Origin of the sequence: Oribacterium sp. HCP3S3_B9 (assembly GCF_052064255.1) — a bacterium.
In the GTDB taxonomy this organism is placed as follows: Bacteria; Bacillota; Clostridia; order Lachnospirales; family Lachnospiraceae; genus Oribacterium.
In genome coordinates this window covers 1-57,671 of record NZ_JBQHVY010000009.1, presented here as the reverse complement: position 1 = coordinate 57,671, position 57,671 = coordinate 1, and the positions used below count along the sequence as shown (strand labels likewise).

Annotated in this window: 42 protein-coding genes, 1 pseudogene and 1 riboswitch (1 of these 44 running past the window's edge); of the genes and pseudogenes, 11 read left to right on the top strand and 32 right to left on the bottom strand. The window is 56.5% G+C overall.

Translation table 11 applies throughout. From position 1 onward, the window contains the following. Positions 1-216, bottom strand: partial view of a hypothetical protein gene (locus ACTNC3_RS06310; RefSeq protein WP_441226847.1) — the start only. Its footprint begins 474 nt before the window's first position; the window shows 216 of its 690 coding nt (coding positions 1-216); its start codon is at positions 214-216; its stop codon lies beyond the left edge, outside the window. A gap of 284 nt (positions 217-500) precedes the next feature. Beyond that, entirely contained in the window at positions 501-2,201 is a 1,701-nt protein-coding gene (locus ACTNC3_RS06305; RefSeq protein ID WP_441226846.1) for a glutamine--tRNA ligase/YqeY domain fusion protein, read from the bottom strand. 306 nt (positions 2,202-2,507) lie between these two features. On the opposite strand from ACTNC3_RS06305, the gene ACTNC3_RS06300 reads away from it, so the two are divergent. Continuing rightward, on the top strand, positions 2,508-3,815 hold the full coding sequence (locus ACTNC3_RS06300) for an MFS transporter (protein ID WP_441226845.1): 1,308 nt from the start codon (positions 2,508-2,510) through the stop codon (positions 3,813-3,815). Positions 3,816-3,942: 127 nt separating this feature from the next. Here the strand turns inward: ACTNC3_RS06300 and ACTNC3_RS06295 are convergent, their stop codons facing one another. Further along, positions 3,943-5,469, bottom strand: a complete 1,527-nt coding sequence (locus ACTNC3_RS06295; protein ID WP_441226844.1) for a M14 family zinc carboxypeptidase — start codon at positions 5,467-5,469, stop codon at positions 3,943-3,945. Between the two features lie 815 nt (positions 5,470-6,284). On the opposite strand from ACTNC3_RS06295, the gene ACTNC3_RS06290 reads away from it, so the two are divergent. Further along, the gene (locus ACTNC3_RS06290) at positions 6,285-7,739 is read left to right on the top strand and encodes a DUF3810 domain-containing protein (RefSeq protein ID WP_441226843.1); all 1,455 of its coding nucleotides are present in this window, start codon (positions 6,285-6,287) and stop codon (positions 7,737-7,739) included. 127 nt (positions 7,740-7,866) lie between these two features. On the opposite strand, the gene ACTNC3_RS06285 is transcribed toward ACTNC3_RS06290, so the two are convergent. Beyond that, a complete protein-coding gene (locus tag ACTNC3_RS06285) occupies positions 7,867-8,964 on the bottom strand; it encodes a hypothetical protein (protein ID WP_441226842.1) in 1,098 nt (365 codons plus the stop codon). Positions 8,965-9,186: 222 nt separating this feature from the next. Beyond that, positions 9,187-9,288, top strand: a riboswitch (THF riboswitch). Positions 9,289-9,344: 56 nt separating this feature from the next. Between ACTNC3_RS06285 and ACTNC3_RS06280 the strand changes: the two genes are divergently transcribed. Both ACTNC3_RS06280 and ACTNC3_RS06275 read left to right on the top strand, forming a co-directional pair. Further along, positions 9,345-9,959, top strand: a complete 615-nt coding sequence (locus tag ACTNC3_RS06280) for a folate family ECF transporter S component (RefSeq protein WP_441226841.1) — start codon at positions 9,345-9,347, stop codon at positions 9,957-9,959. 304 nt (positions 9,960-10,263) lie between these two features. Beyond that, entirely contained in the window at positions 10,264-11,793 is a 1,530-nt protein-coding gene (locus tag ACTNC3_RS06275) for a bifunctional folylpolyglutamate synthase/dihydrofolate synthase (RefSeq protein WP_441226840.1), read from the top strand. 2,113 nt (positions 11,794-13,906) lie between these two features. Here the strand turns inward: ACTNC3_RS06275 and ACTNC3_RS06270 are convergent. Together ACTNC3_RS06270 and ACTNC3_RS06265 are read right to left on the bottom strand one after the other, a co-directional pair. After that, a pseudogene (locus tag ACTNC3_RS06270) lies at positions 13,907-14,626 on the bottom strand (DEAD/DEAH box helicase family protein); the annotation flags it as partial. An 11-nt stretch (positions 14,627-14,637) separates the two neighbouring features. After that, the gene (locus tag ACTNC3_RS06265) at positions 14,638-16,368 is read right to left on the bottom strand and encodes a site-specific DNA-methyltransferase (protein WP_441226839.1); all 1,731 of its coding nucleotides are present in this window, start codon (positions 16,366-16,368) and stop codon (positions 14,638-14,640) included. Between the two features lie 1,151 nt (positions 16,369-17,519). Between ACTNC3_RS06265 and metF the strand changes: the two genes are divergently transcribed. The 3 genes from metF (at position 17,520) to ACTNC3_RS06250 (ending at position 21,986) form a co-directional block, all read left to right on the top strand. After that, positions 17,520-18,383 carry a methylenetetrahydrofolate reductase [NAD(P)H] gene (metF, locus tag ACTNC3_RS06260; RefSeq protein ID WP_441226838.1) on the top strand — a complete coding sequence of 288 codons (864 nt, stop codon included), beginning with the start codon at positions 17,520-17,522 and terminating at the stop codon, positions 18,381-18,383. Positions 18,384-18,498: 115 nt separating this feature from the next. Then, positions 18,499-19,230 carry a vitamin B12 dependent-methionine synthase activation domain-containing protein gene (locus ACTNC3_RS06255; protein WP_441226837.1) on the top strand — a complete coding sequence of 244 codons (732 nt, stop codon included), beginning with the start codon at positions 18,499-18,501 and terminating at the stop codon, positions 19,228-19,230. Positions 19,231-19,379: 149 nt separating this feature from the next. Then, positions 19,380-21,986: a homocysteine S-methyltransferase family protein gene (locus tag ACTNC3_RS06250; RefSeq protein WP_441226836.1), complete on the top strand. Its 2,607-nt coding sequence runs from the start codon at positions 19,380-19,382 to the stop codon at positions 21,984-21,986. A 100-nt stretch (positions 21,987-22,086) separates the two neighbouring features. Here ACTNC3_RS06250 and ACTNC3_RS06245 read toward each other — a convergent pair whose 3' ends face one another. The 14 genes from ACTNC3_RS06245 to ACTNC3_RS06180 all read right to left on the bottom strand — a co-directional run bounded on the left by ACTNC3_RS06245 (position 22,087) and on the right by ACTNC3_RS06180 (position 35,424). Then, on the bottom strand, positions 22,087-22,518 hold the full coding sequence (locus ACTNC3_RS06245; RefSeq protein ID WP_441226859.1) for a HipA N-terminal domain-containing protein: 432 nt from the start codon (positions 22,516-22,518) through the stop codon (positions 22,087-22,089). A 332-nt stretch (positions 22,519-22,850) separates the two neighbouring features. Then, entirely contained in the window at positions 22,851-23,534 is a 684-nt protein-coding gene (locus tag ACTNC3_RS06240; protein ID WP_441226835.1) for a hypothetical protein, read from the bottom strand. 135 nt (positions 23,535-23,669) lie between these two features. Further along, positions 23,670-23,960, bottom strand: a complete 291-nt coding sequence (locus ACTNC3_RS06235; protein WP_441226834.1) for a hypothetical protein — start codon at positions 23,958-23,960, stop codon at positions 23,670-23,672. Positions 23,961-24,075: 115 nt separating this feature from the next. Next, positions 24,076-24,915 carry a Type 1 glutamine amidotransferase-like domain-containing protein gene (locus ACTNC3_RS06230; RefSeq protein ID WP_441226833.1) on the bottom strand — a complete coding sequence of 280 codons (840 nt, stop codon included), beginning with the start codon at positions 24,913-24,915 and terminating at the stop codon, positions 24,076-24,078. A gap of 158 nt (positions 24,916-25,073) precedes the next feature. After that, positions 25,074-25,763 (bottom strand): hypothetical protein, encoded by a 690-nt coding sequence (locus ACTNC3_RS06225; RefSeq protein ID WP_441226832.1) that lies wholly within the window; start codon positions 25,761-25,763, stop codon positions 25,074-25,076. A gap of 182 nt (positions 25,764-25,945) precedes the next feature. Beyond that, the gene (locus ACTNC3_RS06220) at positions 25,946-27,520 is read right to left on the bottom strand and encodes an AAA family ATPase (protein WP_441226831.1); all 1,575 of its coding nucleotides are present in this window, start codon (positions 27,518-27,520) and stop codon (positions 25,946-25,948) included. Between the two features lie 306 nt (positions 27,521-27,826). After that, positions 27,827-28,615 carry a precorrin-8X methylmutase gene (locus tag ACTNC3_RS06215; RefSeq protein WP_441226830.1) on the bottom strand — a complete coding sequence of 263 codons (789 nt, stop codon included), beginning with the start codon at positions 28,613-28,615 and terminating at the stop codon, positions 27,827-27,829. A gap of 95 nt (positions 28,616-28,710) precedes the next feature. Beyond that, positions 28,711-29,313, bottom strand: a complete 603-nt coding sequence (locus ACTNC3_RS06210; protein WP_410043538.1) for a cob(I)yrinic acid a,c-diamide adenosyltransferase — start codon at positions 29,311-29,313, stop codon at positions 28,711-28,713. A 117-nt stretch (positions 29,314-29,430) separates the two neighbouring features. Then, positions 29,431-31,095 carry a cobyric acid synthase gene (locus ACTNC3_RS06205; RefSeq protein WP_441226829.1) on the bottom strand — a complete coding sequence of 555 codons (1,665 nt, stop codon included), beginning with the start codon at positions 31,093-31,095 and terminating at the stop codon, positions 29,431-29,433. 71 nt (positions 31,096-31,166) lie between these two features. Next, positions 31,167-32,630 (bottom strand): pyridoxal phosphate-dependent aminotransferase, encoded by a 1,464-nt coding sequence (locus tag ACTNC3_RS06200; protein WP_441226828.1) that lies wholly within the window; start codon positions 32,628-32,630, stop codon positions 31,167-31,169. Positions 32,631-32,737: 107 nt separating this feature from the next. Then, positions 32,738-33,733, bottom strand: coding sequence for an adenosylcobinamide-phosphate synthase CbiB (gene cbiB / locus ACTNC3_RS06195; RefSeq protein WP_441226827.1), 996 nt, complete (start codon positions 33,731-33,733; stop codon positions 32,738-32,740). Between the two features lie 223 nt (positions 33,734-33,956). Continuing rightward, entirely contained in the window at positions 33,957-34,382 is a 426-nt protein-coding gene (locus tag ACTNC3_RS06190; RefSeq protein WP_410043534.1) for an alpha/beta hydrolase-fold protein, read from the bottom strand. Between the two features lie 32 nt (positions 34,383-34,414). Then, entirely contained in the window at positions 34,415-35,200 is a 786-nt protein-coding gene (locus ACTNC3_RS06185) for a LytTR family transcriptional regulator DNA-binding domain-containing protein (protein ID WP_441226826.1), read from the bottom strand. Positions 35,201-35,268: 68 nt separating this feature from the next. Continuing rightward, positions 35,269-35,424 (bottom strand): hypothetical protein, encoded by a 156-nt coding sequence (locus ACTNC3_RS06180; protein WP_441226825.1) that lies wholly within the window; start codon positions 35,422-35,424, stop codon positions 35,269-35,271. 294 nt (positions 35,425-35,718) lie between these two features. Between ACTNC3_RS06180 and ACTNC3_RS06175 the strand changes: the two genes are divergently transcribed. After that, complete coding sequence (locus ACTNC3_RS06175; protein WP_441226824.1) at positions 35,719-36,207, top strand: DUF1836 domain-containing protein; 489 nt, start codon at positions 35,719-35,721, stop codon at positions 36,205-36,207. Positions 36,208-36,341: 134 nt separating this feature from the next. Here ACTNC3_RS06175 and ACTNC3_RS06170 read toward each other — a convergent pair whose 3' ends face one another. The 7 genes from ACTNC3_RS06170 to glgP all read right to left on the bottom strand — a co-directional run bounded on the left by ACTNC3_RS06170 (position 36,342) and on the right by glgP (position 46,257). Beyond that, on the bottom strand, positions 36,342-37,385 hold the full coding sequence (locus tag ACTNC3_RS06170) for an SPFH domain-containing protein (protein WP_410043530.1): 1,044 nt from the start codon (positions 37,383-37,385) through the stop codon (positions 36,342-36,344). Positions 37,386-37,632: 247 nt separating this feature from the next. Beyond that, positions 37,633-38,781, bottom strand: a complete 1,149-nt coding sequence (locus tag ACTNC3_RS06165; RefSeq protein WP_441226823.1) for a LacI family DNA-binding transcriptional regulator — start codon at positions 38,779-38,781, stop codon at positions 37,633-37,635. A 6-nt stretch (positions 38,782-38,787) separates the two neighbouring features. After that, positions 38,788-40,332: a 4-alpha-glucanotransferase gene (locus tag ACTNC3_RS06160; protein WP_410043528.1), complete on the bottom strand. Its 1,545-nt coding sequence runs from the start codon at positions 40,330-40,332 to the stop codon at positions 38,788-38,790. A gap of 138 nt (positions 40,333-40,470) precedes the next feature. Next, positions 40,471-41,304 carry a carbohydrate ABC transporter permease gene (locus ACTNC3_RS06155; RefSeq protein ID WP_410043527.1) on the bottom strand — a complete coding sequence of 278 codons (834 nt, stop codon included), beginning with the start codon at positions 41,302-41,304 and terminating at the stop codon, positions 40,471-40,473. Between the two features lies 1 nt (position 41,305). Next, complete coding sequence (locus ACTNC3_RS06150; RefSeq protein WP_410043526.1) at positions 41,306-42,148, bottom strand: carbohydrate ABC transporter permease; 843 nt, start codon at positions 42,146-42,148, stop codon at positions 41,306-41,308. Between the two features lie 91 nt (positions 42,149-42,239). Continuing rightward, entirely contained in the window at positions 42,240-43,631 is a 1,392-nt protein-coding gene (locus ACTNC3_RS06145; protein ID WP_410043525.1) for an ABC transporter substrate-binding protein, read from the bottom strand. Positions 43,632-43,995: 364 nt separating this feature from the next. Then, entirely contained in the window at positions 43,996-46,257 is a 2,262-nt protein-coding gene (glgP, locus tag ACTNC3_RS06140; protein WP_441226822.1) for a glycogen/starch/alpha-glucan family phosphorylase, read from the bottom strand. Positions 46,258-46,647: 390 nt separating this feature from the next. On the opposite strand from glgP, the gene ACTNC3_RS06135 reads away from it, so the two are divergent. Then, positions 46,648-47,505, top strand: a complete 858-nt coding sequence (locus tag ACTNC3_RS06135) for an AraC family transcriptional regulator (protein ID WP_441226821.1) — start codon at positions 46,648-46,650, stop codon at positions 47,503-47,505. 1,028 nt (positions 47,506-48,533) lie between these two features. On the opposite strand, the gene ilvC is transcribed toward ACTNC3_RS06135, so the two are convergent. The 5 genes from ilvC to ilvA all read right to left on the bottom strand — a co-directional run bounded on the left by ilvC (position 48,534) and on the right by ilvA (position 54,614). After that, positions 48,534-49,553, bottom strand: coding sequence for a ketol-acid reductoisomerase (gene ilvC, locus ACTNC3_RS06130; RefSeq protein ID WP_410043521.1), 1,020 nt, complete (start codon positions 49,551-49,553; stop codon positions 48,534-48,536). Positions 49,554-49,869: 316 nt separating this feature from the next. Then, a complete protein-coding gene (ilvN, locus tag ACTNC3_RS06125; protein WP_410043520.1) occupies positions 49,870-50,394 on the bottom strand; it encodes an acetolactate synthase small subunit in 525 nt (174 codons plus the stop codon). Then, positions 50,391-52,079: a biosynthetic-type acetolactate synthase large subunit gene (ilvB, locus tag ACTNC3_RS06120; RefSeq protein ID WP_441226820.1), complete on the bottom strand. Its 1,689-nt coding sequence runs from the start codon at positions 52,077-52,079 to the stop codon at positions 50,391-50,393. The genes ilvN and ilvB overlap by 4 nt, the downstream gene beginning before the upstream one ends. A gap of 12 nt (positions 52,080-52,091) precedes the next feature. Beyond that, on the bottom strand, positions 52,092-53,270 hold the full coding sequence (locus tag ACTNC3_RS06115; RefSeq protein ID WP_441226819.1) for an ATP-binding protein: 1,179 nt from the start codon (positions 53,268-53,270) through the stop codon (positions 52,092-52,094). Positions 53,271-53,408: 138 nt separating this feature from the next. Beyond that, positions 53,409-54,614 carry a threonine ammonia-lyase gene (gene ilvA / locus ACTNC3_RS06110; protein ID WP_441226818.1) on the bottom strand — a complete coding sequence of 402 codons (1,206 nt, stop codon included), beginning with the start codon at positions 54,612-54,614 and terminating at the stop codon, positions 53,409-53,411. A gap of 777 nt (positions 54,615-55,391) precedes the next feature. Between ilvA and ACTNC3_RS06105 the strand changes: the two genes are divergently transcribed. Both ACTNC3_RS06105 and ACTNC3_RS06100 read left to right on the top strand, forming a co-directional pair. After that, positions 55,392-56,732 carry an MATE family efflux transporter gene (locus ACTNC3_RS06105; RefSeq protein WP_441226817.1) on the top strand — a complete coding sequence of 447 codons (1,341 nt, stop codon included), beginning with the start codon at positions 55,392-55,394 and terminating at the stop codon, positions 56,730-56,732. A gap of 136 nt (positions 56,733-56,868) precedes the next feature. Continuing rightward, a complete protein-coding gene (locus ACTNC3_RS06100; protein WP_441226816.1) occupies positions 56,869-57,492 on the top strand; it encodes a flavin reductase in 624 nt (207 codons plus the stop codon). Positions 57,493-57,671 lie beyond the last annotated feature (179 nt).

The window sequence follows — 57,671 nt, the reverse complement described above, 5'->3', positions numbered from 1 at the left end:
CTTGAAATCTTCCTTCGTCTGGCTGTTCTTCAGGGTCGTGTAGGATCTCTTCGCGGAGTCCTTCACCTCTGAAGCGGACTCGAGCACATCCGTGAAGTCCTGATCGACCTCCTCGGAAAACTTCTCATACTTGTAGAGATAGGATACAGCGGCGGCAACACCGCCGACCAGTGCAGCGAATCCGACGAGACCACCTAAACCTTTTTTCTTGCCCATAACGATATCCTCCATCCGGGCCGCTTTCAGCCCGTTTCTTCATTTCGGTGTCTTCCGTATCTGAATCTACAAATCGATACTGCTGTCAGGCACCACCAGTCCATTTTTCATTTGTATCGCTTAGAATCTACAAATTCGATACTGCTATCATACCACGATTTCGCCGATATATACATACCCGCATCGTGGTTACAAATGTTCGAATTTCGTAAGGGGGTCTGACCCCATTAAATTTTTATAAACAAATTCTAAAGTCATAGTTTATGGGGTCAGACCCCATAAACTCAGGCCTGGGTCGGGAGCTTGAAGCTGGACTTCAGGCCGACGATGCGGTTGTAGACCGGGTGGCCTTCGGTGGAGTCCTTACTGTCGACGCAGAAGAAGCCGTTTCGTACGAACTGGAAGCTGTCGTATGCCTTCACGTCCATGAGCTCCGGCTCGACCATGCAGTTCTCTACGACAGTGAGGGAGTTCGGGTTGAAGTTCAGGGTGCCGTCGTCGTTCAGCTTGCCCTTCTCTTCGTCGATCAGCTGCTCATACAGACGGACGGTCACCTGACCTGCGGTCGGAGCATTGACCCAGTGGATCGTGCCCTTCACCTTACGTCCCGTGAAGCCGGAGCCCGACTTGGTTTCCGGATCATAGGTGCAGTGAACGACGGTCACCTTTCCATCGGCGTCGGTCTCGTAGGAGGTCGCCTTTACGAAATATGCGGACATGAGGCGGACCTCGTTGTCGACATAGAGCCGCTTATACTTCTTCGGCGGATCGATCATGAAGTCGTCGCGCTCGATGTAAAGCTCGCGGGAGAACGGAACCTGGCGGCTGCCGAGCGCCTCATTCTCAAGGTTATTCGGTACCTCAAGCATCTCGGTCTGGCCCTCCGGATAGTTGTCGATCACCAGCTTGATCGGGTCAATGACGGCCATCATACGCTTATCCTTCAGCTTCAGGTCCTCGCGGATACAGTACTCGAGGAGGCTGATGTCACAGCTGGAATTCGCCTTCGAGATACCGCTCAGGGTGACGAACTGACGGAGGGACTCCGGTGTGTAACCACGACGGCGAAGAGCCGCGATGGTGACGAGACGTGGATCGTCCCAGCCATCTACGACGCCATCCTCTACCAGCTTCTTGATGTAACGCTTACCGGTGACAACATTGGTCAGATACAGCTTCGCGAACTCGATCTGGCGAGGCGGGTGCGGGAAATCACAATTCTTAACAACCCAGTCATAGAGCGGGCGATGATCCTCGAACTCCAGTGTGCAGAGGGAGTGCGTGATGCCCTCTACGGCGTCCTCGATCGGGTGTGCGAAATCGTACATCGGGTAGATGCACCACTTGTCACCGGTGTTGTGGTGATGCATGTGGGCTACACGGTAGATGATCGGGTCACGCATGTTCAGGTTCGGGGATGCCATGTCGATCTTCGCACGAAGGGTCAGGGTACCGTCTGCGTACTTGCCGTCCTTCATGTCCTGGAAGAGCTGAAGGTTCTCTTCGATCGGACGGTTACGGTTCGGGGACTCCTTTCCAGGGTTCGTGAAGTCGCCACGGTACTCGGTGATCTGCTCTGCGGTGAGATCATCGACGAAGGCGAGTCCCTTCTTAATCAGAAGGAGGGCCTTCTCATACATGATATCGAAGTAATCGGACGCGAAGAAAATGCGGTCCTCGAAGTCGGCACCGAGCCACTTTACGTCACGCTCGATGGCCTCGACGAATTCTGTCTTCTCCTTCATCGGGTTCGTGTCATCGAAGCGGAGGTTAAACTGTCCATGGTACTCCTGCGCCATTCCGGAATTCAGAATGATCGACTTCGCATGGCCGATATGCAGATAACCGTTCGGCTCCGGTGGGAATCGTGTATGTACGTGGTCATAAACGCCCTCGGCAAGATCCTTCTCGATCTCACGCTCGATGAAATGCTTCGACTCTGGAGCCTTCTCCTCCAGCACGCCGTTCTCGTTTCTTGTTTCCATAGACATAGTATAGCCTCCTAAAAATGAAGTACCCAAAATTATAGCATATCGGGGCGCCGTTATACAAGGGGATATGCGGGAAGCGGCCCGGAGGGCGGATACCGGACAGGCGGATTTTTCCGTTCGTTTCTGCCAAAAACACATTTTTCCAGTATTTTCGGCTCGGAATTCACACATTTTTCTGGAAAAATGAAGCACTGTTTCACACATTTTTCTGAAAACATCCCCCTGCCTGCAATTCGGTTTTTTCCGGGAAGTGTGCTAAACTGATTCTAAATGTGAATTTTTGAAACGAGGTTTATGAATATGGAAATCACAAAGGAACTCAAATGGCGGGTGCTGAACCACCTCTACCTCGGCTACATCCTGAGCGGTGCGGTCATCACGATTTTCGGTGCGATCCTGCCGCATCTCATCGAGGAGGAGCAGCTGAACTACGCGGTCGCGGGCGGCCTGATCAGCATCCTCGCGATCGGCAATTTCTGCGCCTCCATCATCTATCCGCTCGCGAAGCGCCACTTCTCGCATCGCGTGGTCGTGGTCGCCATCACCAGCCTCTCGCCGATCGTCATGTTGCTACTGACGATCCACCCGCCGGTCGCCTTCATGTACCTACTGGTGTTCGTCCTCGGCATCACGAAGGGCACCGTCACGATTATCAACAACCTCGCGATGAACGTCGCGACAAACAGCTCGACGAAGTACCTGAACATCCTGCACACCACCTTCGCTGTCGGAGCCTTCGCGAGTCCCTTCATCATGGCCGCGCTCCTCGCCCTCGGCTTCCCGTGGCGCATCATCATGTACATCCTCTGCGTCTCCGGCGCGATCTTCCCGCTGAACTACTGGACCATGGACTACCGGATGCTCGAGGAGCCGCAGCCGTCCGCGGCCAATGCAGGCGACCACCACGCAGATGGCTGCAGCACAGCGAAACCGGAAGGCACCATGCCGAACCCGGCTGCCGATGCAGCGCAGGGTGGTGACGGCAGTGACGCCGGATGCATTGAGCAGGGACAGCCTGCCGGCGCGCCGAATCTTCAGGCACTGCTCACGAACCGCAGCTTCCTGATCATCACCTTCATCATGTTCATGTACGTCGGCTTCGAGAACACCGTGAACGGCTGGTTCGTCACTTACCTGAAGGACACTGGGGTCATGACGAGCGCGCTCGCCACCGCGATGGTATCCGTCACCTGGGTCATGATGATGGCCGGTCGCGTGGGTACCGCGCAGTTCTTCCAGAATGTGAATAAGCTTCAGATCATCCTCGTGAGCGCCCTCATCGATTTCGTCGCGATCGTGCTCCTCGTGAACACCCACACCGCGACGATGGCGGCCATCATCATCGCCGTACTCGGTCTCGGCATGAGTGCCATCTACCCGACCACCGTCGCAGCCGCCGGCCCGATCATCGAAGGCTCCACCATGGGCCTCTCGCTCCTCACCGGCATCAGCGCCATCGGCGGCATCCTCGTCCCACAGATCATCGGCATCCTCGCGGATCACGTCGGCATCGCCGGCGCGATGGTCACCGTCGTCCTCACCGTCGGTATCATGCTCACGCTCTCGATCCTCGCCGTCCTTCGCGACCGGAGAGGACTCATGGGGTAAAGTTACAGAAAGCACAAAGGGTTGCTGCCCGCCGAGCTGCGACTTGGCTTAACTATGTATAGACAGAACGCACGGAGGGCGGACGCTTGCAGCGTCCGCCCTCCTGGTTTAGATTATATTCGAATGATTATGCGCCGATCCCGACGAGGAGATCCGGCAGGATGCCGTCGTTCTCGGTCCACATCTGGGTGATCTGCGACTCGTCCACCGGCGAGGTGCCACGGCCGAGCTCGATCGTCACGGATGGGATATCGAGCTTCTGTACGGCCCAGTCCTTGAAGCCCGCGGCGTCCGTCTGTGACCAGGTATTCGAGATGGTATACCCTGTGTTCTGATGGACGACATTGGCCAGATACTGCCCCTTCGCCTTATAGTTTCCGGTCTCGCCGAAATACCAGTAGATCACGCGGCCCTGTGTGTGGTAGCTGATCGTGTAGTCCGGCCTAAGCTGTCGGCAGAGGTTCGCGAGCGCCTTCGACTCAACCTCACTCTCCGGCCCCGTGCCCTTATAGAACATGTTCGACGGGTGATCGACCTTCGGGGTCGCCTCCTGCCAGAACGCGTCGAAGTTACGATTCAGGTTGACACCGTTGATGTTGTTCTTCCACTTGCGGAGGTAGGTGGCGAGGTCCGTCACCTGATCCTGCGCGGCCATGCTCATGACCATCGTCTTCGCCGCCTGCGTGTTCAGCGCGTCGATACCGCCCTGTACGAGGGTGATGCCGTCCGGGTTCACCATCGGTACGAAGTGAATGCAGGTGTTCTGGAGCAGCGTCGCGACGGACTGACCATGGTAGAGCAAGTTGTTCTGCTGCATCTCCAGCAGCGCCACGATTTCCCGCATCACGAGCTGGGAGCTGATGTACTCACGTGCGTGAATGCCGCCGTGCACGAGGATCTTATGCGGGGCGGACGGATTTCCGACCACCACGTGGTAGAGCTGCCGTCCGTCGATGGTATTCCCGAGGACATCCATCTGCATCTTCGGATAGGTCGCCTTCAGGCTATTGAGGTCGACCTGCATCTCCTGGTAGGTATAGGTGCCGACGTTGCTGCAGTAGTAGCCTGCCGGGAGCGGTACGGTACTGAGTGCATTCAGGACATTGGAGCTGCCGCTGGTCGATGTGCCGCCGCCGAACAGCTGATTGAGACTGCCGGTGCTGCTGCCCGCTGCGCCAGGGACCGTCGGTCCGAAGCTCGTCATGCCGATACTGTCAGCCGGTGTGCTGGCACTGTTGCTCACCAGCGCCTGGTTCGAGCTTGTCCCACTCGCCGACGTGATCGCCTGCATCGTGGATGCATTGACCGACGCCAGGGTTTCAGAGCTCGCTGCCTCCGCACCACCGATCGTCGCCTGCGTCGTACCGCTCTGATTCGTGCTGCCGGCGCTGGCTGTCGTACCCTCCAGTGCGCCCGTTGCTTCGACGATCCCCGTGCTGCTTTCGCTGCCACTCGTGCCGGTCGCCCCCGTACTGTAGTTTGCGCCACTGGTCTCCGCACTCGCCACGATCGGCGTCACGCCCGACGCGATCGTCCCAGCATACGCCGTCGTGCTGAGGCTCGCCATCATTGACATCGCCATCGCAGCCGCGACGACGGATCTCCTATTTGACATCGCCGCCGCAGCCGCGACGACGGATTTCTTCTTTATCATAATGTATTGTCTCCTCGATTATAAGAAAACTGATTTTTACTCAACTTTCTGATTATACCGAATTCGCTTTTTCATGTGAATGGTCAATTTTTTTAAAATAATCTGACAGATGTGGGACTGCTACTGTTCAGGCAGGCGAGGGACCCGGAAATTTTCACTTAGGAACCGGGTGAAATAGATGAAGATGGATGGCACTATCCAATAACCGGTTGATTTCGAAATCGTTGATAATTTTAGCAACATCTATCATTTTTGTGTACGGAGCTAAACTATCCAAGATTTTCAAATAGGGCACTTATTGGATAGTTTTCTGCGAAATCAGGCATACGCATAAAAGCATACTATCAAATAATCCTCGCTTTTTAAAATAGTAGATATGTATTTCTGACTTCAGAGAAGAGTTTCTTTCGCCAAATATCCAATAAACCATCTTTTTTTAAATGCTGGATACGCGAGTCCGGATTCCTCTTAGGAAATAAGGCTTTTCGTATCAAGTATTTTTGAAATCGCCTAATAGTGGATATTTTGCAGCCGCCTGTCATGCTTACAGTCAAAAAACATATCCAGTATTTTTATAATCAAACCATATTGGATAGGAACGTTGGTCAGGGGCTGCGGATGGGCGGTAACGGAGGCACAGTACTCCGAGACCGCCCATCCAGCTCCTGCCTGAATCCAGTTAACGAGTGAACAGTAACTTACTGTTCACTCGTGGCTCGGCGGACGGCAGCCATGCCAGCCTTGACTTATCTGTGTTTAAACAGTAACGTCTATATTATGTTCCTGCGTAAGCAGGGTTAAATGGAGAAGTTTCGATGTTTAACTTTCATATCATCAAAACCAAAACCAGTGCCGCCATACCATCTCACTCGCAGCGTGTCTACCTGCTCGTGCTGCTCCTCGATCTGCTGGCGCTCGCCGCGAATCAGCTGGCGGTCCGCTCATCCGCGTTCGCGGATGCGTACTCCCACTACGTGTATCGCGTGCTGAGTCTCGGCATCGGCTCCGTGACGGGTCTGCTGCCCTTCTCCGTGGTGGAGCTGCTGCTCTACGCGACGATTCTTTTCGTGCTCTTCGATTTCGCGAAGCAGCTGTGCCGTGCCCTCCGTGTGGGCGCAGCTTGCGTGCATTCTGCACGCATATCGCAGGATGCCCAGACGCATCTTCTCGCCGCCGTCGCCCGCCCGCTGCGCCGCTTCCTCGGCCACCTCTTCCTCATCCTGTCCACGCTGCTCGTGCTCTACGTCTTCCTCTGCGGCATCAACTACCACCGCACGAGCTTCTCTGAGGAGGCCGGCCTCAGCGTAACGATCGACGCGCACGGCACGGTCTACGACGAAGCGGACCTCATCGCGCTCTGCGACTACCTCGTCACGGAAATCAACGACACTGAGGCGCAGCTCGCTGCGACCGCCACATCGGATGCCAATGCAAACGTTCTCCGCGCACATACCTCCGCGGGCGCGGACGCCGCAGGCACCACCACTGAATCCGCGACCGCCACTGCCGAAGCTTCCAACACCGACACCGCCTCGGCCTCCGCCACTGAATCGCCGACCACCACCGTCGGAGCTTCCGGCCCTTCCGCTGCCGACGAGACAGCGGCGACCACCATCCAGGTCGAGGGCGTCTGCATTGGCCAGACCTCGGAGACGCCGAAGCCGTCCGCCGCCTGGCTGTGGCACGCGGGACGCACGGGGCAGCGCGCGATGGAGAAGCTCGGCCAGCGCTACCGCCGCCTGTCGGGCCACTACCCGTACCCGAAGCCGATCCTCAACACCTGGATCCTCAGCGTCCAGCAGACCACCGGCGTCTACTCGCCGTTCACCGTCGAAGCAAACTACAACCGCGATATCGCCTACTACGACATCCCGTTCACCATCTGCCACGAGCTCTCCCACCTCCGCGGCTACATGCAGGAGGAGGAAGCGAACTTTATCGGCGTGCTGGCGACGATCGGCGCGGACGATCTCTACTTCAACTATTCCGGCTATGTCTCCGCCTGGGTATACGCGGGCAATGCACTCGCCCGGATCGACAGCACCGCCTTCGCCACGCTGTATAGCCGGATCAATGCGCGCACCCGCCAGGACATGCTCTACAACAACGCCTACTGGCAGCAGTTCGAGGGAAAGCCGGCCGAAGCGCACGAGCAGCTGAACGACGCCTACCTGAAGATGCAGGGACAGACGTCCGGCGTCCGTAGCTACGGGCACGTGACAGACCTTATGCTCGAATACTTCGAGAAAAACGGGACGCTGGCACAATAGCGGGGTCTGAAAAATAAAGGCATCATCCGGATTTACTATAGTGAAGACTGAAAAACGACTGAAGGGGCGCATCAGAATGAAGTTTCTGATGCACCCCTTATATTCTGAGTGTTATATTGCGCTTCTTTTACGACTTCGCTTCCAAGAACTGAAGGAAGCTCTTCGCGGCGTCCTGTCGCTCTGACTTTACGGCGAAGCCGAAAATCGGCGTAGTTTTCTGATACAGTGCGTTTTCCGCGAGCCATGGAGCACCCGTGAGGACGATGCCGACCGGAATCGGCTTCTGCATCTTCGCCGGGTCCGGCATCACGAACTCCTCGCGCGGCTGCACGGTCGCGAGGCCCATGAGGTTCGCCGCAAACGCGGACATCTCGTCGAGGGTCTCTGCGGTCGTATTTCCAGATGCTGCCGCGCCAGTGCTCTGCTCTACGCCTGCCTCGCTTTCGGTATCCGCTTCAGACGCCAGCCGAGTATCGCCTGCAGTGGCGCTGCTGCTCTGCTCCGCCTCTGTCTGATTTCCGGACGCTTCCTCGGCAACTGCCGGCTGCGCATCCGCAGCGGCGGCCGCGCTGGTCTCCGCACCGGCTTCCGAAGAGACGTCCGGCTTTCGAAGCGTGTCGCTGTTCGCGATGGTTTCGTCGGCGCCGAGGCTCATCTCCTCGAGATCGCCGTAGTCCGTCTGGTCGAGCAGCTCCTGCACATGCTGGTCGATATAGTAAACCTGCCCGGCGGCCTCATACACCGCGAGGGTCTCGTCGTCCAGCACATCGCGGAGATCGACGAAGGAGCCGTTCAGCGCGTAGTAGGTGAAGACGCCCGGGTCCGCGACCATCACATCGATCTCGTGCGACTGGTAGAGCGCTGCGATCTTCGCATTCTGCGCCATCGAAAACTGACTCTGGTCGTTCGGATTGAAGGTCGCAGAGGTGTCGACAAGAATCTTCTGCTTCTCGTCATCGAGCCCTGCCGCCTCGGCGAATGCTTCCCCTGCGGCTTCATCCGCCTGACCGCTCAGGTCCTGGCCGCCGGCATTGAGCAGCATCGCATAGAAGCCCGTCGGCTTGTTGTGGAGGATCGTCGAGCCGACCGACCACACGAGCCCGACCAGCACCACCACGCCGAGAATCCAGAACTTATAATAGTCGAAAATATACTGCAACTTCTCGCCGAAACTCAGGCGGCTCAGCTTCTTCTTTTCCTTCTGTAGCTCATCACGAAATGCCATTTGTTCTCCTATACATAAAACACAAGCGAAGTGGCAGGCGGAGGCCGGAGAGCCGGGAACCGACGCCATACGAAGAGTTCGTGCTTTAGTTCCAGACTCTCCGGCCCCTGCCCAAACTGTCACAAAAATTAGTATATATTTTAACAGAAAGCTGTTGAAATATCCACTTTACGCGCCCACCAATCTGTTCTATAGTTTTTATGTAAGTAACACAACATGTTTCGCAGAGTAGACGCACGAGCGTACAGTGCCTTCCGAACGGGGAGTTTGTCGGGAGGACGAAGCCGGTTTTCCGGCGCGGTTCGGGTGTCGCATCCCGCTGCAGTGAAGATTAGACGCTAACCTTCTTTGTAGTCAGGGGCTGCAAAGGAGGTATTTTTATGCAGAAATTCACTACAAAAACCATCGTATCCCTTTCAGTTCTTGTCGCTCTCCAGATCGTTATGACAAGATTCTGTTCCTTCAGCGCATGGAACGTCCGCATCGGCTTCGGCTTCGTAGCGCTCGTCATCGCCGCGGTCGTGCACGGTCCGGTAGCCGCTGCCCTCGTCGGTGGTCTCGGCGATATGATCGGTGCCATCGCGTTCCCGACCGGCTCCTACTTCCCGGGCTTCACGCTGACCCAGGTGCTCATGGGCCTTTCCTTCGGCCTCGCGCTGTACCGGAAGCCGCTTCATGTGTCCGACGCCAATGCCGTCGACCCGCACGCAGATGGCGCTGCCGCCAGCGCACTGGATGCCGCTGCATCCTCGGTGCTGAACGCCGCGCTTCCGCTGCCGGTTCGTGCGACCTTCGCGGTGCTCTTTAATCAGCTGGTGCTGAGCCTTCTTATGAACACGCTCTGGATCTCCATCCTCTACGGCTCCAGCTTCACCGGCCTCCTCACGACGAGAGTCATGCAGGCGGCGGTCACCGCACCGATTCAGATTGCCGTGGTGCTCACCCTCGCCGGCATCCTGCGCCGCCGCGATATCCAGCAGGTGCTCGCCGCGTAATGCATATCTGATTCCTATACTTTCGGTGCCATGCGCCCGGAGGGATGGCAACGGAAACACAGTACTCCGAGTCCGGTAAACTCTAAGCCGGGGACCCTAAGTGGCACTAGGCCCTCTGCAATCACTGCGTTTTCTTTATGAAAACGCAGCGTTGACAGAGAGTTCCAGGGAGAGATAACACCAAGTGCCACTAAGGGGACCCGGCTTGATTTTACACGGACTCTCCGTATGGTTTTCGTTGCCATCCCTCCGGTCTCCGGCATGAACGTACTAAACAAATTGAATTATCAGGAAAGAAGAAAAAATGGACTGGAATGAAGCCATCGCGCTCCTTCACGGGGCGAACTGGAAACATACGAAGATCGGGCTCGAGCGGATGCGGGATTTTATGCACGCGCTCGGTGACCCACAGGAGAAGCTCCGCTATGTGCACATCGCCGGCACAAACGGGAAGGGCTCGGCCTGCGTCATGACCCAGTCGATTCTGACGGCGGCGGGCTTCCGTACCGGTCTCTATATCTCGCCGCACCTCGACCAGTTTAACGAGCGTCTCTCCATCGATGGACAGATGATTTCGGATGCGGATCTTCGTCGTCTCGCCGGTCGAGTACGTGCTGCCGTAGAGACCCTCGGCGAGGAGCCGACGGACTTCGAGATGATCACCGCGATGGCCTTCTGCTGGTTCGAGGAGCAGCACTGCGAGCTCGTCGTCCTCGAGATCGGCATGGGTGGACGCCTCGATGCAACGAACGTCATCTCCTCTCCGGAGGTCTGCGCGATCATGCACATCGGCCTCGACCACACCGAATTTCTCGGGGACACCGTCGAGAAGGTCGCCGCGGAAAAAGCCGGCATCCTGAAACCAGGTGCCGACTGCGTCCTCTACCACCAGCTCCCGGGCGTCATGAACGTTGTGCAGCAGCGCTTCGCAGACGTGAACCGCGACGCAGCTGCACGCACAGATGCAGCCACATACGCTGCGAACACAGCGGATTCGTGCTGCGCATCCGGCGCAGCTGGCACCACCGATGGTGCCTTCGACATGACCCACTCAAACCACGATGGTGCCAGCACGAAATCGGCAGCAGCGCGCCTCGTCATCACGGATCCGACGGCCTTCACCGCCCGCGTGCGGACGATCGACGGGCAGGTCTTCGACTACCGGAACCGTTCGGATCTCCGCATCCAGCTGCTCGGAAACTACCAGATGGAAAACGCGATGGCTGTGCTCGACATCATCAACTGTCTGATCCACCGTGGCTTCGGCATCTCTGAGGATGCCATCCGCACCGGTCTCGCCCAGGCTACCTGGCCAGGTCGCTTCGAGCTCCTCTCGCGGGAACCGCTTCTTATCGTTGATGGCGCCCACAACCCGAACGGCGTTGAAGCCCTCGTCGACACGATCCGCGCTTACTTCCCGGACCAGAAAATCAACTTCGTCATGGGCGTCATGAAGGACAAGGACTACCACACCATGCTCCGCCTCATCGCCCCGTACGCTGCCCGCTTCATCACCGAGCTCCCAGACGCACACCGCGCTCTCCGGCCGGAACAGCTGAAATCCGAGATCCGCGCGTACTTCGACGGCCCGGTCGAAACCGCCGACTCCGTCACCGCCGCTGTACAGCGCGCGATAGAAATCGCAGAGCGAAGCATGGACCACGATAGTATCGATGCCGCCCAAGCGCGCCGTGCCATGAACCTCGCGGGCGACAGCATTGACGAAGGGTACATGTGCAGACAGCCGATCACCATCTGCTTCGGCTCCCTGTATCAGGTCGCCGAGATACGGAATTACTTCATCAGCTCCAGCAGATCGACCAGCAATGTATAAGCCGTTCCTCAACGATATTGATTATGCTTGAATAGACGACTACCAATGGTAGTCCCTCAAAAAGTATGATAATTCAAAAAAACGGAAGGCTGCACACAACAGCCTTCCTAAAAGCAATTGGATTAAATTCCTACATTTTTTTAAGCATCTCCACGAACTCATCCATCGGATACGCACCCTCGATATGAAGATCCTTGTCTTGGAATACCATATAATAACGATACTTAGGCCCTGCCAGATTCTGCCATGCTCTTCCCAAGCGAATCTTCTGCTTCGTTTCGCTATTCTCCAGATGGTCTCCTTTCGTTTCGATCAGGATGATTTTCCCACTTTTCGTTTCAACGATAAAATCCGGATAATGATTGATAAATCCGTTGATACGGAATCCTGTTCTGGACGGATTTCTATGCCACCACCTGATATTGCCCATAGCGGTGAGTTCCATCACCATGTCATATTCAAAACCGTTGACAGCTTCCTCACCTTCATAGAGGCTCCCTCCATACATCGTTGTAGACTGCAGCGGTGCAATGATGGATGGAAACTCATAATAAGGCTCTACTGTGATCTTTCCGATCTCGATCCATCTCTGGAAGGTTTCCTCATAGTAGCTGTCCATGAGCCTCTGCACATACTTCTTTAACCGTTCTGCATATCCTACCGGTGACTTTTGCAAGCCCTTCAAAGTCTGTTCATCCATCATATCTACAACGATGTCAACATACTTCCGAAGGTCACTATCCCCTACGGAATCGATCTTCCGGACAGCACGAAACAGAATATCTTTACATTCTCGGATCTTAGATTCTTCGCTCCACTGCGAAAACTGATTCACAAAGAATCGCTGGTCTGCCTCACTCATTTTAAATACGCGAGGAGTGCTGCCGTCGCTGTCCTTCAGATCGATTTTCGCGATTTCATCATCTGCACGTTCAAAGTCAATGTCATAAGGCTTTCCCTTTAAACTAAATCCCTCTGCTAAATTTTCCCTCTCCAGGCGGACATTATAACCATCCACAAAAATACTTTGCTCCACATGCATTGCAAACTGAGGAAGCCTTAAAGATCTCAACTCCTCCTCAAACTCCGGATTCACTTTAAACGTATTCATATTATCCTTTACATCTTCCGGTATATCGGAGAACGGATCATCCTTCTGATCCTCCAGCGTCTTTTCGAAATCTTCCTGTTGTCTGGCTGCGTCCTGCAAAAGAGCGTCTGCACCATACAACCCAGATATGCTTTTTTCATGTAATGCTGAATTCTGATTTCTCTCCTGAAGTGCAACAGAAATATAACTTCCATCAAAATCCAGGAAATCTTCTGCATTCTCATCCGATAAGCCCTTCTCACTCTCTGTACTTTCGGCTGTACTATCTGATATCTGTTCTGCCGATTTTTCCGGAAATAGTGTAGTTTGCGTTCCGGCAGGTGTAATCTCTTCCTTCGGACTTTCTGAATTATCTATTTCCCCGACACGATAATCCTTTTCGGAGAATCCCGCACTGTTCAGCCCGCGAACAATTTTATCCAGCGTGTTCTTGAAGTCATTCGATGAAGTCAAGACATAAGACATGTTCAGCGTCGGATTTTTCTGGAAGCGTCTGGTATAGGGCTGCCTGAGAACACGTCCTAGAATCTGTTCTACATCTATCTGGCTTGTCTTGTTGGCAAGAGATGCAAGAATGTATGCGAACGGGCAATCCCAACCTTCCTTCAGTGCATTCACCGTGATGATATAACGGATTTTGCAATCCTCACTGAGCAGATCTACATTCTTGATCTCATTGATATCAGCTGTCTTGATTGCAATCTGATCTGCTGGAATGCCTACACTAATCAGCTTCTCCCTCAGACGATCAAATGTCGCGCTATCTTCTTTCCCTCTTGGCTGAGCCTGAAACAGTACGATAGGGCGCACATAATTTCCCGTTTGCAGGTATTCATCCTGCGCCTGCTGCTCCAGACGATTTCTTAGATCGATGGCATCGACGATAACTTCCTGCATGCTGTCCCGGTTATATACGATAACCGGAAGCTTGACCATGTTTTCGCGCTTCAGCTGAATCGCATCCACATAGCAAAGGACATTGCTGTCCTTGGTCGGCGTCGCTGTCAGATCCAGAACGAAAGAAGGATTGAAGTTTGTAAGCATGTCCTTGCTGAGATTGCTTCTGGCATGATGGCTTTCATCTACGATAACAACCGGATTCAGCTGATTGATGACCTGCATAAGCGCTGTCTCATCCACATCTGCAATCGGATTTACAGGAGCCCCCAGTGCTTTCGCAATCGGAGCCAGATTGCTGTTCTCCTGCTTCGCTTTTAAGGATTCCTTTCTACCACGGAAAGAATCATAAGAGAGCACCATGATCGAAAGCTGCTCGCTGATGGACGTAATATTAAAATTCTGCCCATTCAGAAGTTCTTCCTTGGTATACACCTCCACGCGACTGTTAAAATCAGTATTGATTCTCTGCCGATACGGATGCTCCGGATTCTTCAACGCGGCCAATGTCTGCGTCATAATAGACTCGGATGGCACCAGCCAAACAACCGCTTTTGTTTTTGTATTTGGAAGTCCATCAAAAATCGGACGAATCGCATTACAGGCGATGAAGGTCTTTCCGCCTCCGGTCGGCACTTTTAAACACAGATGCGGCACGCCTGGAAGGATGTTCTGATAAGGCGGTATCTTACCCGATTCTACCGGCAAACCTTTCTGATTCCAGAACAACCGATAGGCCTGATCGATCTTTCCAGTCTGATTCAGCAGCTGCATATATGTAGAAAGATCTGAAATGACCTTCTTCTGATAAGTCTTTAGTTCCATATCGCATCACCTCACAGTCTGGCAATATCTCTAGGTATCTTCTTAAAGGTAATTCCGTACTTCAAAAGTTCGTCATCGCTCAGGGTGCACTGATCTGCATAGATTACATAATGGTCCGCCTTCTCCTGAACGTGGGACAAGAACTCATAGTTCAGGATACAAAGAGCTTCCTTCTCGTAATAGAAATAATAGGCAGTGCCGTTCGCGACGCCGAGATAATAGGGGGCATCTTTCGGCTCGTAACTTGTGTGTGTCTCCGCGTACCATATATACTCACAGATCTTTTCATCCGGAACTTCCGAATTCAGCTGATGGTCCCCGATAAACAGCGGCTGTCCCAGCTCGTAGTAAGTAAAGTCGCCACCCGTTCCTTCTACTGCGCTCTTCCCTTCACCATATCCATCAATCACACGCTTGACACGTTCTGCTGTGATGGTATCAGCATAATCGCCCATTTCGATCAAAATGAATCTTCGATGACCGCCGTCCTCTTTGTTTTTGTTGAGAACTGCATGAGCAGTGGTGCCGGACCCCGCGAATGCATCAAGAACAATCATATCATCCTCTACACCAACGATATGTAGAATACGCTCTATCAGGCGTGGAGGTTTGGGAGTATCGAATGTTGCGCGACCAGCAAAGATTCCTTTTATGATTTTAGCAGCTTCATCGGTATGACCGACTTCTGTATATGTCCATAGATTTGTCGGTGGCTTTCCTCCGACACTGTCCAGGTAGGTTTTTCTACGAACACCCCCTAATCCACCTTTAGTAAAGTAGAATTTGGGCCATCTTCCTCTATCATACACCTGCTTAGCTTTCTTCTTTGATTCCTCCATTGATTGGGATAATACTATTGCACAAACCTCCATTCTGACTTCGCTAACAGGCACACCGCAAATCTCCGCTCTTTTTTCAACGTCTCCTATATCTTGGAGCTTATATTCACACCACCCCTTCATTATTTCCAACATCTGATCCTGCTGATAGCGCCAACATGCCCCATTGGTTGGATAAATCATATCTCCGGTAAATGGGTGCTGTATTGCATAAACCATACCTTGATGAGTTGCTGCGCCTGGTGCAAATGGGTTATCACTCGTCCATGGAGTTACATCATTATCCGGATTTTTATATTTTGCATCCATCTCCGCTGTTCGTGCCAGTTTCTGCGGCTGCCAATCCGGATTTTTGCTGTAGACCAAAACATGCTCTATTTCATTAACGATACCTTTCGAATCATTTCTGGTCGAGTAAGTTCTTTGCCATGATACATTTGACACAAAACAGTTCGATCCAAAAATCTCATCGCAGATCATTTTCAAGTTGTACAGCTCATTATCATCGATACTGATAAAAATTGCCCCATCCTCACTAAGCAGCTTCTGCAACAACTTAAGTCTTGGATACATCATGCACAGCCACTTGTCGTGGCGGCTGAGATCCTCTCCCTCTTTACCGACCACTTCGCCAAGCCACTTCTTGATCTTAGGATCGTTGACATTGTCGTTATACACCCAGCCTTCATTGCCCGTATTATATGGCGGATCGATGTAGATGCACTTAACCTTTCCCTCATATTTCGGCAGCAGAGATTTCAGCGCTTCCAGATTATCTCCGTGGATAATCATATTCTCACTTTTATCTCCGCCATAAGTATACTGCTTATCCAAAACTCGGTAAGGTACATCCATATGATGATTGATGACCTTGTCCTTTCCGATCCAGTCTAACGTCGGCATGGTTTGCATTCCTCCAAAATGAAACAGGAAGCACAGAGATTCTTCTCCTCGCTCCCTGATTAGGTTCTACATATTTTTCCTTATGATATCATTTTTTCTGTCAATTATCTATCTTAGCAAGGGAGTAACGAACTCTAGCGAAAAACGCATCGCGTGTCCAGTCGTTCCTATCCAATATGGTTTGATTATGATAATACTGGATATGTTTTTTGCCTGTAAGTATGACCGGCGACTGCAAAATATCCACTCTTAGGCGATTTTAAAAATACTGGCTACGAAAAGCCTTATTTCCTAAGAGGAATCCGGGCTCGCGTATCCAGTATTACTGAAAAGAAGGTTTATTGGATATATGCTGAAAGAAACTCTTCTCTGAAGGCAGAAATACATATCCACTATTTTAAAAAGCGAGGATTATTCGATAGTACGCTTATATGCGTATGCCTGATTTCGCAGAAATCTATCCAATAAGTGCCCTATTTGAAAATCTTAGATAGTTTAGCTCCGTACGCAAAAATGATAGATGGTGCTAAAAATATTCATGATTTCGAAATAAACCGGTTATTGAATAGTGTCATCCATCTTCATCTATTTTATCCGATTCGCCAGTGAAATTTTCCGGGCCGCGCGCGATGATCGTCTGAAAATCGAGCAGTATTCCTGCGCGGCAGAGTTACCGTTCACACGTGTACTGATCAGGCAGAGGGGCCGGAGGGGCGGCAATGGAGGCCATACGTAGAGATCGTGTGAAATCAAGCCGGGTCCCCTTAGCGGCACTTGGTACATTTTCCTTAGCACCCTCTGCAACGCTGAGTTTTCATGAAGAAAACTCAGCGATTGCAGAGGGCCTAGTGCCGCTTAGGGTTCCCGGCTTAGATTGAACCGATCTCGGAGTACTGTGCCTCCATTGCCGCCCCTCCGGACCTCTGCCTGAATCCAGTTGACGAGTGAACAGTAGCAATCTGTTTGAACTTTCCTAATCTATTTACTGTTAAAATATTCAAAAATCAGGAACCGAACGTACGAACAGTCTCGCCTTATAACCTCCATCTATAACGGCGCCTAAATTTTACGTATTATACTTTTGATTCATTCCCCATTAAAATAAGTAAGATATTTTCACATTATATCTATACACGACGAGGTTCTACTATATGAAGATTATCGATATTTTAAAACAGGATCAGATCACGCTTTCCTTCGAGGTGTTCCCACCGAAGAAGATCGAGAAGTACGATTCCGTGCAGGCGGCGACGGAGGGCGTAGCGGCGCTTCACCCGAGCTTCATGTCCGTGACCTATGGTGCGGGCGGCGGAACCTCCGAGTTTACGCTGAACATCGCGAAGAACATCCGGGACAAGTACGGGGTCGAGGTGCTGCCGCATCTCACCTGTGTGTCCTCCACGAAGGCGCACGTGCACGAGATGATTCAGAAGTTTAAGGAATACGGCTTCGAGAACGTCATGGCCCTGCGCGGTGACATCCCGGAGGGTGGCGCACCTTACGACGACTACCACTATGCGAGTGAGCTCGTCGCGGACATCAAGTCTCAGGGCGACTTCTGCATCGGCGGTGCCTGCTATCCGGACGGCCATGTCGAGTGCGCCCACAAGGATGACGACATCCGGAATCTGAAGCGCAAGGTCGACGCGGGTGTCGACTTCCTGACCACGCAGATGTTCTTCGACAACGCGGAGTTCTTCAACTTCCTCTATCGTCTCCGCGAGCAGGACATCCGTGTGCCTGTTCTCGCCGGCATCATGCCGATCACGAACCAGAAGCAGCTCGGCCGCTCCGTCGCCCTCTCCGGCACCACCGTGCCGACCCGCTTCAAGGAGATCGTCGACAAGTTCGGCGAGCATCCGGAGGCGATGAAGCAGGCGGGCATCATCTATGCGACCGAACAGATCATTGACCTCATCGCAAACGACGTAAAGCACATCCACGTCTACTCGATGAACAAGCCGGACGTCGCCGAGGCCATCCAGCGGAACCTGAGCGAGATTCTGAAGATCTGATATACTTTTACCCATCGGGACGCAGCCGGAGGATGCCGGAAGCCCACGTGCATCCGTCACACACCCTCTCCTTTGCGTCCTCGTTACGATCACTCATCGGAAAGTGAAGGGCACTATGATCGATATGCGACTCCGCGAGGTCTACCGTTACCTCGGCTACCGAAAAATCACACCGACGCCGGAGATCGACGCGCGTATCCAGCAGTGCATCGTGCGCATGCAGGCGGCCGCGACGCCGCGCGCCATCTCTCGACGCTTTCCCGTCCGAACAGAAGCACCCGACCGGGTCGAGATCGCGGGGCTCACGATCTGCTCGCGGGATCTCTATCGAAACCTCTCCGGCTGCGACGACGCGTATATGCTTGCAGCCACCATCGGCATCGGCATTGACCTGCTCATCAAGCGGGGGGAAGTTGCCAGCATGACGGATTCCATCATCTACCAGGCAGCGGGTGCCGAGATGATCGAGTCCTACGCAGACAGCGAAGTTGCGAAGCTTCGCGCACAGGAGGCTGAACGTGGCTATCAACTCCGCCCGCGCTACTCGCCCGGCTACGGGGACCTGCCGCTCGCGCTCCAGACGGATTTCGCGCGCATCCTCGACATGCAGAAGTGGTGTGGCATCACGCTGACCGACGCGCTCCTCATGGTTCCGAGCAAGTCCATCACCGCCTTCATCGGCTGCACGCGCCAGCCGAAAACCTCGCCCGACGCCGCGTACCTGGCAGCGGAGGTCAACCCGCTGAAGCTCGAGGCCAATGCTTCTGTCCCGAACACAAGCACCGCGCGCAGCACCCACGACTGCCGGCAGTGCACGAAAACCGACTGCCTCTACCGCGACTGCTGACGACTTTATAAAAATTTAATGGGGTCTGACCCTATAAACTTCAGTTTAGATTCAGTTTAGAAAAACTTAATGGGGTCAGACCCCATAAAGTTCCGCAAAGCCACGAAAGTTCTGCGGCCTGCAATGGTAAACACACAACGGAGGAAATTATGCGAAAGAATATCATGGATCGAATCGGTCGGGAGTGGCTGTTCTTCGACGGGGGCACCGGCTCCATCCTGCAGGAGAAGGGCCTGCAGCCGGGGGAGCTGCCGGAGACCTGGAATCTCCTCCACCCGGATCGGATCCTCGATCTGCACCGCGGCTATCTCGAGGCCGGTGCGGACATCTATAACACGAATACCTTCGGCGCGAATCGCCTGAAGTTCCCGGAGAACCTCGACGAAATCGTGACGGCGGCGGTGAAGCTCGCGAAGGAAGCGCGCACGCAGGCCGGTCGTGACGAGGATGCCTACGTGGCCCTCGACATCGGTCCGACGGGCAAGCTGCTCGCGCCGATGGGCGACCTCTCCTTCGACGACGCGGTCGATATCTTCGGCGAGGTCGTACGGATCGGCGCCCGCGAGGGTGCGGATCTCGTGCTGATCGAGACGATGAACGACTCCTACGAGGCGAAGGCGGCGGTGCTCGCGGCGAAGGAAAACTGCGATCTACCGGTTTTCATCACCTGCGTCTTCGACGGCAGTGGGAAAATGCTGACGGGCGGTACGCCGGAGTCAGTGGTCGCTATGCTCGAGGGCCTCGGCGTCGATGCGCTCGGTGTGAACTGCTCGCTCGGACCGGCCCAGATGATTCCGATCGTGGAGCGTCTCGTGAAGGCCGCCCACGTGCCGGTGCTCGTGAATCCGAACGCCGGTCTTCCGAAGTCCGTCGACGGAAAGACCGTCTATGATGTCGGCCCGGAGGAATTCGCCGGCTATATGAAGCAGATCGCCGCGCTCGGTGCGGCCGCCGTCGGTGGCTGCTGCGGCACGACCCCGGACTACATCCGCGCGGAGATCGCCGCCGTGCGCCCTCTCCCGCTACTCCCACCGCAGGGCCGTGCGCAGACCGTCATCGCCTCCTTCTCCCGCACCGTCGAAATCGGACGGGCGGCCCGTCCTGTGATCATTGGCGAACGCATCAACCCGACTGGCAAGAAACGCTTCAAGCAGGCGCTCGTCGACCACGACATCGACTACATCGTGGACCAGGGCCTCCAGCAGGAGGACGCGGGCGCGGACGTGCTCGATGTCAATGTCGGCACGCCGGAGATCGATGAGGTGGCGCTGCTCGACGAGGTCGTCTGCCGTCTGCAGAGTGTGCTGGCGCTGCCGCTCCAGATCGACACCTCGAACCCGGAAGCCATGGAGCGCGCGCTTCGTCACTACAACGGCAAGGCGCTCATCAACTCCGTGAACGGCAAGCAGGAGGTCATGGCGGAGGTCTTTCCGCTCGTGAAGAAGTACGGTGGCGTCGTCGTGGCACTCGCGCTCGATGAGGGCGGTATTCCAGACAATGCAGACGACCGCATCCGTATCGCTGAGAAGATCTACGCGACGGCGGCGGAATACGGGATTCGCCGCGAGGATATCGTCATCGATGGCCTGTGCATGACCGTCTCCAGTGATCCGCGCTCGGCGCTCGTGACGCTCGAGACGATCCGCCGCATCCGCGACGAGCTCGGTGGCAGCAGCATCCTCGGTGTGTCGAACATCAGCTTCGGTCTCCCGGCCCGCGAGCTCATCAACGCCTACTTCTTCGAGATGGCGCTGCAGAACGGGCTCTCCTGCGCGATCATCAACCCGAACAATCAGGCGATGATGCAGGCGTACCGCGCCTTCTGCGCGCTCACAAACCAGGATGAGAATTTCCAGAGCTTCATCTCCGCCTATGCCGGCTACAAGTCTCCAGACAAGCAGGTAAGCGACGCGCTGACCGCCTATAAGACCCGTGTGCTGAACGCGCTCGGGGTTTCCGCCGGGGACCTGCAGGCCACCGGCCGTCCCCTAGGCGGATCGGACAGTAACGCCGGCTTCGGGCCTGGCACGGCGGGCAATGTCTCCAGCGCGGGCGCGAACGCGGGATCTTCCGGTAGCGGACGGGCTGCGGGCGCAGACGACGGTCGCGGACCGGGTGCATTGGCCGGCAAATCTCGACTCGTCGAAGCGATCGAACGCGGCATGGCGAAACCGGCAGCAGACGCAACGCGTGAGGCTCTCCTCACACGAAATGCCCTCGACATCATAAACGAGGACCTCGTGCCGGCCCTCGACGTCGTCGGCCAGGGCTTCGAAAAGGGCACCGTCTTCCTCCCGCAGCTCCTCATGGCCGCGGAAGCCGCCAAGGCCGCCTTCGCTGTCGTGAAGGAATCCATGGCCGGCAGCGCGCAGGAGTCGAAGGGCCGCGTCATCCTCGCGACCGTGAAGGGCGACATTCACGACATCGGAAAGAACATCGTGAAGGTCCTGCTCGAGAACTACGGCTACGACGTCATCGACCTCGGAAAAGATGTGCCGCCGGAAACCATCGTGGAGACCGCGCTTCGGGAGAACATCCGCCTCGTCGGCCTCTCCGCCCTCATGACCACCACCGTCGTGAACATGGAGGAAACCATCCGGCAGCTCCACCAGCAGAAGCCGGACTGCCGCATCGTCGTCGGCGGCGCCGTCATGACCCAGGACTACGCTGACAAAATCGGCGCTGACTGCTATGGCCGCGACGCCATGACCACCGTCCGCTACGCAGACGAACTCGCGGAAAAAGGTATTTTATAAGTTTTTCTATAGTGAAAGCCCCGGCACACGCCGGGGCTTTCACCAGTTTATGGGGTCTGACCCCATTAGTTTGAGTTTGTAATTGGCGCCTAGCGGCGCCTTATTTCAGATACTCTCCGAGCATCTCCTTCACACACGCTTCGATCTGTTCGATGATTTTTTCACAGCGTTCCTTTTTCATCCCCGCCTGAATTCCTACCGCGAGCAGTTCCTTCCTGCCCGGATTTCGCCCATTCCCATCCACTGTTGTCGTATTCAGGATTTTCGCGCATTCTTCTGCCAGCTCATCCAGGTCAACATGCTCGTAATTCTGCTCATAGCTCTTTTCCGGATAGTAGGTCAATGCTCCCATCCCGGACTTTCCGACGATGGCCAGACGGTCTATAACCGTCAGTTCGTCTGTGTTCTGCTGATGTGCGCGGAGCAGACGGTTCAAAAGCAGTCGGCCCCAGTTGTCCGGAAGACTATCTGCAAACACGCCAAACAGTCCGTCAAAATGATCTTTCGATGGAATAAAAACCTGTCTTTTCAGAGGGAGCGAGAACGGACTGATGGAAAATCCCTTTTCCAGCCATTCATCATAGATATTATATTATCTATAATTGACGTTTTTCACTATTTATATACAAAATATTATCTGCTATCATTCTACAATCAATTTGTCCGAAATGCAATCTGCCGAACGCTGTACCTGTTACCTGGTTCTCATACGCAGTAACTGTTCAGACCGGGGGCCAGTAACCATACGCATAGGCGCTGAGGCGCACAAAAAAAGCTGCCCCACCAACGTGAGACAGCCTCTGTATACAGCCAATGCTGGATCATGATCCCATCTTCCGAATCATGCTTGTCCTGATCATCTGATCAGTCGTCAGAATCCTTACCATCTTCTTCGTCTGAATCCTCAACTGTTTCAGAATCCTCGAAATCATCCTCTGCGTCGTCGAAGTCTTCATCCTCTAACGGTTCGGCATCCGCGTCATCGAACTCGTCATCCTCGAAGTCCTCGTCCTCATCCTCCGGATCATTGAAGATCGACTCGTAGTAGCCGGCGGTTTCGAAGCCGTCGTCTTCGTGCTCCGCGAGGAACCAGTCCATGAGCTCCGCCATCTCGTCGTGGCGGCCGTCGAAGCGGTCACGTACGTAGAAGAGCGATAGAAGGTCTCCGCTTAGCTCCATGCCTGGAATCTTGTTATGGAAGGTCTCGAGCAGGGTCCAGAGCGGCACCATATCGTCATACTGGATGTCCATCAGCAGCACATCCATCTTATCCGGGTTGTAGTAGCAGTAAATCGTATCGCCGACACTGTCCTCGCCGAACAGATCCATGAACGCCTGGCGGATCGCCTTCGCACTCATATCGTCTGCGTCGTTCAGGTACTGACGCGGATCCTCGATCGTCACCTGGTAGTGATCGAATTCCTCGTTCTTCAGCTCGAGAAACTCCAGCGTATCCGCCAGCGCCGTCTCGACCGTCACGTTGTTCTGCTCTGCGTAGGAATGCAGAATATTCATATACTCATCCGGGAATTCCAGTTTTACACTCATTTTCACACCTCTACTTTATGGGGTCTGACCCCATAAACTTCAATTTTAGATTTTGTTTATAAAAATTTAATGGGGTCAGACCCCCTTACGAAATTCTTAAGGCAGTCCGAAGGAACCATGCCCCATGACCGCCCGTCAATTCATGTTCCGAAGCTCCGCGAGGAACATATCGTAGTAGTCGTCCTGTCCATCCAGCTTCGGCGAGTTCTCACCGCCACCGTTCGTGGAGCGTTTGATCGCCGCATAAAACTCCTCGCCGTAGGTGAGGATGTCCATCTCATAGAGCGGATACCCCTCCCGCTGCGCAATCGCGCAGAAAGCCGCCAGCGGATTCTTCTCCTCCGCCGTCGCGAGCAGCTCCACCCGGAACCCCGCATCTCTCTTCGCCTTCTGTCGAAGCGCATCCAGCGCTGTCTCTACATCCATTCGACTTATCTCCTCCACTTTATGGGGTCTGACCCCATAAACTTCAACTTTAGAATTTGTGTTTAAAAATTTAATGGGGTCAGACCCCCTCGGTCTAGGGTCAGCCCCCCTCGGTCTAGTCACTTTCCATGATCCGTCGTGTCACCACCGCGCCGATCAGTGCGCCGAGCGCCAGTATCGCCGCCCCCAGAAGCAGCGTCTTCGGGATGTGCCTCTTCACCGGAATCTCGAACTCGCCGCCGGTCTTACTGATCATGCCGATCTCGCCGTCGGAGATCAGATAGGCCTCGCCATAGAGCACTTCCTTCTTCGTCTTCGTGTCCTTCCGGATATACGCGCCATCCGTGAGGCAGTAGAAGGACTCGCCCATGCTGTCCGGGAAGGTGATGTCCTGGAACAGGCGCTTGCCGTCCAGCACCGCGTCGATCGTCTGATTATAGTGCGGGATGACCTTCGTCTTCGTGAGGCCCAGGCCCTCGAGGAAGCGCTGATAATGCGGGTTCACCGCCTCGCCTTCCTCCTCCGGCTGCGCATAGACCACCTCCGCACAGTTCATCGTGCCGGCACTGATGCCGATAACGATGCCCCGGAAGTGCTGCAGGTGCTCACGAAGCCCGATCTGGTGAAACCAGGCGTTCTCCGTCGGCACATGCCCACCCGCGAGGATCACGACATCGAAGCGGTCGAGGATCTCCACCGTCTTCGGCTCCCGTCGATCCAGCACGTCGATCGAATCCATGGACAGCCCCGAGCGGTTGAAGCACTCGAGATAGGTCTTCGCCATGGCACTGTTAAACTTCGTATCATCCGGCTCGGAGGCGACCAGCACACACTTGCTGTGCGGCTTCCAGTCCTCCTTCAGCCGATCCACGAAATGATTTTTATTACTGAGCAGCTCTGGCCGCCCCGTCGCCCGGTTGATTCCACCCGGCGTTGATGTCATATATAAAATCATGCACTCTCCTCCACTTTATGGGGTCTGACCCCTTTACGTCACATGGCGCCATCTCCGCCCGGCAGACAGCTGTTTCCCGAGCGCAGACAGGGGTCAGACCCCCTTACGAAATTCTTAAGGTCGGGGCTTCCGCCCGCCGAAGCCGGCACTGGCCGGATTTACTTTCGGATACGTCTATTATAAACCATCTGGACGAGGCGCGCGATGAGAACATTGCCGCCAATGATCGCGAAGATCCAGAACACGGTCATATACACCGGCTGCTCGTAGACGTGCAGGAACGGGTACGGGCCGACGTAAAGCTTCGCAATGTTCAGGATCAGCACCGGAATCGCGTACACGATCGTCGCCGCCACCGCGCAGAGCGGTGCCCACGTCGGGAGCTTCTGCCGCGGCTCGGTCTCGAGGCAGAGGAAGCTGTAGAGCGACAGGAGCGGCGCACCGACGTGGTTGATGAGGTGCGTGCCGTCGAGCAGCATCTCGCGGTAGCCGTCCGTCGGGCCGAGCACGAAGATCACGACGAGGAAGGTCACGAGCAGACAGCAGCTCGTCACGTAGCGAAGCACCAGGAGCAGCGTCGGAATCGTCACCTTCTCTTCCCCGCCCTTCCGGTAATTCCGCATCAGAAAGGTCGAGACGAAGCCGCTCGTCTGGCCCTTGAAGATGATCGGCAGCATCACGAGCGTAAACAGCGCACTCACGATAAGGCAGAGCAGGTTCGAATCCTCGGTGTAGTAGATCAGCATGCCGAGGCCGTCCTTCGCGTAGGCGTAGTTCGTGTCGATCATCTCGAGCACCACCAGCACGATATGTAAAAACAGTGCAGTTCTCAGTTTCTTATTATCCATAATCCTCTTTCCTTATAATCGTTCAGTGAAGGGGTCCGGAGTACCGGCAGCGGATGCACCATACTCCGAGCCCGGCTTGCTTTCACACGGTCTCTCCGTATGGCATCCGCGCCGATACCCCAAACCCCAGTCTAAACTGTAATTTCTGTTTCCAGTCAAATCTTCCGCTGCCGGAACATACATCAGAACAGCAGCATCCGTGTCGTATGCGCGTCGAAGGTCACGGCCTTCACGCCGGTCGTTTCAATCTGGTAGAGGGCGTTTGCGGCGAGGTGCTCAGCGGCCTGCTCGAGGTCGCGGCAGCCCGTGTCGTCCCGGTACTTCTCGAGGATCACGTCGATCGCGCGGTCCTCCACCACACACTCCTCCGGGCGCATGCCCATGCGCTTCAGCACCTTCGGCAGCGAGAAACGCTGAAAGATCGTTCGCTTCTCCTCCGGGGTGTAGTCCGGGATGTCGATCACCGCGAAGCGGCTCATAAGCGGTGCACTGATGCGGTTCTTATCGTTCGCCGTCGCGACCGGGTAGACGCCCGAGGTCGGGATACGGCACTCGATATAGTTGTCGGTATAGCCGATATTGTCGAGCAGCGTCAGCAGCGCATCCGCCGGATTGCCGTTAATGCTGTTGTGGTCGGCCTTGTCGAGCTCGTTGATGATGAAAACCGTGTTGCTCGCGCCGCTCTGGGCGAATGCCTCCATGATGCGCCCAGGCTTCGCGTTTGCGTAGACGCGTGGGCTGCCCGTCAGCGCCTCCGAGTCGTGGATCGCACTCATGTCGAGGCTCGTCCACGGAAGCCGCAGGATACGCGCCACCGCGTAAGCGAGCTGCGATTTACCGATGCCCGCCGGCCCCGCCAGCAGCAGACCGTAGGCCGGCAGCGTGTGCGTACGGTTGATCTGAATGATGGTCTCCATGATGCGCTGTTTCACGCGTTCGAGACCATACAGCTCCTCGTCGAGGATTGCCCGCGCCTTCACTGGATCGATCGACTCGAAGTAGTCGCCCTTCCACTGGATGTTCAGCACCATCTGAAGCGCCCGCTCTGCATGCCGCCGCTCCTCCGGGCTGATCGTGCTCGACCGGATCGTCGCGACGTTCCGCTCCGCCCAGGCCCGCATATTCTCCGGCAGGGTCTGCCCCGCACAGGCGAGGTAATTCAGCATGGAATTCAGATCCGAAATCGGGGTCGCGCCCGGATTCTTTCCCTCGCGCTCCTCCGCATCGAACGCCGCCTCCGCGTCACTCTTCTCCTCCGGCGCGCGGCTCTCGAGGAGTCGCCGGATCACGAGCTGCAGGAACTCGTCCCGCTCGGTCTGAATTCGCTCACCATCCGCTGCCATCGCCCGGATGCGATACACCGCGTAGCCCTCCTCCGTATGCGCGCCCGACAGCCGGAGCGACACATGATTCTCCCCGAGCCAGTGCTCGAGCGCCACGAATCGCTGGTCAATGCTGGCGATCGGAACGCTCAGGTCGCGTCCATCCTTGTCCCGGCCGCTGACATTCGCCTCGGTCTTCCCGTCGGTCCAGGCAAATGCAGTTCCGCGCACCGGGTTCAGGAATACGCCGAGCGCGTGATGCGGAAGCTTCTGCTCCGGGTCCGCGAGCGTAAGAATCGGATGTGCCGCGTCTGCCCGGTCATTCGTGCAGCGACGCAGTGTCCAGCCCGCCACGGTCTCGATCCCTGCTGCGGCCTCCGCCTGCGCCTTCGCCTCATCCTCCAATTGATTAAAATCAAACATCCGATCTGCCATGCTGTCTCTCCTTTACAAGTGCAGTTTCTTCAATAAATATTTTTCCAGGTAAACCTTCAGGTATGGGGATCCCGGACGGGCGGCACCGATGGCACAGTACTCCGAGACCGGTGAACTCTAAGCCGGGGACCCTAAGCGGCACTAGGCCCTCTGCAATCACTGAGTTTTCTTTATGAAAACTCAGCGTTGCAGAGGGTGCTAAGGAAAATAGTACCAAGTGCCGCTAAGGGGACCCGGCTTGACTTCACACGGTCTCTACGTATGGCCATCGGTGCCGCCCGTCCGGGTCCCCGCTACCTGAACTTTTCATCTCTTCACGTCGTCGATGCCATACAACAGCGCGTTTACGATGCAGGCGGCGATGTTCGAGCCGCCCTTCCGTCCGCGGGCGACGATCCACGGGATGTCGCCGATCGGCGCGGTCTCCTCCGCGAGGCTCAGAATCAGCTCCTTCGCCTCGACGACATTGACGAAGCCCACGGGCACGCCGATGATGCCGGCAGGACGCAGCCCGCGGTCATGAATCAGGCGGTAGAGCTCGATGAGCGCCGTCGGTGCGTTGCCGATCGCGAAGATCAGCGGGCGGTCCTTGATCCGCGCCGCATACTCCATGCTGACGACCGCGCGTGTCACGCCGCGCGCCCGCGCCTCCGCCGCCACATCCGGGTCACTCATGAAGCAGCGCGTCTCCGCGCCCAGCGCCGCGAGCGCCTTCTTACTGATGCCCGCGCGTGCCATCTCCGTGTCAGTGACGACGATCGCCCCCGCGTCGCGCACCCAAGCTTCCGTCGATGCATCTGCATGCGAGCTGCCGCTCGCCCCTGCGTCGTGCGACCGTCCTCCCGCGGATGCGTCTGCGCTCGCCGAGCCCGCAATCCCCGCGCGGAGCGACGTGCGCATGCGGTCGACAGCATTGGCCGAAAATACGAGATTTTCGGCGTAGTCGAAGTCCGCAGAGGTATGAATGCAGCGCTTGACGATCGGTGCCTCCACCGCATCGAGACGGATGTGACGACGGTCCAGCTCCTGCTGAATCAGCGCCATCGAATGACGCTCGATATCCTTCGGTTCGATATGTTCCAGTTTGATTTCCACGATGTTCTCCTGCTGCCGGGGCGTGCCCGGGCTTTCCGCTGATTCTCGCCATGCTGCTGAAGCCCCGCTCCGATCCTGTTCGGAGTCCGATGTCCTCACTTCTCCACGCCGACCCTCGCCGTGATGCCGTCGTCGTACGGGTGCTTTTCCTTCTCCATATTTGTAACGTAATCCGCCATTGAGAGAAGGGTGATGTCGGGGTTTCGTCCGGTCAGGATGACCTCCATGTTCTGCGGCAGGCGGAACAGAAAGTGGATCAGCATGTCGCGGTCGAGCAGTCCCTTGTTGACGACATCGAGGATCTCATCAAAGATGAACAGCCCCGCGATTTCCGGCTTCTCCGGCTCCTGCTTCACCACGCCGATCTTCTCCTTCCGCGCACGGGCGGCTTCTGCGCGCCGCGGCTCCGTCTTCTGCAGGATCTCCATCGTGTGCACCGCGCGCCGGAACAGGGTGTCCGAATCCGCACGGGTCGCCGCCTTGTCCTCCTCCGTCATACGGAAGGTGAAGCCATAGCAGTGCTCCGGAAGCAGCACGAACACGCCCGGGATCTTCTCCAGTGTACTGATCTCGCCGGACAGCCCGTCCTTCAGAAACTGACAGAATACCACGGGCACACTGTGACCTGCTGCCCGCACTGCGGCGCCGATCGCCGCCGTCGTCTTCCCTTTTCCATCACCGTGGTAGATTTCAATCATGATTCCACCGAGCTCCCTTCGTGCTCACCCATCTGCTGCTTCCAGCATGTGCCGCCGGTCGACGCACCAGATGCGCGCTACGGTCGTGCTGTCCTGCTCGCCGCGGACCGTCGCTTCTCAGACCTGCTCACCCTCGAGGATTTCGTAGATACGCGCCATGTCGAGCGACGCCCGAAGCGCCGCGCTCAGCTTCGCAAACTGCGCTTCCTTGAATGCTTCATAGTTTACGACCTCCCGGTCCCCGGGGTCAATGCCTTTTCGTCGACACAGTCGCTCCACGAAGGCGTTCCGGAGTCCATCACGGTCGAAGAAGCCATGCAGGTAGGTACCGAAGACATTGCCCGCCTGTGCATAGAGGCAGCTGTCCGCCGGGTGGCTGGTCGTGACCGCACCGGATGCCGGACCCGCCGGCACCATGGCCTCGTCACGCCAGCGCGTCGAATCATCCGGCGCATTGCCTCGCGGCACCGCATCGGTCGTATGGTGATCCGGGATCGTACGCCCCATGTGGATCTCGTAGCCGTCGACGCGCTGGCCGTTCAGCGCCGCAAACTCACCCGTGAGGCCCTCAAGCACGAGGCGCGTCTGCGTCCGGGTCTTCTCCGCCTCAAATTCCGTGCGGAGCGGCAGGAGCCCGAGGCCCCGCGTACGGGCCCCCACCGGTCCTTCCACGCCCTCGACATCGACGACCTCGGTGCCGAGCATCTGGAAGCCGCCGCAGATGCCGAGAATCAGCGTGCCGCGCGCCTGCTTCTGCAGGATCTTCGCCTCGAGACCGGTGCTCCGCAGCCAGTCGAGGTCACGGATCGTGCTCTTCGTGCCCGGCAGGATCAGCACATCCGGCTCCCCGAGCTCTCGCACGCTCGACACATAGCGGACCGAGACGCCCGGCTCCGTCGCGAGCGCCGTGAAATCCGTGAAATTACTGATGCGCGGCAGACGGATTACCGCGATGTCAAGGCCGCCTTCCGCCTGTCGCTGCTCGAGCGCCGTCGAGAGCGAATCCTCGTCCTCCAGCGCGACATCGAGATAAGGCACCACGCCGAGCACTGCCTTGCCGGTCCGCGCCTCGAGGATGTCGAGCCCCGGATCGAGGATCGTCTTGTCGCCGCGGAACTTGTTGATGATGAGTCCCCGGATGCGTGCCCGCTCCTCCGGCTCCAGCAGCTCGAGCGTCCCGAGCAGCTGCGCAAATACACCGCCGCGGTCGATGTCGCCGACCAGCAGCACCGGCGCATCCGCGATCGCCGCCATCCCCATATTGACGAGGTCGTCCTCCCGGAGATTCACCTCCGCCGGACTCCCCGCGCCCTCGATCACGATGATGTCATACTCCGACGCGAGTGATTCGTAGGCGGCGCGCACGACCGGCAGCAGCGCCCACTTGTTGCGATAGTACTCACGGGCCGTCATATTGCCCTGCGCCACCCCGCGCACGATCACCTGCGAGCCGACATCGGTGGTCGGCTTCAGCAGAACTGGATTCATCCTCGCGTTTGGGGCAATGCCGGCGGCCTCTGCCTGGACGACCTGCGCGCGACCCATCTCGAGCCCTTCATCTGTGATGAAGCTGTTAAGCGCCATGTTCTGCGCCTTAAACGGAGCCACCCTGTAGCCATCCTCATGGAAGATGCGGCAGAGCCCCGCCACCAGCAGACTCTTCCCCGCGTTCGACATCGTGCCCTGCACCATGATCGCACGCGCGCGGTGGGCGGGTACGCCGGACTCCGGTACTTTACCTGGTTTTAACCCAGCTTCTATTTTCATTTCGTCTACGTGCATACCGCGCCTCTTTTCTCCTCCTGCTTTCATGTGCCTTTCTCATCATCCGGGCTCATGGACAGATACACATTCTATAACGCTCGCCATCTCTGAATCAGCTCCAGATTCTCCTCGTGCGTCCGCACGCAGATCCGGTAGTAGCGTGCATCCAGGCCCTCGTAGTTCCCGCAGGCACGAATCAGTACACCTCGATCCAGCAGCAGCGCCTTTAAATCCACGCTGTGCGACGTAAACACAGTCCTGTTCTCACTTACGCAAGGATCGCTTTCCGACTTCAATTCCGGCTTGCGCACACGTCCATCCGGGCAGTCCGGCTGTGTAAGCGCAGTCCGGAACAGGATGAAGTTCGCATCCGATACCGGCACATAGACCTTCTCCACATAGGGAAGCGTCGGGAGCGTCTGCACCAGGAAGGCCCGTTCTGCGCGGATCAGTGCCCGTGTCTTCTCCACAAATTCTGTTTCCTCGAGGGCCGCCACGCCGGCGAGCTGCGCCGGAAGGTTGATCTCCCACGGTGTCATCGTCGCCCGCACCGCGTCCGTCAGCGCCTGCGTCGCCGTCAGCATGTAGCCGAGACGCAGCCCCGGCATACCGTAGATCTTCGTGAAGGCACGCAGGATCACGAGATGCTCGAACGCACGAAGCGACGGCACCATGCTGCATTCCAGCTCGTTCGGACGCAGTGCATGCTCCACATTAGAAAAATGCGTCGCTGCTGCATGCGGGCTGTCGTCGAAGGAAATAGGCTTCGGCATCTGGGCCTCACGCTCCCCTGCTTCCTGCCCACCGCTCGAATGCGTGCTGTCGTCGGAGCGAAGAAACGGCAGGAAGCACTCATCCACGAGGAGCCAGCTGTGGTGCGCTTCACAGACCGCCGCGATGCGCTGCAGCACCTCCGCGCGGATGACATTGCCATCCGGATTGTTCGGATTACAGAGGAAGACCGCGGAGCCGGACGGAGCCCTCTCGATCGCCTGGATAAAGGCTGCCTCTACCGCCGGTGTGAACGAAAAGTCGTCCGCTTCCGACAGATAGACCGGGACGACCTGCGCCCCCACGCGCTCCGCGGCGACACTGTACTCCGCGAAGGCCGGCGCCGCGACGACGACCTGCTGCGGACGAAGTACCTGCATCAGACGATAGATCAGATCCGCGGCACCATTACCGAAGCTGATCCACTCCGGCGCGACCGCGCATGCTTCATGTGTTTCGATTCCCCCTAGCACCGGCCCAGTCCCTGCTGCGCAGGTCGACGCGCCAGCAGCCATATCGTCTGTCCGCATCCCGGCGGATGGAACACCGATGTCCGCATTGGCCCCGGCAGACGAAACGACCACCGCAAACTTCCGGTTCAGAAACGAAACGACGGCGTCGCGGAGCTTCTCCACCTTCCAGTCCGGATAGGCGGTGCTCTGGTCGACGCCGTGCTTCGCCGCCTGGCACGCCCGTGGAGGCATGCCCAGCGGATTGATATTTACAGAATAATCGAGATCAACTGCGCGGCGATACACATCGCCGCCATGTACATAGTTCATAAACCTTACTTTCTTTGTCGTCGACGGAGAGTCCAGCCCTTTAAGCAACTGGAGGCAGGCCGCTGCGAAGTCCGAAGCATCCTTCCCTGCATAGCTGGTCCGTGTGTTCAGATCCAGCCGCTATACAGCATGACGGTCCGCATGATCATGATGCCGACGAAGTAGATCATGAACACGCTAAGGTACATGATGCGATTCGCTGTTTCGATATCCTCTGGTGTGATTTCGCGCTTGCTGTCACCGATCGCCGGCTTGTGAACGAGCTTTCCGAAGTAGTATGCGTCTCCGAGGAGCTCGACGCCGAGCGCGCCGGCCATGGCAGCTTCCGTCTGCCCGGAGTTCGGGCTCGTGGATTTCCGCGCGTCGCGACGCCAGATACGGAACGCGCCCTTCCAGTCGAGGCCCAGGAACATGGCCGCGATGCACATGAACAGTGCGCTGATGCGCGCCGGGATGAAGTTGCAGATATCATCGAGGCGAGCCGCCGCGGTGCCGAAGTACTTATACTGGTCGTTCTTGTAGCCGATCATGGAGTCCATGGTGTTGACGGTCTTATAGAACCAGCCACCGGCCACACCGAACACCATCATGAACAGGAGCGGTGCGACCACCCCGTCGGAGGCATTCTCCGCGACCGTCTCGACCGTCGCCTTCGTGACACCGGTCATATTGAGACGCTTCGTGTCACGACCCACGATCATCGAGACCGCTTCGCGCGCATCCTTGATATTTTTACGCTTGAGGGCCTCATAGACCTTCATGGATTCCCGCTTCAGCTGCTTCATCGCGAGCATCTGGTAGGCGAGGAAGGCGTCGATCGCCCAGGTCAGGGTCTCGCCGAACATCGTCGCGATGTTGTGAATGATGAGCGGGATAACCGTGAAGATCACGAGCATCAGCACGACGAGAATCGCACCCGCGAACTGCTTCTTCCCACGGCCCGCCTCCGGATCCTCCGAGATATGGAGGCTCCGGCGCAGGAACTTCTCCAGCCACTCGATGCCGCGGCCCATCGCCATCACCGGATGGAACCAGTTGTGCGGATCCCCGAAGACCAGATCGACGATCAGCGCCATAATCAGAATCATGATTCGCTCGTACATGCTACACTCTCCCAAATACAGAAATTGGAACTATTTTACCATAAACAAAAGCAGAACGGAACACGCATGGTGCGGCATGTACCATGCACGTCCCGTTCATCATCTTGGTTCAATGTTGCATCCCACTGCTTCATCCGATACCTTCTGCTTCGTCGCTCACATTACATCCCGTATTTTTCCTGCATCATTCCAGTTATTTCGAGCCTCGGACTTCCTGACGCAATTACGCTTCCAGTATCGCTTTGATACCTTTTGCGCTTCGCATCGCCGCGTCCCGGAAGTGATTTCCGGGGTTCAGCTCCCAGCGTACATCCACGCCGAGCTCCTGATAGTGCTGAAGAATCGCCTCCGTATTTTCCTGCACGGTCTTCAGCACCGCATGCTTCGTCTTCGCCTCGGCATCCCCTAACGACATGTAGAGCTTCTCCGGTTTCCGTATCGGCTCATGTCGAAGCACGTATTCCCGGAACTTCGGAAACCACAGGGAGCCGGACATGCTGGCCACCCGCGCGAAACAGTCGCAGCGGTACATCGCATAGAGTGCGAACAGTCCGGCCAGCGAGTACCCTGCGATGCCGACGTACGGCGCGCTTCCCCGGATCTTTTCTCTGGCTGCCGGCACGATGTCCGACGCCAATGTCAAAAACAATCGGTAATGCTGAATTACAAAAAAATTCCCCGTCAGCTTCTGGCCATCTGTGTCAGGTACAGAAGCATTGCCCGATCAGCCGGGGACGGTGTATTACCGAAACGGATTCTGCTGACATCGAAGAGGATGCAGCCGCAGTGTCCGGGGAAGGTCGGGAAGCTGATGATTTTCAGGTAGGTGTCGATTTCCGGGGAATAATCGAGGATTTCCAGGGTCTCGCCATAGAGGGCGGAGCGCTCATAGGCGCGCAGCCACTTGGCGTCCATGTTAGGGAAGAGGCTGCCGAAGGAGGCACCGATCATGGTGTCGAGCGGCAGCTTCTCGAGCTCGGCCAGCGCGGGATTTCCGTAACGGAAGATCCAGTCCACGGCGTTGTTCTTCTCGTCGAAAACCATCTCGATGTCCGTGAACGCGAAGGGAAGGGTGTCAAAGACACGATAATGCTCCCGGAAATCCGTCTGTCCGGCCTCTGGAAGCACCTGCAGCAGGCGCTTCCTCCGCTCCCGGAGTTCTGACTGCAGCCAGGTCTTTTTACTGGCGACATAGTTAAGCTTTTCGCCGTTGTTCAGATTGACCGTATCCGTCACATCATGGATGGCGCGGACAGAAACCAGGGTACTCCGGTGGATCTTCACGAACTCCACGCCGAGCCGTGTCTCCAGCTGCGCCATGGTCACACGAGCCTCCTTGAGCTTCCCACCTGCCAGGTGAAACTCTGCGTAGTTTCGCCTCATCATAATATAGAGTATGAGCGCCGGATCCAGCTGACTGCCGTCCGAAAATGTAAGCATCTGCGCACCTCTCTGATCACCGTTCATAACACTGCCTCCTCTTTTTCTCTGATTTTACAGTATTAAAAAGAGGGACGCAATCCACCATTTTCTTCTCACGCCTCAAATCCGACCATCACCGAGCCCGGCTCTGCATAGTAGCAGCACAGTGCCCGCTCGCCCACGATGATATGCACCGGCACACTCGCAAACTCCACATCCTTCATCTCTAACAGATTTGCGGACGAATCCGCCACAATTCTCATCTTCATCGCTTTGTTCTCTAAATCATCGGTTTTCCGAAATCTTTTATCATGTTGTATAGTAGCCATTCCGCATCGTTTTGTCAAGCTATAGTAAAACTCTATTGCAGTTTTTTAAAACCCGATGTAAAATACTGATTATTGATTCGCCAGAAGCGGCACGACTTCCGTCTGCTCGTTCACAGGCAGACGCTTTGTATACACGAAACGGAGAAGCATTGGACCAGGCCGCACGATCGCGCTATTCATACACCGGGCACGAAGCGACTTGAAACACGCACATATTTAATGGGGGAAGAACAAATGAATTTACCAGCCAGAGATTTCCGGATGCCACGCTACGATGAGCTCCCGAATGTGGGACTCTACCTCGAGCAGACCGTCAAGTATATCAACGAATGCCTCTCACCGCTGAACATCCCGGTCACCTCCTCGATGATCAGCAACTACGTAAAGAAAGGCTACATCGACCGACCACTGAAGAAGCAGTACTACGCCGACCAGATCGCCTACGCGATCTTCCTCGTCCTCGTGAAGCAGGTCCTCGCGATGGACCACATCGCCTCGCTCATCGACATGCAGAAGAAAAGCTACCCGCTTCCGATCGCCTACAACTACTTCTGCATGGAGCTCGAGAAGAAGCTGATCATCCTCTTCGAGGACCGCGACGAAAGCCCGCTCCACACCGACGGCGTCTCCTTCGAAAAGAAGGTCCTCTACCGCGTCACCTCCGCCGTCGCCCAGGTCATCTACCTGAACGACCTCTTCCTGGCGTCCGACACCGCACCTTAAGAATTTCGTAATGGGGTCTGACCCCATAAACTTCGACTTTAGATTTTGTTTAGAAAAATTTAATGGGGTCATACCCCATTTTCTGCAACGAAAAAGGGAATCCCTTCTGGTTACGAAAGGGATTCCCTCTTCTTTTACTGGTCCACGCCCAGCTTTCCGTAGCTGGACTGCACCTCATGTGCGATCTGGTGGCCGGTTGCTGCCGCACCCACCGTCGTCGCACTGGATTCTTCATTGATGCACGGATCGACCGGTGCCTTCGGTGCTGCCGGCGCACTGTGATCGACCGGCGTCGCATCCCCGATGCCGAGGCTCTCACCGACGACGCCCAGCGTCGAAACGGCCTGGGTTATGTCGGACGGCATAAAGATCTTCGTCGCACGGCCGTTGGAAACCTCCTTCAGTGCATCGAGGCCCTTCAGCTTCAGCACACCCTCACTGACCTGCGCACGGTTCAGACGCTCGATACCACGCGCCTCCGCCTCATAGACGAGGTCGATACTCTTCGCCTTACCTTCCGCCAGGGCGATCTGTGCATCTCGCTCCGCCTGCGCGGCGATGACCTTCGCCTGCTGGTCACCCTTCGCTCTGGTGACGACCGCTTCCTGATGCGCCTGTGCCTCGAGCACGGTCTGACGGCGCTCACGCTCTGCACGCATCTGCTTCGTCATGACCTCCTCGATCTCCTTCGGCGGCTGAATGTTCTTAATTTCGACTCTCGTGACCTTGATGCCCCACGGGTCCGTCGCCACATCCAGTGTCGTCTGCATGCGTGCATTGATCTGATCACGGCTCGTCAGGGTCTGATCGAGCTCCATGTCACCGATGATCGCACGCAGCGTCGTCGCCGACAGATTCTGAAGACCCGACAGCGGATTCTCTACGCCATACACAAAAAGCTTCGGATCCTGCACCTTCATGAACACCACCGAATCGATGGTCATGGTGACATTATCCTTCGTGATCACCGGCTGCGGCGGGAAATCCAGCACCTGCTCCTTCAGGCTCACCTTCTTGATGACCCGCTGCACGATCGGAATCTTAAAGTGAAGACCCGCACCCCAGGTGCCGCTGTACTGCCCCAGCATCTCCGTCACATACGCATGTCCCTGCGGCACGATGCAGATCATCCGCATCAGCACCACGATGACTAAAAGCAACAATACAAGTACAAACATATACGTTACGCTCCTTTACTGCACTTAAAATAGTATCTGTCCACTATTATACAGAATTTCGAAGCCAATTATGTGGTATTTCGTAATTTTCAGATATAGTTCCTGTAAATTAAGAATTTCGTAAACGGTAACCGTTCAGGTAGTGGGGAAACCCGGAGTACTGTGCCTCCGTTGCCGCCCCTCCGGGGTTCCCTGCCTGAACAGTAGCAAAAAAACGAGGGCGTTTCCGCCCTCGTCCATTTCTTCCTCAGCAGCTCTCCCGGATCTTCAGTTCTCCAGGGAAGATCTGCTGGAATCTTGCCTTCTTTTCTTTCGGCTTCAATGCCCCGCCGTCCGACGTTTCTGCGCTTCCGTCGCTCACCTTGCCCCCAGCATCCTGCCGTTCCGCAGTAGTGCTGCCAGCCAGCTTCGCGGCGACTTCCTTCTCGCGCTCTTCGAGGAGCCCGAGGAGGGCGTGCATCGAGGCTTCGGCCATCTCATCCACCGGCTGCTGCAGTGTCGAGAGTGCCGGCGTCAGATAGTGTCCGATCTCGAGGCCGTCGAAGCCGATGACCGCAACATCCTCCGGTACGCGTATGCCCTGATCGCGAAGCGCCCGGAGACAGCCGATCGCGATGGAGTCCGCAATGGCGAAGATCGCGTCGAACTTCGTGCCCGACTGGACCAGGTCCACCGTCCGCTGATATCCATTCTCATAGGTATAGGTCTTCTGAATCGAGATCGGTCGACAGATCAGTGCCGGATCCAGCTCGATGCCATGCTTCTCGAGCGAATGCAGGTAGCCCTCGAGACGGAGCATACCGTTACTGATATCGGATTCCGCATCGCTGAGAAGTGCGATCCGCTTCCGTCCCTGCTCGATCAGGTAATCCGTCACCTTTTCAGCTTCCGCCCGGTCATCGATCGCCACATAGGAGTACTCTGCGAAGGCCTTTCGATCCGGAACGGCCACCGAGCAGAACACGAACGGAACCGTCAGACGCTTCAGGCGCTCCACCGACTGTACCGGATTTCCACCGAGGAAGATGATGCCGTTCAGACGCTTCTCCTTCTCGAGCAGCGCCGCGAGCTCGGTCTCATCCTGCTCCTCCTCGACATGCTCGAGCACCAGGGCGTAATCATGATCCGAGCACTCCTTCTCAAACACCTTGATCATGCTCGTGAAGAAGGGGTTCGTGATGCCCTTCACGAGGACCGCGATGTTTCGTGCGTCATTCAGCTTCAGATTCCGTGCCGAGTTGTTCGGCACGTAACCATACTGATCGATGATCTCCTGTACCCGGCGCTTCGTCTCCGGACTGATGTCATAGTGGTTATTGATCGCTCGCGACACGGTCGACACACTGATGCCCGACAGTTTGGCAATTTCCTTGATTGTCAGTTTCTTCGCTGCCATAGCTTTCTACTTTCTGATACGCTGACTCTCCTCCGTCATTCGCCGGATCTTCTCCGCGCATTCCTTTGAAAAATCTTTCTCTGTAAAACGGAAGGTCCAGTTCTGTCCGAGCGTCGACGGCGTGTTGATGCGCGCCTCTGCCCCGAGAGCGAGGTAATCCTGCATCGGGATGATAGCGGTCTCCGGCTTCGCAGCCAGCGTCATCTCGATCAGCGCGTCGGTGTAGTCCGACTGAAGGAAGTCCCTCGTCACGCTGCTGTCCTCGGCGAGCTCCGCCTCGGAACGCGGGCGCACGTTCACTTCCTCTCCCTTCCCCTGCTTCCACGCAGTATAATATCGAATCGCAAAATCACGGTCAACCGGAGAGATCTCACGCACCCACGCAGCCAGCGTCTGATTGTCGTGTGTACCCGTATAGCAGACCGCATTGGCCGGCCAGGTGCACGGACGGTAGTCTCCGCTCTCGCGCGAGTCGAAGCCGAACTCCAGCAGCTTCATCCCAGGATAGCCGGTGTCCTCGACGAGCTTCCGCACCGTGTCGGTCACATAGCCGAGGTCCTCTGCGATGATCCGCTTCTCTCCGAGCGCCTCCTTCAGCGCATTGAAGAGGCCAATGCCGGGGCCCTTTTCCCAGTGACCACCCGTCGCATCGCTCGCACCCGCCGGGATCGCGTAGTACTCGTCGAAGCCGCGGAAGTGATCGACACGCACCACGTCGAAGAGATCGAAGCAGCGGCGCATCCGGGCGATCCACCAGTGATAGCCCGTCTTCTTATGATAGTCCCAGTCATAAACCGGATTACCCCAGAGCTGGCCAGTCGCCGAAAAGCTGTCTGGCGGACAGCCCGCGATCTGCTTCGGCTGTCCCTCCTCATCAAGCTGGAAGAGCTCCGGATGCTCCGTGAAATCCACAGAATCACTCGATACGTAGATCGGGATATCACCGATGATGGCGATGCCCTTTTCATTTGCGTAGGCCCGCAGGCGCTTCCACTGCTTGTCAAACTGATACTGCGTGAAGCGGTAGAAATCCTCCGGGTAGTCCGTCTTCGCAGCCATGAACTGCGCGTAGGCCGGCAGCCAGTGCACCGTATGCTGGATAAACTGACGATACGCTTCCTTCTCCTCCGCCTCGGGCGCAACATTGCCCTCCCCGCTTGTCCGCTCCTCGAAACGTTCGAACGCCTTCAGGAGCAGCGGGAAGCGACCGAGATACAGCTTTTCATAGCTGATCCGCGAAGCATCCGCGCCGAAATCCACCGCCTCGCACTCCTCGCGCGTCAGCAGCTCCTCATCGATCAGCGTCTCGAGATCGATGAAATACGGATTGCCCGCGAAGGTCGAGAAGCTCTGATACGGCGAGTCGCCATAGCCCGTCGGCCCGATCGGAAGCACCTGCCAGTAGGTCTGCCCGCTCGCCGCGAGGAAATCCACGAAGCCGTAGGCCTCCTTTCCGAGTGTTCCGATGCCATACGAGCCGGGAAGTGCGAACACCGGCATCAGAATACCTGCTGCACGGCCCCAGATCTGCTCCCTTACTTCCTTTTCCATACGTCTCCCCTTTTCTCTCTGGTAAAATCTATCTGCATCTGTTTTCGTCCAATGCCTCCGACGGAGCGCACTTCTCCTTCCGGAGAGGGGCTCCACCGTTCATGCATTCCATTACCGCGCCACAGATGCACGGCATGATCAACCCTTGACAGCACCCGCTACGACACCCTCGATGATGTACTTCTGGCAGCATGCATAGAAGATGATGATCGGAATGATCGACAGCACCAGGACTCCCATCATAGCGCCCATATCGACGGAGCCATAGCCGCCCTTCAGGTACTGTACAGCGATCGGGATGGTCTTCCACTTCTTGAGGTCGAGGACGAGGGACGGAAGCAGGTAGTCGTTCCATACCCACATGGTCTCGAGGATCGCGACCGTGATGCAGGTCGGCTTCATGATCGGCATCACCACATAGAAGAAGGTCTGAAGCGGTGTGCAGCCGTCGATCATCGCGGCCTCCTCGATCGCGAGCGGCAGGGACTTGACGAAGCCCGTAAACATGAAGACCGCGAGGCCGGCACCGAAGCCGAGGTAGATAAATACGAGGCCGAGCGGATTGGACAGCTTCAGCATGTTCGCGATCTTACTGAGCGGGAACATAACCATCTGGAACGGCACGATCATCGAGAAGAGGCAGAGGAAGTACATGCCAGCCGTGAACTTCGAATGCACACGCGTGATGTACCATGCGCACATCGAGGTGCAGAGGACGATGACGGCAACCGCAAGCACCGTCACGAAGAGGGACACAAACGCTGCCTGGATGAGGCCGGTCTTCTGGATACCAGAGATGTAGTTGTCGAAGCCGACGAAGGACTTCGCGTTCGGAAGTGCGAACGGCTTCTTCGAGATATACGCCTTCTTCTTGAAGGAGTTCAACAGCACCAGCAGGATCGGATATACGTAAAATACAGAAAGGATACTGAAGAATACCGTTAAAAAGGTACTTAATTTCTTGTTCTTCATATTACTGCTCGACCTCCTTCCGACGGGACAGATAATTCTGGGTCAGTGCCACTGCGCCGACGATGATGAAGAAAATGACGGCTTTCGCCTGGCCGACACCCTCCCAGCCGTTTCGACCATAGAAGGTGGTATAGATGTTCATGGCGAGCATCTCGGATTTCTGAGACGGCTCACCGTTTGTGAGCGCCAAGTTCTGATCGAAGAGCTTGAAGCCGTTCGTCAGTGTCAGGAAGGTGCAGACAGTGATGGATGGCATCAGCATCGGCAGGATCACGTAGCGGAGCTCCTGCCACTTGTTCGCGCCATCGATACGGGCAGCCTCGAGGAGGTCACTCGGGATATTCTGGATACCGGCGATGTAGATGATCATCATGTAGCCGACCTGCTGCCAGAGCATCAGGATGACAAGGCCCCAAAAGCCGTAGGTCGCGCTGTAGGTCAGGGTACGCATCCAGATCGCGAGGATACCATTGAGAAGCAGGCTCCAGATGTAACCGAGGACGATACCGCCGATCAGGTTCGGCATGAAGAAAATCGTACGGAATAAGTAATTGCCCTTGATTTTCGCGGTCAGCGCCATCGCTACGGCGAAGGCGAGGAAGTTGATGAGGATGACCGTCACGATCGTGAACAGTGTGGTGTACCACAGAGAGTGCACGAAGGTCGCGTCGCCGAAGACCTTTGCGTAGTTGATAAAACCGACGAATTTCGCATCGGTGATGGTTGTGAACTTACAGAACGACAGCCAGATGCCGACGAGAAACGGTGCGATGAAGCCGACCGTGAAGGCCGCCAGCGTCGGCAGCACGAAGATCGGCATATAACGTTTGATCGCTTTTTCCATGTTGAACCCCTTTTCTAAAAAAATCTCCGGCAGATCAATCTGCCGGAGACCACAGCTACGAATCTTACCGGATCAGCTGTTTCGTTTTAAATTATGAATTTGCGTTCTTGTACTCCGTTGCCCAGTTGTCGACGAATGCGGTCTTTACTGCATCCCAGTCGCCGGTACCCTGTGCATACTCAAGCATTGCAGAACCAAGTACGTTCTTCCACTGCTCACTCGGCATCGTGGTAAAGTTCCATGATACAGGGGTCTTATCCTTGTTGAACTCATTCGCTGCAACAACGAGTGGGTTTGCCGGAAGGTAATCAGCGAAGGTAGAGAACGGAGTGACGAAGCCCATCTCCTTGGAAAGGGACTCACGACCTGCGTCAGACTCTACAACCCACTTCAGGAAATCGAGGGTTGCCTGCTTATCTGCATCGCTTGCCTTATCGTTTACGCACCAGAAGTTCTCGGAACCTGTGCAGGTACCCTGGCTTGCATCGTCTACACCGAAGTAGATCGGAAGGATGCCGAGATCCTCGTCTGCAACCTCGTTGCCCTTGATGTCGTTGTATGCCCATGTACCATTCTGATAGAATGCAGCCTCGCCGAGTGCGAACTCAGAAGCGGCATCATCACCGGTCTTACCAGAGAGAAGTGAAGGCTCTGTGGTGGAATCTGTGATGTAAAGATCAAATACGTTCTTGAAGTTGTCGAGGTAGGTTCCCTTGATGGCATCGGTGGAGCCGATGTTGTCATCCTTGTACTCGTAGTAGATCGGCAGGTTTGCGAGGTGGGTCTTGAAACGCCAGTCAGAGGAGGAATCGAAGCCTGCGGATGTGAATGCGCCCTCGATACCGAGCTCATCCTTCTTCGCCTGCATATCGTCTGCGACTTCCTTCAGCTTATCGAAGCTGTTCAGCTCAGAGATATCGCTGATCTTCGCACCATCGAGTGCGATGTAGTCATTGAGGATCTTCTTATTATAGATGATGCCGTAGGTCTCGATAACGTAGGCGATACCCTTTACGACGCCGTCTCTGTTCTTCAGAGCGTAATCCTCACTCTCGAGATCCTTGAATACATCGGTATCCTTGAGATCCATGCAGTAGTCATCCCATGTTGCGAGACCGACCGGACCGTTGACCTGGAAAAGGGTCGGAGCCTCAGACTTCGCCATCTCGGACTTCAGTGTCTGCTCGTAGGTTCCGGACGCTGCGGTCTGTACATGAACCTCTACACCTGTCTCATCGGTATACTTCTTTGCGAGGTCTACCCACTGATCTGCCTGCTCCGGCTTGAAGTTGAGGTAGTAAACCTTACCACCGCTTGCTGTCTGCTCTGCTGGTGCGGCTGCCTCGGTTGCTGCCTCGGTCTTCGCTGCCTCCGTCGCAGCTGCCGTCGTGCTCGCGGTGTTCGAACCACCACAACCTGCCAGCGCTGTCACTGCCATCGCAGCGGTCAGACCCAGTGCTGTGAAACGTCTCATCTTCTTCATAACATATCCTCTCTGCCCTTCGGGCAAGCTCGAAGCCGCGCCCATCGCTGCCTCGATTATGATGTGTGTCACCTGAGCTCTTCCGCACGTTCTGCCCTGAAGCATTTTGTGCAGATTGACCAGGCGATTCGCTCTCGCGTTCTCCGGTATGTTTCCGTTAACGTTACCGGTAACGTTTCCGATAACATATATTTAACACTTTTCACCAAATAGTGCAATACTTTTTAAAAATAAATATTATATTTTTTATTCAAAATGGCAGGGGCCCCGAAAGGTCCCTGCCATTTTGAATTATGCCCGACCGTTGCACCCGTTCCACAGCTATGCAGCGGCGGTGCCTGGGAATCGTATATCGCCCCTCACATCACTTTCCGAGCTGCCAGATGTCACGATCGTACTCCGCGATCGTCCGATCCGAGGAGAACAGGCCGGCCTTCGCGATGTTCACGAGGCACTTGCGGCGCCAGCCCTGCGGATCGCAGGCGTAGTCGCTGAGCGCCTGGTTCTTGCGCACGATGTAAGCATTGAAATCCGGAAGCGTCTGGAACCAGTCCTTATGGATGAGCTCGTCGTGCAGACGGCAGAGGTTCTCTGCATGGCCGGCCGCCAGCATCTCCGGGCCGGTCAGGAAATCGATCGCCCGGCGGAGGTTCGGATCGCCCTCATACCACTGCTCTGCGATGTAGTCCCCTGCAGCGTAGCGGTGGATGACCTGATCGGAGGTCTGGCCGAAGATGTAGACATTGTCCTCGCCCACCTGCTGCGCGATCTCGACGTTCGCGCCGTCCATCGTCCCGAGCGTGAGCGCGCCGTTCAGCATGAACTTCATATTGCCGGTGCCGGAGGCCTCCTTCGACGCGAGACTGATCTGCTCCGAGAGATCACAGGCCGGAATCAGTTTCTCCGCCGCGGTCACGTTGTAGTTCTCGATGAAGACGAGCTGCAGCCACTTCGACACGACCGGATCTGCCGCGATCACCTTCGACAGCACGAGCAGCGCATGGATGATGTCCTTCGCGATGATGTAGGCCGGCGCCGCCTTCGCGCCGAAGATGCTGACGAGCGGGGTCGCCGGCAGATGCCCCGCCTTGATCTCGTGGTACTGGTGGATGAGGTAGAGCAGGTTCAGCTGCTGCCGCTTGTACTCGTGGAGACGCTTCGACTGGATGTCGAACATCGCGTCCGTGTTCACCGTCACGCCCTGGGTCCGGTGGAGCCAGTCGGCCAATGCTTCCTTATTTTCTGTCTTCACTTCGCGGAGCTCCTCGAGCACCGCTGCGTCATCTGCGAAGTGAAGCAGCTTCTCGAGCTCGGACGCATCCTTGCGGAAGCCCGTACCGATGTGCTTCTCCAGCACCGCGGTGAGGCGCGGATCGCACTCCAGCAGCCAGCGGCGGAAGGTGATGCCGTTTGTCTTATTATTAAACTTCTCCGGGTAGAGCTCGTAGAAGTTATGGAGCTCGGTGTTCTTCAGGATCTCCGTATGCAGCGTTGCGACACCGTTCGTGGAATGCGTGAAATGGATGTCCATATGCGCCATGTGGACGACATCGTCCGCGTCGATGATCGCGAGCGACGCATCCTCCGAGCGGGTCCGTGCCAGCGCATCCAGCTTCTCGATGATCGGCATCAGCTGCGGAACGACCGCGTCGAGGTACGCGCGCGGCCACTTCTCGAGGGCCTCTGCGAGGATCGTGTGGTTCGTATAGGCGCAGGTCTTCGTAACGATCTCCACGGCCTCCTCGAAGTCGATGCCATGCTCGCCGAGCAGGCGGATGAGCTCCGGGATGACCATGCTAGGGTGCGTGTCGTTGATCTGAATCGCCGCGTAGTCCGCGAGATCATGGTAGTCACAGCCACGGGCCACACACTCTGCGAGGATCAGCTGCGCGCCGGCGGACACCATCAGATACTGCTGGTAGATACGGAGACGACGACCCGCCTCGTCGGAATCGTCCGGATAGAGGAACAGCGTCAGGTTCTTATCGATAGCGGTCTTATCGAAGGCGATGCCGTCATGGACGATCCCCTCGTCGATGGTATCGAGGTCGAAGAGGTTCAGTGTGTTCGTGCGGCCCTCGTAGCCGGTCACGGCGAGCTTATAGAGACGCGCGGTATAGGACTTCCCCGCGAGCTCCACCGGGTAGGTCACGTCGGTTTTCTCCGCCCAGCTGTGCGCAGTCAGCCATGGGTCCGGCTTTTCGTTCTGGATATCGTTCTCGAAGGACTGGTGGAACAGGCCGAAATGGTACCGGAGGCCAATGCCGTCACCCGGCAGGTTCAGTGTCGCAAGCGAATCCAGGAAGCAGGCGGCGAGACGGCCGAGACCGCCGTTGCCGAGGGAAGGCTCCGGCTCGACCTCCTCGATGTCGGACAGCTTCTTCCCTGCGGCTGCCAGCGCGTCACGTACCTCATCATACAGCCCGAGGTTGATGAGGTTATTTGACAGGAGCTTTCCGATCAGGAACTCCGCACTGATATAGTAGAGCTTCCGGCCATGCACCGGCTTTACACGCTCCGCACTCTTCGCCCGCACCAGCTCCAGCAGCGCGAGATACAGCTCCTGATCGCTGCAGTCCTTCAGTGACTTACCACTCAGCTTCTCTAACGTCTCTGTAATATTCATAAGATCCTCCTTTAAGCGGATGTCTGATTCTCTATCTATATCAAGATATATCACATAAAACAATCATTTACTTGCCAGATATTCTCAAATTATGGTACGATTCTATCATCGAGCCAGCAGGGGGCCGGAGGACCGGCAACAGAAACACAGTACTGCGCGCTCGGAAGACTCTAAGCCGGGACCCCTAAGCGGCACTAGGCCCTCTGCAATCGCTGAGTTTTCTTGATGAAAACTCAGCGTTGACAGAGGGTTCCAAGGAGAGATAACACCAAGTGCCGCTAAGGGAACCCGGCTTGATTCTTCACGACCGCTTCGTATGGTTTCTGTTGCCGGTCCTCCGGACTCCCTCCTGACTTCACTGTAGAAATCTACCGATGTTAGGAGCAAACAATGAAGAATCAGGCATCCCTTCAGGAGACGAAGCAGCATGGTGCGCTGCGTTTTCCCTTCAATATATATCCTTGTACGATTCCGGGGGATTTTCCGCAGGTGGCGCTGCACTGGCACGAGAATATGGAGCTGGTGTTTGTGAAGCGGGGCGAGGGGATCATCCAGGTCGGTACGGCGAGCTTTCCGGCGCAGATGGGGGACATCTTCGTGTTCGTGCCAGGGACGCTGCACGCACTTCGCCAGGCTGGCGGCCAGACGATGGAGTACGAAAATATCATCTTCGATCTCGAGCTTCTCGGTGGCACGGATGATCTCTGCGCGGAGAAGTACCTGCTGCCGCTCGAGAGCGGTCGCCTGCCGCTTCCAGCGCATCTCGCGAAGGGGGATCCCTCCTACCGGAGCGCCGCAGCCTGCCTACGTGAAATCGAGGAGGTGAACCGCACCCGCTTCAGCGGCTACGAGCTCATCATCAAGGCGGATCTCCTCCACTTTCTCGCCATCCTGATCCGGGAGGAGCAAACCAGGCTCCCGGCGGAAACCGCCGATACCCTGCGCTTAAAGACGATCCTGCAGTGGCTCGCAGCCCACTACACCGAAGCCCTGCGTGTCGAAGACGCCGCCGCGGTCTGCTCCTTCAGCAGCAGCCACTTCATGCGCTGGTTCCGCCAGATGACCGGTCAGAGCTTCATCGCCTTCCTGAACGACTACCGTCTGAACCTCGCCGCCGACGCCCTCCGCACCACCGACGCCAGCATCCTCGCCATCGCAACCGCGTCCGGCTTCGCAAACCTCTCCTACTTCAACCGCGCCTTCAAGGCCCACTTCCAGATGACCCCGCGGACGTACCGAAAGAGATAAATCAAGTAATCATTCAACGGTCTTCGACATAAACGTTCAGCAATCGACTTCGACGCCCGTCTGATTTCCAAGAGTTATCCTGCCCCCGGCCGTCTCTGGGTTTGCCTGCCCGCCCCATGAACAGCCTCTATCCTTTTGCATATTGGCCCCACCCCATGCAGGCAAACCCTGAGACGTCGCCGTCCTATTCGCCTTCGGCTCAGACTGCGCCGGAAGACATCAGCCGGATCCGCATTCCTGCCATCCTGTACGCCTTCGGCACAGATACCCCATCATATCTAATTTGATTTGATTTTGAAAATATTGGACATGTTTTTGATCCTAAAAAGTCGGAGGGGAGCGAAAACTATCCAATCTAAGGTGATTTCATAAATATTGGATATTAAACACCTATTTTTATAAGAGCGCCCCATGCCCCCAGTATCCAGCTTTTAAAAAAAGACCGATTATTGGATATACGTTTAAAGAAATTCTTCTCTAAGTCATGAAAATGCATATCCACTATATTTAAAAACAAAGAATATCCGATAGTACGCATATATGCGTATGTCTGATTTTCCGAAAAATCATCCAATAACTGCCTTATTTTGAAATCGTGGATATTTTTACCTCACACGCAAAAGAGACAACATATGTTGAAAATATCCACGATTACGAAATCTGGCCATTATTGGATAGTCCCATCCATTCCCCCTGATTTCAACCGGTTCAGTCATATAAATTTCCGGGCCGCGCGCAATAGTTAGCGAATCATCGATCAACATTCTCGCGCGGCAGCGTCAGATACGAGAGGCAATCAATCCATAAAAAGGCAACGTCTTTCCACGTGCGACGGCGTCAAATTTTTGTTTGCCTGCATGGGGCGGGTTCAAAATGTAAATGAATAAAGCGTGTAGCTCGGGGTGGGCAGGCAAACAAAAAGAGACGCCCGGCACAGGTGTCTCTGAAAAACATTTGGCGTGATAAAAATCATCATCGCCTATACTATGATACAAAAACGGCCCCCGGAGGGGCTGTCGATATGTTGTTTACTTCTTCAGCCAGCTCATCATCTGACGGAGCTCTGCGCCGACCTTCTCGATGAGAAGATCTGCTTCCATACGACGCTTTGCGAGGAAGTGTACCTTGCGGCCGCCGTTTGGATTCATCTCCGTGAGGAACTCACTTGCGAAGGTACCATCCTGGATCTCGGTGAGGACTTTCTTCATCTCCTTACGGGTCTCCTCAGTGATGAGACGCTTACCGGTGCGGTAGTCGCCGTACTCCGCGGTGTTGGAGATCGAGTAACGCATCTTGGAGAAGCCGCCCTCGTTGATGAGGTCGACGATCAGCTTCATCTCATGGCAGGTCTCGAAGTACGCCATCTCCGGCGCATAGCCAGCCTCAACGAGTGTATCGAAGCCCGCGTGGATGAGCTCACAGACACCACCACAGAGAACCGCCTGCTCTCCGAAGAGATCCGTCTCGGTCTCCTCCTTGAAGGTGGTCTCGAGGATACCCGCACGACCAGCGCCGATGCCGGAAGCGTAAGCAAGTGCGGTGTCCTTCGCCTTGCCGGTGAAATCCTGCTCGATACAGATCAGGCTCGGAACGCCCTTCCCCTCGACATACTGGCTGCGAACGGTGTGACCAGGTCCCTTCGGTGCGATCATGATGACGTCGACGTTCTTCGGCGGCACGATGGTCTTGAAGTGGATGTTGAAGCCGTGCGCGAAGGCCAGGGTCTTGCCCTCGGTCATGTACGGAGCGACCTGCTTGTTGTAGATATCTGCGCAGAGCTCATCCGGCACGAGCATCATGACGATATCGCCGGCCTTGGCTGCCTCCTCGACCTCCATCACATGGAAGTTCGGGCAGGTCTCAGCGAACTTCGCCGCCTTCTCCCAGTGACCGGAGCCCTTACGAAGACCGACCACGACATTCACGCCGCTCTCTGCGAGGTTCTCGGAATGCGCATGGCCCTGTGAGCCGAAGCCGATGACCGCGACAGTCTTTCCATCCAGTACACCGAGGTTACAATCTGAATCATAGTACTTCTTGATCGCCATTTCTTTTTCTCCTTTTCTCTTTTCCTGTTCTAAATGCTGGTTAACAGTTTTTATTCATAAAAGCCATCGACTCCGCGCCCTAAACTCGGGCTGATGAAGCCCGACTTTAGCCCCTTCGGGGAGCAGAGCACAGCTCTGCTGGAGGTCGTTCCGGAGTTTGCTTGATGCAAACTCCTACACTTTCGCTGAAAAGCCGCGAAGACTGCTTTTACTGACGTATTTTCGGCCAATGCCTCCGACCGCTTCGATCATCGTCTGGCCTTTCATCCCCGGCTCCAGCGCTTCTGCGCCTCGAGCCGGCTCATCGATGCACTTCTTAATTCTCCTCGTCCCCGAAGATGTGATCCGTGCCGCGCTCGAGTGCGGTGATGCCGGTCCGGCACATCTCGAGCACCTCGTAGTTCCGCATCATGTTGAGGAAGCCCTCGACCTTCTCCGGCTTACCGGTGAGCTCCATGACGAGGCTGTCCGGGGAGAGGTCGATGATCTTCGCCTTGTAGACCCCAGCGATGTCGCGGAGGCTCGGCAGATTATCCTTATCCGCACGGACCTTGATAAGCAGGAGCTCCCGCTGCACACTCGCCGTCGCAAGCTCGTACACCTCGCGCACATCCTCGAGCCGCCGCGTCTGGAGGAGCAGCTGCTTCAGCTTCTGCTCGTCGACGTGGACCGTGATCGTGATCCGCGCGATGCCCGGATCCATGGTCTCCGAGGTCGTGATGCTGTCGATGTTGAAGCTCCGGCGGTTAAACATATTCGAGATTCTCGCCAGCACACCGTAGCGGTTCACCGCCAGGATGCTGATGACCCTGCGGGGATACTTATACTGATGCTCCATCATGCCTGCCCCCTTTCGTCGTCCGTCATGGTGATATCCTGCACCGTGCCTCCCGGCGGAATCATCGGCAGCACCTTCTCATCCTTATCGATACGGCACTCGATCCAGCTCGGGCCTTCGTTGGTCAATGCTTCTGCCAGGGCTGCACGGAACTCCGCCATGGTTTCGCAGCGGTAGCCCTTCGCGCCGAAGCCCTCGGCGAGCTTTACATAATCGGTCTTCCGCTCCGGATCCGTGCTCGAGTAGCGCTTGCCGTAGAAGGCTGTCTGCCACTGGCGCACCATCCCGAGCACCTGGTTGTTAAAGATGATCGTGATGATCGGAAGCTCGTAGCTCACCGCCGTACACGCCTCGTTCAGATTCATATGGAAGGAGCCGTCACCCGTGAAGTGGATCACGCGATGCCCGTTTCCGAGTGCCACCTGCGCACCGATCGCCGCACCGTAGCCGTAGCCCATGGTGCCGAGACCGCCACTCGTCAGGAAGCCGCGTGGCTTCGTGTGAAGCACGTACTGTGCCGCCCACATCTGATGCTGACCGACATCGGTGACGTAGGTCGTATCCGGTCCGGTCATCTCGCAGGTCTCGCGGATGATCTGATGCGGCTTCAGGACCGTCTCGCTGTCCTTCGGCTGATAGTCGGCCGCCTGCCACTCCGCGATCTGGGTGAACCAGTCCGGATGCTCGGCAGCATTGACCAGCGGAAGCAGCGCCTGCAGCACCACGGCCGCATCGCCGACCACCGAAGCGTCGACGAGGACGTTCTTATCCACCTCACTGGCATCGATATCGATCTGCACGATCTTCGCACCAGCCGCGAACTTCTCCGGGTTCAGGGCAACACGATCCGAGAAACGGGCACCGATCGCCAGCACGAGGTCTGCCTGGTCGACCGCCTTGTTCGCGGTGTAGGTGCCATGCATCCCGATGAGACCGAGGTTCCGCTTATCCCCGTAGTTGAGGACACCGGCTGCCATCAGCGTATAGGTCGCCGGCATGTCCGCCTTCGCGATGAGATCGCGCAGTGCCTGACAGCTCGCCTCGCTGACCGCGACACCGCCACCGAAGTAGACCACTGGACGCGTCGCCTGGTTGATGAGCTCCGCAGCCCGGGCGAGATCCTCAGCATCGACCTCGGTATTCACCGGAATCTCCGCCGGCTTCTTCGGCGTAAACTCACAGCTCGCCGCCGTGATGTCCTTCGGGATATCCACGAGCACCGGTCCCTTACGCCCACTCTGCGCGATGCGGAACGCCTCCCGCATCGTATCCGCGAGATCCTCGACCCGACGCACAGTGTAGTTGTGCTTCGTGATCGGCATCGTGATTCCCTCGATATACGCCTCCTGGAAGGCATCGCGCCCTAAGACCGCGGTGCCGACATTGCCCGTAAAGGCGACCATCGGCACGTTATCCATGTAGGCCGTCGCGATGCCGGTGACGAGGTTCGTCGCACCCGGACCGCTGGTTGCCAGCACGACGCCCGTCTTTCCGGTCGCCCGTGCGTAGCCGTCCGCCGCGTGGCTCGCGCCCTGCTCGTGCGCCGTCATGATGTGGTGGATGCGATCCTGGTTACGGTACAGCTCATCGTAGAGGTTCAGCACCGCACCACCTGGATAACCGAACAGTGTATCGACGCCCTGCTCCACCAGCACTTCTACAAATATCTGAGAGCCATTTAAAATCATGACTTTTCCTCCCTAATTTAAAACACCTGCCTTACACAGCTCGATAAACTGCTTCGCGACACGCGGGCTTCGTCCGCCGGCGCGGATCGCGAAGGCCTCCGCCCGTACGATCAGCTTCTCCGGATCGTCCTCCACGCCGTACTGTGCGGCGAGATCCGTGACGATCTGCACGAAGCGGCTCTTGTCCGGCTGTCCGAAGGTCACCGTGAGGCCGAAGCGTGCCGCGAGGCTCATCAGCTCCTGACGCGTATCGCTTTCGTGAATGTCGCTGCCCTGCCGGTCCTCGAGCGTCTCCTTGATGAGATGCCGCCGGTTGCTCGTCGCGTAAACCGCGATGTTGCCGGCGCGGCCCCCGACGCTTCCCTCGAGGATGGCCTTCAGCGCGGCGAAGTTGTCGTCGTTCGTCGTGAAGCTGAGGTCATCGATAAACAGGATGAACTTCAGCGGGTTCGCCGAGAGCTGATCCATGAGATCCGGGATCTGGTAGAGCTGGTTCTTCTTCACCTCGACGAGGCGCAGGCCCCGCGCCGCATACTCGTTCGCGATCGCCTTGATGGCACTCGACTTGCCGGTGCCCGCATCGCCGTACAGCAGCACGTTGTTCGCCGGACGTCCATCCAGCAGCGCCTCGGTGTTCGCGATGACCTTCTCACGCTCCTTCTCGTAGCCCGGCAGCTCGGAAAGCCGCTGCGGATCCGGATGCTTCACCGGCACCAGCCGGCCATCCTCCACCACGAAGACGTGGTTCCGCGCGAACATGCCGTATCCCCTCGTGCTGATCTCCTGCATGCGCTTCGCATACTCCGTCGGCAGTGCGCCCGCCTCGGTGACCCACGCGACGAAGTAGTCCGGCGCGTCACTCATCTCGGCCGTCAGCTCTTCCAGGGTCAGCGCAGACAGCTCGTTCAGCAGTGCCAGCTCCCGCTGCAGACTGTCACTGAGGACGGCACTGAGCTCGCCGTGGGCCTGTCGCCGCACGCAGATGTTCTCACTCTCCAGCACCGCAGTGCTGAGGTACTCCGTCCAGTTCTCTGTCTTCTCAAACAGCCGGTGCTCGAACGCCGCACAGGCCGTGGCGAAGGCATCGCCGTCGTCGAGCTCCGCGCTCGCCAGCATCCGCTGAAACGCCGCGATCACCGGATCCTGCAGCAGCTCACGGAACACCACGAGACTGCTTAAACGCTGATTCATATAATGCAGATTCATCCTTCTCCACTCCCTTCTCTTATTTCCATGAAGGGCTGTGCCGGGAGGATCCCTCTGCTGCTGCCCTTCGCTGAGCTTCTTATGTATCGTGACGATGTCCCATCGGAAGCATTGGCCCCGATATCAGGCGCGCTCCGTGACGAGGCGGAAGCCGGCCTGCGTGAGGGCCGCACGGATCTCCTCGATCTGCTGACGGTCACGGGTCTCGAGTCCGAGCTTCAGGAAGCAGCTGGAGATCGCCATGTTCGTGTCGCCGCGGTCATGATGCACGGAAACGACATTGGCACCGCACTTCGAGACGATCTCGCTGACCTGCTGGAGCTGGCCCGGCTTATCCTCGAGCGCGATCATCAGGTTCGCGTTGCGGCCGCTCATGACGAGACCGCGGGTGATCACGCGGGACAGGATGTTCACGTCGATGTTGCCGCCACTGATGAGGCAGACGACCTTCTTGCCCTGGATCGGGAGCTTTCCGAACATCGCGGCAGCGACCGACACGGCACCGGCACCCTCGGCGATCAGCTTCTGATTCTCGATCAGTGCAAGGATCGCAGCGGCGGTCTCATCCTCGCTGACGGTCACGACGTCGTCCACGTACTTCTCGACCATCTGGAAGGTGGTCTCGCCTGGATTCTTCACGGCGATACCATCCGCAAAGGTCGAGACGCTGTCGAGGGACTCCCACTGATGATCGCGGTAAGCATTGAACATGCTCGGCGCACCGGCCGCCTGCACACCATAGACCTTGCACTCCGGACGGAGGCTCTTGATCGCGAAGGCGACACCGGAGATCAGTCCGCCGCCACCGATCGGCACGATCACCGCGTCCACATCCTCGAGCTGGTCGAGGATCTCAAGGCCGATCGTGCCCTGGCCCGCGATGACCGCATCGTCGTCGTACGGATGGATGAAGGTCATGCCCGTCTCCTCCTGGAGCTCGACGGCCTTGTCATGGGCATCATCGTAGGTGCCCTTCACGAGGCAGACCTCTGCGCCGAGACGCTTCGTGCTCTCGACCTTCATGATCGGCGCACCATCCGGCATACAGACGACGCTCTTGATCCCCATCTTCGTCGCTGCGAGCGCGACGCCCTGCGCGTGGTTACCGGCGCTGCAGGCCACGATACCGTGACTGCGCTCCTCCTCGCTCAGCTGACTGATCTTATAGTAGGCACCGCGTACCTTGAAGCTGCCGGTTACCTGCAGGTTCTCGGTTTTCAGATAGACCTGCGCGTCCGGCACGAGCCGAGGCGCCGCGATGAGGTCCGTCTTCCGCGCCACATCCTTTAAAACGAAGCTTGCATGATAGATTTTATCCAGTGTCACCATAGTATGTGCCTGCCTTTCTCTGAAAGTACTGAAAGCGTCATCGCTTTTCTGTGTTGCATCGGTGGAGCTCCGTCGATGCTGATCGGGCTCGATCGCCGATCAGCTTCGCTGTCGCGGTCGCATCAGCTCGGGCTCGATCGGCTGGGCGTCGCCAGCGCCACCGCTGCTCTGTTTCGAAATCTGTGGGGGATGCGCTTCCTCCGCTTCCGGGAGAAAGTTAAAAGAAAAGCCTCCGCCCCCACAAAGTCCATAGACCCTGTAAGAGACGAAAGCTGTTACGATTTACCTTCCGCGGTACCACTCTTTTTGCTGTCTCTGATAGACAGCCCCTTCGTGCAGACCCAACAGTCCGCTGGCCCTGATAACGGTGCCTGCCGTCCGCACCTACTTTACTATCCTACGGCACCCTATCGGGCCCTTTTCGGCACGGCTGCTCGCAAGGGGATAAACATCCGGTACACCGCACTGCCTCGCACCAGCCGGCAGCTCTCTGAGCGGGTAGACCGAAGGCCGATTGGCCTTGCTACAACGCATTTTTAAACTAAATTTGTGTATATGATAAAGTACAACGTCACGATTAGTAAAGGCTAACCTTCGTGGATGAGTATCATATAAATTCATAGGACGTATTCACGGAGGGGTATGCGGTTTCAGTTTTTGCACCGTAAGCTTCGTCATAAAAAGATATAATCTTTTCCCGATAGCAGACATAAGCTCTCGACCTTATCGTATTTTCGTGTATACTAGCTCAGAGTACATATATAAGGAATAAATACTATGAATGGTAATTTAACGAAGGGTCCGATCATGAAAACGCTGGTGAAGCTCGCGCTTCCGATCATGGCGTCGTCGTTCATCAGCACCCTGTACAACATCACGGATATGGCCTGGATCGGCATGCTCGGCTCGAAGGCGGTCGCCGGCGTCGGTGTCGGCGGCATGTTCACCTGGCTCTCCCAGGGCCTCGCCTCCATGGCGCGCATGGGCGGTCAGGTCCATGTGGCTCAATGCTTAGGGCGCGGCGATCATGACCGCGCGCATCGTTACGCGCAGACCGCCGTACAGCTGTCCACGCTGATGGGCCTCCTCTATGCGCTCGTCTGCGTCGCCTTCGTGCACCCGCTCGTGAACTTCTTCCAGCTGAGTGACGCCGAGTCCTACGCCGCCGCGATCTCCTACACCCGCATCGCCTGCGGCTTCGTGGTCTTCTCCTTCCTGAGCCTGACCCTCACCGGCCTCTATACCGCCCAGGGTGACTCGAAGACCCCGTTCATCGCGAACCTCATCGGCCTCGTCATCAACATGGTGCTCGATCCGGTGCTGATCCTCGGCCCGGGCCCGTTCCCGCGTCTCGGCGTCACCGGTGCCGCCATCGCGACCGTCACCGCCCAGGCCATCGTCATGCTGATCATGGTGCTCGGCGTCCTCCGCGGCCATAAGGATAACATCCTGAAGGGCACCCGTCTCCTCGCCCGGATGCCGCTCAGCATCCTCGAGGGCATCTTCCAGATCGGCGTCCCGACCGCCCTCCAGAGCATGGCCTACTGCGCGATCTCTATGGTCCTCACCCGCATGGTCTCCGGCTACGGTGCAGAAGCCGTCGCTACCCAGCGTGTCGGCGGACAGATCGAGTCCATCTCCTGGAACACAGCAGACGGCTTCGCCGCCGCGCTCAATGCCTTCGTCGCCCAGAATTATGGCGCTGCGAAGCATGACCGGATCCGGAAGGGCTACCTCATCTCCCTCCTCACCGTCGGACTCTGGGGTCTGCTCGTCACCGCAATCTTCATCTGCTTCCCGGGACCGCTCGCCGGCATCTTCTTCCACGAGCCACAGGCCATCGCCACCGCGATCAGCTACCTCATCATCATCGGCTTCAGTGAAGCCTTCATGTGCGTCGAGCTCACCACCGTCGGTGCCCTCTCCGGCCTCGGAAAGACACGCCTGTGCAGCATCCTGAGCATCACCTTCACCGGCGCCCGCATCCCACTCGCGATCATCCTGAGCCGCCCGCTCGGCCTCGACGGCATCTGGTGGGCCCTCACCAGCACCTCCATCGTGAAAGGCATCCTCTTCACCGGCACCTTCCTGTGGATCACACGGAACAATAACTACTAAACACAGCATCCCCTCCGTATAGCGCGATTGACAGCATCCGAAAAATGTCTATACTTATTATTAGGAACGCTTCTTAATAGCAAGTATAGCGTACGTGATTCATTTTCGTTGATTCTATGAAAAAGGAGGAAGTCTGATGGATAAGAAGGCGATGTATAAGCTAAGTTATGGTTTGTTTGTGCTGACCGCACGTGACGGTGAGAAGGATAACGGCTGCATTATCAACACAGCGATTCAGGCGGCATCGGAGCCAAATCAGCTGAGCATCTGCGTGAATAAGGCAAACTATACACATGATATGATCAAACGGACCGGGAAGTTCACCGTATCCGTGCTGAGTGAGCAGGCAGATTTCGAACTCTTCAAGCACTTCGGTTTCCAGTCTGGTCGTGATGTCGATAAGTTTACGAATTTCACCAGCTGTGCACGTGGCGCTGATGGCCTCTATTACATTACAGAGGGAACCAATGCCTACATTTCCGTAACGGTCGATAAGACAGTGGATCTCGGTTCGCATACGATGTTCATCGGCGAGATCACGGATATGGCGGTGCTGAGTGATACGCCATCCACGACCTACGAGTACTATCAGAATCACATCAAGCCGAAGCCACAGGCGGTCGGAAAGACCGACAAGGGGCAGACGGTATGGCGCTGTCGTATCTGTGGATATGAGTACGTCGGCGAAGAGATTCCGGATGATTTCATCTGCCCGATCTGCAAGCACCCGGCCTCAGATTTCGAAAAAATCGTGAAGTAGGCATATCGACTCACGCCGCCCGTGCCCCATATAAAACAACAACCTCCTCGTCTACGACGAGGAGGTTAGTAAGCGCTCAGTGTCAGTGCGGCTAGTTTGATACTTTTGAAAATGCCATAATCATGGAAAACGAGAGTATTTTAGTCTCAGTCTTCCCACTGGCATTCACAGTGGTGGAT

Bases quoted from the DNA above. Each gene is read 5' to 3' on its own strand.
- ACTNC3_RS06295 (WP_441226844.1), bottom strand. From the start codon at position 5,469: ATGATAAAGAAGAAATCCGTCGTCGCGGCTGCGGCGGCGATGTCAAAT.
- ACTNC3_RS06250 (WP_441226836.1), top strand. From the start codon at position 19,380: ATGCGAAAGAATATCATGGATCGAATCGGTCGGGAGTGGCTGTTCTTC.
- ACTNC3_RS06160 (WP_410043528.1), bottom strand. From the start codon at position 40,332: ATGGAAAAGGAAGTAAGGGAGCAGATCTGGGGCCGTGCAGCAGGTATT.
- ACTNC3_RS06285 (WP_441226842.1), bottom strand. From the start codon at position 8,964: ATGGCATTTCGTGATGAGCTACAGAAGGAAAAGAAGAAGCTGAGCCGC.
- ilvB (WP_441226820.1), bottom strand. From the start codon at position 52,079: ATGATTTTAAATGGCTCTCAGATATTTGTAGAAGTGCTGGTGGAGCAG.
- ACTNC3_RS06115 (WP_441226819.1), bottom strand. From the start codon at position 53,270: ATGAATCAGCGTTTAAGCAGTCTCGTGGTGTTCCGTGAGCTGCTGCAG.
- ACTNC3_RS06150 (WP_410043526.1), bottom strand. From the start codon at position 42,148: ATGGAAAAAGCGATCAAACGTTATATGCCGATCTTCGTGCTGCCGACG.
- ACTNC3_RS06135 (WP_441226821.1), top strand. From the start codon at position 46,648: ATGAAGAATCAGGCATCCCTTCAGGAGACGAAGCAGCATGGTGCGCTG.
- ilvA (WP_441226818.1), bottom strand. From the start codon at position 54,614: ATGGTGACACTGGATAAAATCTATCATGCAAGCTTCGTTTTAAAGGAT.
- ACTNC3_RS06105 (WP_441226817.1), top strand. From the start codon at position 55,392: ATGAATGGTAATTTAACGAAGGGTCCGATCATGAAAACGCTGGTGAAG.
- ACTNC3_RS06100 (WP_441226816.1), top strand. From the start codon at position 56,869: ATGGATAAGAAGGCGATGTATAAGCTAAGTTATGGTTTGTTTGTGCTG.
- ACTNC3_RS06145 (WP_410043525.1), bottom strand. From the start codon at position 43,631: ATGAAGAAGATGAGACGTTTCACAGCACTGGGTCTGACCGCTGCGATG.
- ACTNC3_RS06275 (WP_441226840.1), top strand. From the start codon at position 10,264: ATGGACTGGAATGAAGCCATCGCGCTCCTTCACGGGGCGAACTGGAAA.
- cbiB (WP_441226827.1), bottom strand. From the start codon at position 33,733: ATGTACGAGCGAATCATGATTCTGATTATGGCGCTGATCGTCGATCTG.
- ACTNC3_RS06240 (WP_441226835.1), bottom strand. From the start codon at position 23,534: ATGAGTGTAAAACTGGAATTCCCGGATGAGTATATGAATATTCTGCAT.
- ACTNC3_RS06290 (WP_441226843.1), top strand. From the start codon at position 6,285: ATGTTTAACTTTCATATCATCAAAACCAAAACCAGTGCCGCCATACCA.
- ACTNC3_RS06200 (WP_441226828.1), bottom strand. From the start codon at position 32,630: ATGAACTATGTACATGGCGGCGATGTGTATCGCCGCGCAGTTGATCTC.
- ACTNC3_RS06155 (WP_410043527.1), bottom strand. From the start codon at position 41,304: ATGAAGAACAAGAAATTAAGTACCTTTTTAACGGTATTCTTCAGTATC.
- ilvC (WP_410043521.1), bottom strand. From the start codon at position 49,553: ATGGCGATCAAGAAGTACTATGATTCAGATTGTAACCTCGGTGTACTG.
- glgP (WP_441226822.1), bottom strand. From the start codon at position 46,257: ATGAATATTACAGAGACGTTAGAGAAGCTGAGTGGTAAGTCACTGAAG.
- ACTNC3_RS06170 (WP_410043530.1), bottom strand. From the start codon at position 37,385: ATGTTTGTACTTGTATTGTTGCTTTTAGTCATCGTGGTGCTGATGCGG.
- ACTNC3_RS06220 (WP_441226831.1), bottom strand. From the start codon at position 27,520: ATGGCAGATCGGATGTTTGATTTTAATCAATTGGAGGATGAGGCGAAG.
- ACTNC3_RS06255 (WP_441226837.1), top strand. From the start codon at position 18,499: ATGATCGATATGCGACTCCGCGAGGTCTACCGTTACCTCGGCTACCGA.
- ACTNC3_RS06175 (WP_441226824.1), top strand. From the start codon at position 35,719: ATGAATTTACCAGCCAGAGATTTCCGGATGCCACGCTACGATGAGCTC.
- ACTNC3_RS06235 (WP_441226834.1), bottom strand. From the start codon at position 23,960: ATGGATGTAGAGACAGCGCTGGATGCGCTTCGACAGAAGGCGAAGAGA.
- ACTNC3_RS06300 (WP_441226845.1), top strand. From the start codon at position 2,508: ATGGAAATCACAAAGGAACTCAAATGGCGGGTGCTGAACCACCTCTAC.
- ACTNC3_RS06205 (WP_441226829.1), bottom strand. From the start codon at position 31,095: ATGCACGTAGACGAAATGAAAATAGAAGCTGGGTTAAAACCAGGTAAA.
- ACTNC3_RS06280 (WP_441226841.1), top strand. From the start codon at position 9,345: ATGCAGAAATTCACTACAAAAACCATCGTATCCCTTTCAGTTCTTGTC.
- ACTNC3_RS06185 (WP_441226826.1), bottom strand. From the start codon at position 35,200: ATGAACGGTGATCAGAGAGGTGCGCAGATGCTTACATTTTCGGACGGC.
- ACTNC3_RS06305 (WP_441226846.1), bottom strand. From the start codon at position 2,201: ATGGAAACAAGAAACGAGAACGGCGTGCTGGAGGAGAAGGCTCCAGAG.
- ACTNC3_RS06265 (WP_441226839.1), bottom strand. From the start codon at position 16,368: ATGCCGACGTTAGACTGGATCGGAAAGGACAAGGTCATCAATCATCAT.
- ilvN (WP_410043520.1), bottom strand. From the start codon at position 50,394: ATGATGGAGCATCAGTATAAGTATCCCCGCAGGGTCATCAGCATCCTG.
- ACTNC3_RS06165 (WP_441226823.1), bottom strand. From the start codon at position 38,781: ATGGCAGCGAAGAAACTGACAATCAAGGAAATTGCCAAACTGTCGGGC.
- ACTNC3_RS06225 (WP_441226832.1), bottom strand. From the start codon at position 25,763: ATGGATAATAAGAAACTGAGAACTGCACTGTTTTTACATATCGTGCTG.
- ACTNC3_RS06230 (WP_441226833.1), bottom strand. From the start codon at position 24,915: ATGATTTTATATATGACATCAACGCCGGGTGGAATCAACCGGGCGACG.
- ACTNC3_RS06210 (WP_410043538.1), bottom strand. From the start codon at position 29,313: ATGATTGAAATCTACCACGGTGATGGAAAAGGGAAGACGACGGCGGCG.
- metF (WP_441226838.1), top strand. From the start codon at position 17,520: ATGAAGATTATCGATATTTTAAAACAGGATCAGATCACGCTTTCCTTC.
- ACTNC3_RS06180 (WP_441226825.1), bottom strand. From the start codon at position 35,424: ATGAAGATGAGAATTGTGGCGGATTCGTCCGCAAATCTGTTAGAGATG.